This is a genomic window from Kitasatospora sp. NPDC096077, assembly GCF_040303245.1.
Taxonomy (GTDB): domain Bacteria; phylum Actinomycetota; class Actinomycetes; order Streptomycetales; family Streptomycetaceae; genus Kitasatospora.
In genome coordinates this window covers 53,960-94,876 of record NZ_JBEOSV010000023.1, presented here as the reverse complement: position 1 = coordinate 94,876, position 40,917 = coordinate 53,960, and the positions used below count along the sequence as shown (strand labels likewise).

Annotated in this window: 35 protein-coding genes (1 of these 35 running past the window's edge); 13 read left to right on the top strand and 22 right to left on the bottom strand. The window is 73.6% G+C overall.

Going from position 1 to position 40,917, the window contains the following annotated elements:
- Positions 1–164: 164 nt before the first annotated feature.
- Complete coding sequence (locus ABTZ03_RS21195) at positions 165–1,373, bottom strand: trypsin-like serine peptidase (protein ID WP_350514577.1); 1,209 nt, start codon at positions 1,371–1,373, stop codon at positions 165–167.
- Between the two features lie 463 nt (positions 1,374–1,836).
- Here ABTZ03_RS21195 and ABTZ03_RS21190 point away from each other — a divergent pair, with 463 nt between their 5' ends.
- Complete coding sequence (locus ABTZ03_RS21190) at positions 1,837–3,444, top strand: ABC-F family ATP-binding cassette domain-containing protein (protein WP_350514576.1); 1,608 nt, start codon at positions 1,837–1,839, stop codon at positions 3,442–3,444.
- Positions 3,445–3,532: 88 nt separating this feature from the next.
- Here the strand turns inward: ABTZ03_RS21190 and ABTZ03_RS21185 are convergent, their stop codons facing one another.
- Positions 3,533–5,020, bottom strand: a complete 1,488-nt coding sequence (locus tag ABTZ03_RS21185; RefSeq protein WP_350514575.1) for a S41 family peptidase — start codon at positions 5,018–5,020, stop codon at positions 3,533–3,535.
- A gap of 241 nt (positions 5,021–5,261) precedes the next feature.
- On the opposite strand from ABTZ03_RS21185, the gene ABTZ03_RS21180 reads away from it, so the two are divergent.
- Both ABTZ03_RS21180 and ABTZ03_RS21175 read left to right on the top strand, forming a co-directional pair.
- On the top strand, positions 5,262–5,474 hold the full coding sequence (locus ABTZ03_RS21180; protein ID WP_350514574.1) for a type II TA system antitoxin, ParD family: 213 nt from the start codon (positions 5,262–5,264) through the stop codon (positions 5,472–5,474).
- A gap of 46 nt (positions 5,475–5,520) precedes the next feature.
- Positions 5,521–5,910 carry a toxin Doc gene (locus tag ABTZ03_RS21175; RefSeq protein WP_350514573.1) on the top strand — a complete coding sequence of 130 codons (390 nt, stop codon included), beginning with the start codon at positions 5,521–5,523 and terminating at the stop codon, positions 5,908–5,910.
- A gap of 22 nt (positions 5,911–5,932) precedes the next feature.
- Here ABTZ03_RS21175 and ABTZ03_RS21170 read toward each other — a convergent pair whose 3' ends face one another.
- The 7 genes from ABTZ03_RS21170 to ABTZ03_RS21140 all read right to left on the bottom strand — a co-directional run bounded on the left by ABTZ03_RS21170 (position 5,933) and on the right by ABTZ03_RS21140 (position 13,222).
- Positions 5,933–6,598, bottom strand: a complete 666-nt coding sequence (locus ABTZ03_RS21170; protein WP_350514572.1) for a Pr6Pr family membrane protein — start codon at positions 6,596–6,598, stop codon at positions 5,933–5,935.
- Between the two features lie 199 nt (positions 6,599–6,797).
- Positions 6,798–7,547 (bottom strand): response regulator transcription factor, encoded by a 750-nt coding sequence (locus ABTZ03_RS21165; RefSeq protein WP_350514571.1) that lies wholly within the window; start codon positions 7,545–7,547, stop codon positions 6,798–6,800.
- Positions 7,544–8,812 (bottom strand): sensor histidine kinase, encoded by a 1,269-nt coding sequence (locus ABTZ03_RS21160; protein ID WP_350514570.1) that lies wholly within the window; start codon positions 8,810–8,812, stop codon positions 7,544–7,546. Before ABTZ03_RS21160 ends, ABTZ03_RS21165 begins: the two co-directional genes overlap by 4 nt.
- 85 nt (positions 8,813–8,897) lie before the next feature.
- Entirely contained in the window at positions 8,898–9,431 is a 534-nt protein-coding gene (locus ABTZ03_RS21155; RefSeq protein ID WP_350514569.1) for a GNAT family N-acetyltransferase, read from the bottom strand.
- Between the two features lie 76 nt (positions 9,432–9,507).
- Positions 9,508–10,599 (bottom strand): hypothetical protein, encoded by a 1,092-nt coding sequence (locus ABTZ03_RS21150; protein WP_350514568.1) that lies wholly within the window; start codon positions 10,597–10,599, stop codon positions 9,508–9,510.
- A gap of 3 nt (positions 10,600–10,602) precedes the next feature.
- A complete protein-coding gene (locus tag ABTZ03_RS21145; RefSeq protein WP_350514567.1) occupies positions 10,603–12,732 on the bottom strand; it encodes a hypothetical protein in 2,130 nt (709 codons plus the stop codon).
- A 22-nt stretch (positions 12,733–12,754) separates the two neighbouring features.
- The gene (locus ABTZ03_RS21140) at positions 12,755–13,222 is read right to left on the bottom strand and encodes a hypothetical protein (RefSeq protein WP_350514566.1); all 468 of its coding nucleotides are present in this window, start codon (positions 13,220–13,222) and stop codon (positions 12,755–12,757) included.
- Positions 13,223–13,577: 355 nt separating this feature from the next.
- Between ABTZ03_RS21140 and ABTZ03_RS21135 the strand changes: the two genes are divergently transcribed.
- The 4 genes from ABTZ03_RS21135 to ABTZ03_RS21120 all read left to right on the top strand — a co-directional run bounded on the left by ABTZ03_RS21135 (position 13,578) and on the right by ABTZ03_RS21120 (position 19,570).
- Positions 13,578–14,801 carry a CaiB/BaiF CoA transferase family protein gene (locus ABTZ03_RS21135; RefSeq protein WP_502894534.1) on the top strand — a complete coding sequence of 408 codons (1,224 nt, stop codon included), beginning with the start codon at positions 13,578–13,580 and terminating at the stop codon, positions 14,799–14,801.
- Between the two features lie 2 nt (positions 14,802–14,803).
- Entirely contained in the window at positions 14,804–15,946 is a 1,143-nt protein-coding gene (locus ABTZ03_RS21130; RefSeq protein ID WP_350514564.1) for an acyl-CoA dehydrogenase family protein, read from the top strand.
- Positions 15,947–16,087: 141 nt separating this feature from the next.
- Positions 16,088–17,302, top strand: a complete 1,215-nt coding sequence (locus ABTZ03_RS21125; RefSeq protein ID WP_350514563.1) for an acetyl-CoA C-acetyltransferase — start codon at positions 16,088–16,090, stop codon at positions 17,300–17,302.
- A gap of 39 nt (positions 17,303–17,341) precedes the next feature.
- Positions 17,342–19,570 (top strand): 3-hydroxyacyl-CoA dehydrogenase NAD-binding domain-containing protein, encoded by a 2,229-nt coding sequence (locus ABTZ03_RS21120; protein WP_350514562.1) that lies wholly within the window; start codon positions 17,342–17,344, stop codon positions 19,568–19,570.
- 91 nt (positions 19,571–19,661) lie between these two features.
- Here ABTZ03_RS21120 and ABTZ03_RS21115 read toward each other — a convergent pair whose 3' ends face one another.
- From ABTZ03_RS21115 to ABTZ03_RS21100, 4 genes are all read right to left on the bottom strand, one after another.
- Entirely contained in the window at positions 19,662–20,501 is an 840-nt protein-coding gene (locus tag ABTZ03_RS21115; protein ID WP_350514627.1) for a MerR family transcriptional regulator, read from the bottom strand.
- A 223-nt stretch (positions 20,502–20,724) separates the two neighbouring features.
- Positions 20,725–21,819, bottom strand: coding sequence for an isopenicillin N synthase family dioxygenase (locus ABTZ03_RS21110; protein WP_502894532.1), 1,095 nt, complete (start codon positions 21,817–21,819; stop codon positions 20,725–20,727).
- A gap of 342 nt (positions 21,820–22,161) precedes the next feature.
- A complete protein-coding gene (locus ABTZ03_RS21105; RefSeq protein ID WP_350514560.1) occupies positions 22,162–22,809 on the bottom strand; it encodes a response regulator in 648 nt (215 codons plus the stop codon).
- Complete coding sequence (locus ABTZ03_RS21100) at positions 22,761–24,212, bottom strand: sensor histidine kinase (protein WP_350514559.1); 1,452 nt, start codon at positions 24,210–24,212, stop codon at positions 22,761–22,763. Before ABTZ03_RS21100 ends, ABTZ03_RS21105 begins: the two co-directional genes overlap by 49 nt.
- A gap of 272 nt (positions 24,213–24,484) precedes the next feature.
- Here ABTZ03_RS21100 and ABTZ03_RS21095 point away from each other — a divergent pair, with 272 nt between their 5' ends.
- Both ABTZ03_RS21095 and ABTZ03_RS21090 read left to right on the top strand, forming a co-directional pair.
- Positions 24,485–25,210 carry an ABC transporter ATP-binding protein gene (locus tag ABTZ03_RS21095; RefSeq protein WP_350514558.1) on the top strand — a complete coding sequence of 242 codons (726 nt, stop codon included), beginning with the start codon at positions 24,485–24,487 and terminating at the stop codon, positions 25,208–25,210.
- Entirely contained in the window at positions 25,207–27,591 is a 2,385-nt protein-coding gene (locus tag ABTZ03_RS21090) for an FtsX-like permease family protein (RefSeq protein ID WP_350514557.1), read from the top strand. Before ABTZ03_RS21095 ends, ABTZ03_RS21090 begins: the two co-directional genes overlap by 4 nt.
- Before the next feature lie 168 nt (positions 27,592–27,759).
- Here the strand turns inward: ABTZ03_RS21090 and ABTZ03_RS21085 are convergent, their stop codons facing one another.
- Positions 27,760–28,521 (bottom strand): MerR family transcriptional regulator, encoded by a 762-nt coding sequence (locus ABTZ03_RS21085; protein ID WP_350514556.1) that lies wholly within the window; start codon positions 28,519–28,521, stop codon positions 27,760–27,762.
- 203 nt (positions 28,522–28,724) lie between these two features.
- Positions 28,725–29,696: a LysR family transcriptional regulator gene (locus ABTZ03_RS21080; protein WP_350514626.1), complete on the bottom strand. Its 972-nt coding sequence runs from the start codon at positions 29,694–29,696 to the stop codon at positions 28,725–28,727.
- Between the two features lie 189 nt (positions 29,697–29,885).
- Here ABTZ03_RS21080 and ABTZ03_RS21075 point away from each other — a divergent pair, with 189 nt between their 5' ends.
- The gene (locus ABTZ03_RS21075) at positions 29,886–31,277 is read left to right on the top strand and encodes an MFS transporter (protein WP_350514555.1); all 1,392 of its coding nucleotides are present in this window, start codon (positions 29,886–29,888) and stop codon (positions 31,275–31,277) included.
- On the opposite strand, the gene ABTZ03_RS21070 is transcribed toward ABTZ03_RS21075, so the two are convergent.
- The 7 genes from ABTZ03_RS21070 to ABTZ03_RS21040 all read right to left on the bottom strand — a co-directional run bounded on the left by ABTZ03_RS21070 (position 31,192) and on the right by ABTZ03_RS21040 (position 36,774).
- Positions 31,192–31,572: a hypothetical protein gene (locus tag ABTZ03_RS21070; RefSeq protein WP_350514554.1), complete on the bottom strand. Its 381-nt coding sequence runs from the start codon at positions 31,570–31,572 to the stop codon at positions 31,192–31,194. The two genes, ABTZ03_RS21075 and ABTZ03_RS21070, sit on opposite strands and share 86 nt — an antisense overlap.
- A 130-nt stretch (positions 31,573–31,702) precedes the next feature.
- The gene (locus ABTZ03_RS21065) at positions 31,703–32,839 is read right to left on the bottom strand and encodes an SUKH-4 family immunity protein (RefSeq protein WP_350514553.1); all 1,137 of its coding nucleotides are present in this window, start codon (positions 32,837–32,839) and stop codon (positions 31,703–31,705) included.
- Between the two features lie 104 nt (positions 32,840–32,943).
- Positions 32,944–33,837 (bottom strand): hypothetical protein, encoded by an 894-nt coding sequence (locus ABTZ03_RS21060; RefSeq protein WP_350514552.1) that lies wholly within the window; start codon positions 33,835–33,837, stop codon positions 32,944–32,946.
- A 109-nt stretch (positions 33,838–33,946) separates the two neighbouring features.
- Positions 33,947–34,573, bottom strand: a complete 627-nt coding sequence (locus ABTZ03_RS21055; RefSeq protein ID WP_350514551.1) for a DinB family protein — start codon at positions 34,571–34,573, stop codon at positions 33,947–33,949.
- A 126-nt stretch (positions 34,574–34,699) separates the two neighbouring features.
- Entirely contained in the window at positions 34,700–35,272 is a 573-nt protein-coding gene (locus tag ABTZ03_RS21050; RefSeq protein WP_350514550.1) for a dihydrofolate reductase family protein, read from the bottom strand.
- Positions 35,273–35,359: 87 nt separating this feature from the next.
- A complete protein-coding gene (locus ABTZ03_RS21045) occupies positions 35,360–36,097 on the bottom strand; it encodes an SRPBCC family protein (protein WP_350514549.1) in 738 nt (245 codons plus the stop codon).
- Positions 36,094–36,774 carry an ArsR/SmtB family transcription factor gene (locus tag ABTZ03_RS21040; protein WP_350514625.1) on the bottom strand — a complete coding sequence of 227 codons (681 nt, stop codon included), beginning with the start codon at positions 36,772–36,774 and terminating at the stop codon, positions 36,094–36,096. Before ABTZ03_RS21040 ends, ABTZ03_RS21045 begins: the two co-directional genes overlap by 4 nt.
- 248 nt (positions 36,775–37,022) lie before the next feature.
- On the opposite strand from ABTZ03_RS21040, the gene imuA' reads away from it, so the two are divergent.
- The 3 genes from imuA' to ABTZ03_RS21025 all read left to right on the top strand — a co-directional run.
- A complete protein-coding gene (gene imuA', locus ABTZ03_RS21035) occupies positions 37,023–37,877 on the top strand; it encodes a DnaE2-dependent mutagenesis accessory factor ImuA' (protein WP_350514548.1) in 855 nt (284 codons plus the stop codon).
- A gap of 1 nt (position 37,878) precedes the next feature.
- On the top strand, positions 37,879–39,630 hold the full coding sequence (locus ABTZ03_RS21030; protein WP_350514547.1) for a DNA polymerase Y family protein: 1,752 nt from the start codon (positions 37,879–37,881) through the stop codon (positions 39,628–39,630).
- Positions 39,631–39,729: 99 nt separating this feature from the next.
- Positions 39,730–40,917: the 5' end (the start) of an error-prone DNA polymerase gene (locus tag ABTZ03_RS21025; protein ID WP_350514546.1), read on the top strand. Its footprint extends 2,064 nt past the window's final position; the window shows 1,188 of its 3,252 coding nt (coding positions 1–1,188); it begins with the start codon at positions 39,730–39,732; its stop codon lies beyond the right edge, outside the window.

Sequence of the window (40,917 nt, the reverse complement as noted above, 5' to 3'; positions counted from 1 at the left end):
CAGCTCTGTTTCTGTTGGGGTTGCTATTATCCGCCCGCTTTTGTGTTGTGGCGGGGGGCGCCCCCCCCAAACCCCCCCGCCCCCCCCCCGGGGGGGGGGGGCCCCCCCCCCACGGGGACTACCCGTCGGTCACTTCACCGTCCCGGGTCGGTCGCCCGCTCGGGTCACTTGGCCTTCTTGGAGAAGTAGTCGAACATGTGCGCCGCGACGTCCTCCAGGTAGGGGCCCGCCTCGTAGGTGTTGGCGTTGTTGCCGACCGAGGTGTCGCTGACCAGGGCCGGCTTGCCGTCCTTGGTGGTGTACCAGCCGCCGCCGCTGCTGCCGCCGGTCATGTTGCAGCCGATCATCAGCATCGCCGGGCGGCTCGGGTCACCGGGCTTGGCGGCCGGCTTGCCGCCGTCGCAGTGCTCCAGCTCGACGCCGTCGAAGGGCTTGGCCTCCGGGAAGCCGTAGTTGGAGACGGCGGCGAGCTGCTCGCGCGGGGCGTTGAACCACAGCGGCACCGAGCCGCCGACGGTCTCCTCCAGCGACTTGCCGTTCGGGTCGGGGTTGGCGACCTTGATGATGCCGAAGTCGTACTGGCTCCACGGGCCGCCGCGCTCCGGGTCGGCCTCGGCCGTCCACTGCGGGGAGACCATGCCGGAGGTCGCGCCCCACTCGCCGTACGGCTCGGCGTCCTCCAGCTTGGACTTCTGCTTGTTGCCGCCGCTCAGCACGCCGTTGCTGTTGAACGCCGGGGCGAAGGTGATGTCGGTGTAGTACGAGTTGCCCTTGCCGCCGTGCAGGCAGTGGCTCGCGGTCCACACCAGGTTGCTCTTGCCCGGGTTGGCCGGGTCGGAGACGACGGTGCCGGAGCACACGTAGTCCTCGTTGCCGTCCTTGAAGAAGATCTTGCCGTTGACGTGCATGTTCTTCGGGAACGGGTGCGCCACGGGCTTCGCCGAGACCGCCGCGGGCGGCTGGTCCGGCCCGGCCGGCGGCTGGGCGCCGGTGGGCTGGGCCGGGGCGGCGCCGGTCGGCTGGGCGGTGGGGGCCTGGCTCGGGGCCGGGGCCGGGGGCTGCGGCAGCGGCTTCGGCTTGGCGTTCAGCAGCTTCTGCAGGGTCCAGTAGCCCTTGACGGCCGGGGTGACCACATTGGCCTTGGCCCACTTGTCCCAGTCGTCGAGCTTCCAGCTCTTCAGCTCCTCGACCGTCGGCAGCTTGATCGGAGCCGCGCCCGGCTTGCCGGAGGTGCTGGCCGCGACCGACGGCGCGGTGGTCTGGGCGCCGGCCGGGTCACTGTTGTCCGGTCCGCAACCGGTGGCGACCACCATGGTCAGCGCGGCGACGGACGCGCCCAGGACGGCACGGCTCGGCCGGGATATCGGTGACATGAGTTCAATTCCCCCTGTTGACTACCGCCATACGGCCCGTTCCTCGGGTACGGCCCCGGGGGCCGCAGGCATGGCAGGTGAGGAGTCTGCCATGCGGATAAGGAACTCCTTACACGTGGCCCGGGCCGGGACGGGGCTGTCACCGGATCGGCACGGGGCCTCCGTCCGGGCCGTTGTGGGGCCCGAAAATCGGTTGCGGGCGTCCGGCGCGGTCCGTAGCGTGGTTGGGGTCATCAGCCAGACAAGGAGAAGGCCGTTGCTCTACTGAGGTCCCGGGACACCGCCCCCGCCACGTAGGCCCTGCTGTTCCAGCAGACGCGTGGTGTGCGAGTGTGCGACCTCAGTCACGGCCCCCGGCGCCTGCGCGCGCCGCCGTCCTGTCGTTCGGCCGTACCTGTTCCGCACCCGCGGTGTCTCCCCGTGTTGCTCATCACCCCATCGGCAACCACCCGGGAGGCCTTGCATGGCACAACCCACCACCTCCGTCCTCTGCACCGAGCTCACGTTCGAGTGGCCGGACGGCAAGCCCGTCCTGGACGGCTTCCACCTCGCCGTCGGCCCCGGCCGCACCGGACTGATCGGCCTCAACGGGGCCGGCAAGTCCACCCTGCTGCGGCTGATCGCCGGCGAACTCACCCCCACCGGCGGCACCGTCCGGGTCGCGGGCGAACTCGGCTACCTGCCCCAGGGCCTCACCCTCGACACCGCCCTGCGGGTCGACGAGGCGCTCGGCATCCGGGCCGCCCGCGAGGCCCTGCACGCCATCGAGTCGGGCGACACCGACCAGCGGCACTTCGACGCCGTCGGCGACGACTGGGACGTCGAGGAGCGCGCCCGCGCGACCCTCGACCGGCTCGGTCTGCGCCGCCTCGGCCTCGACCGCACCACCGGCGAACTCTCCGGCGGCGAGGTGGTGTTGCTGCGGCTGGCCGCGCTGCTGCTGCGCCGCCCCGACGTGCTGCTGCTCGACGAGCCCACCAACAACCTCGACCGGGCCGCCCGCGAGCGGCTCTACGAGACGGTGGCCGGCTGGCAGGGCACCATGGTGATCGTCAGCCACGACCGCGAACTGCTTCAGCACGTCGACCAGATCGCCGACCTGCGGGACGGCGCCGTCACCTGGTACGGCGGCAACTTCGCCGCCTACGAGCGCACTCTCGCCGCCCAGCAGGAGACGGCCGAGCGACTGCTGCGCAACGCCGAGGCCGATGTCCAGCGCCAGAAACGGGACTTGGTCGACGCCCGGACCAGGCTGGACCGCAGCGCCAGCTACGGCAAGAAGCGATCGGTCACCCGCAACGACCCGCACATCTTCGCCGGGATGCTCAAACGCAAGGGGCAGGAGACGGCGGGCCGGCTCACCGGGATGCACACCGAGCGCCTGGAGGGGGCCAAGGCACGGCTCACCGCCGCCGAGGAGGCGGTGCGCGACGACGCCGAGATCCGGGTCGACCTGCCGCGCACCGCGGTGCCGGCCGGGCGCACGGTGCTCTCCCTGCAGAAGGTCCGGCTGCCCTTCGGCCCCACCGTCGACCTCGACCTGCGCGGTCCCGAGCGGATCGCCCTGGTCGGGCGCAACGGCTCCGGCAAGTCCACGCTGCTGCGCACCATCGCGGGCGAACTCTCCCCGCTGGAGGGGCAGATCACCACCCCGGAGGCGGTGCGCCACCTGCCGCAGCGGCTCGACCTGCTGGACGACGGGCTGACGGTGGTGGAGAACGTCAAGCGGTTCGCCCCGGGCACCGGGGACAACGCGGTCCGGGCCCGGCTCGCCCGCTTCCTGTTCCGCGGTGCCCGGGCCGAGCAGCCGGTCGGCACGCTGTCCGGCGGCGAGCGGTTCCGGGCCACACTGGCCGCCCTGCTGCTGGCCGACCCGCCGCCGCAGCTGCTGCTGCTCGACGAGCCGACCAACAACCTGGACCTCGCCAGCGTCCGCCAGCTCACCCAGGCGCTGGCCGGCTATCAGGGCGCGCTGATCGTGGTCAGCCACGACCTGCCGTTCCTGCGCGGACTGGGCCTGACCAGGTGGCTGGAGCTGGACGGCGCACTGAGGGCGGTGGACCCGATGTAGCGGCTCCGCTCGGCTCGGTCCGGCTCGGTCCGGCTCGGTCCGGCTCGGTCCGGCTCGGCTTGGTCCGGCGGGATCGGCCGGACCGGGCCTACCGCCGGTCCGCTCCTCCGCCGTCCTCGGCGAGCACCCGGCGGGCCGTGCTCAGGGCGGAGTCCTTGAGCGCGGCCAGCTCGTCGGGGCTGTACACCGGGGTCCGGAGGTCCGGCGCGATGCCCGGGCCGTCGAAGGTGCTGCCGTCCCGGTTCAGGTACTCCTCGTTCGGCAGGACCAGCGCGAAGTCCGGTGAGATGAGCTTGACCAGGACGTCGGAGAAGACGCCCTGGGTGTTCTCGCCGATCCGGGTCACGTGCGGCGAGCGGCCCATCAGCGCCTGGGCGAAGGTCTCGGCGGCGCTGGCCGAGATCGAGGAGGTGAGCAGGGTGACCGGTCCGGTGAAGTGCTCGCCGTCCGAGGGCCGGACGTGCACCGGTGAGGGCCGGGTGAACTTCGTCGGGTCGGCCGGGTCGTCCCGGGCCACCTTCCGGTAGGCGAGGTACGGGCGGTCGGTGAGCCGGGCGGCGATGTGCACCCCGAGCGCGTCCGAGCCGCCGCCGTTCAGGCGGACGTCGATCACCAGGCCGCTGAGCCGGTCCGGGTCGGCGAGCAGGGTGTCCAGGGCCTTGTCCAACTCGGCGACCTGGCTGCGGTAGTCGCCGTCGGTGTAGCCGTCGAAGCTGCCCACCCGGAGGTAGCCGACGTCGTCGGGGAGCCGGCCCACGCCGAGCTTCCCGCCCGCGAACAGCTGCTCCGGGCCGGTGAGCTGGGCGGCGACGGCCTGCCCGGCCCGGGTGGTCAGCTCCTTGGTGCGTACCGTCGTGCCGGGCCGCCGCCCACCGAACACCGGCACCGGCTGCCCGTCGACCACCCGGGCCAGCCCGGTGTGGGCGTCGCCGAGCGGCCGGAGCAGGTCGACGAAGACCTGCTGCAACTGCTCGGTGGTCGTAGTCGGGGTGATCCGCCGCCGCTGCTCGTCCCGGACGGCGTGCCAGTCGATGCCCTTGGCCGCGAAGAAGGGGTAGTTCTCCTCGAAGGTCTCCCAGAACCGGTCGAAGACCGCGAGCGGGTCGTTCGGCGCCGGGGTGGTGCACAGCGCGGGCAGCGCGGGGAGCCGGTACAGGTCCTTGGTGCCGACCCCGCCCTCCTCGCGGTCGACGAGCCGGTCCCGGCCCTTCGGGGTGAGGGTCACCCCGTTGTGGCCCGTGACGTAGCGGACGGTGCCGTCCGCCCCGGGCGCGCCGTCCTGGGTCGCGGTGATCCAGCCGGGCACACAGCTGTGCGTGGTCACGTCGTAGGTGGTCAGCCGGCCCCCGGCGACGGTGACCACCGTGCCGTAGCCGTCCATCCGCCACACCCCGTCCAGCGCGCCGCCGTGCCGCGCCTCCGCCGAGGCGGCGCCGCCCTCCACCGGGGCCGCCCCCGCGGCCGAGGCAGTCCCCGCCGCGGCGGCCGTTCCCGGCGCCGCTACCGCGACCGTCGTCGCCAGCGCCGCCGTCACCACCGTCGCGGCCGCCGCCCTGCCGATACCCCTGTGCGTCATCTCCGGCCTCCGCCGAGTTCCCGGTCTCCCCCGCGGAACCGCTCCGCCACCGCCGTCGACGCTACGGCCGGGCGCGCCCGCCGGTCGTCATCCACCGCGCCGCGCCCGTGCCCTCCTCCGGGCGCATCCGCCCGGCCGGGCGAACCGCCCCCGGGGGTATCGACAGCAAAGCGTTTTGCGGGCTGCTGGAAAACCGTCGGCCCTCCTCCCAACTCCCGTGCGCTGCAGTACCATCGGCGACATGCCTGCGCTCAACATCGAGTACACGGAGCACGAACTCGCCGCGATCCGCGCGGCCGCCGCCGCGGACGGCAAGAGCGTCAAGGCGTACGTCCACGACCTCAGCGTGCGGGAGCAGCAGCGGCGGGTGTTCGTGGACCACGCGGTGGCGTTCTGGAAGGACCACCAGGCGGAGTTCGACGCCGCGTTCCCGGAGGACGCACCCGCCGCGTGAGGCGCGGCGGCCGCGGGGGAGTGGTCCGGCGGTGGACGGTGCGGCGATGGACGGTGCGGACGTGACGCTGCTGCACGTCGACCTGCGCTGGCTGCTCGACGTGCAGGAACTGGCCTCCCCGGAGGACCTCAGCGTGCGCGACTACTCGGCGCTGCAGGCCGCCGTGGCCCGGCACCGGGTGAACACCGCCCAACTCGGCCACGACGCCGACCCGGCCTGGTGCGCGGCCACCCTGATGCACACCATCGTGCTGCTGCGCCCGCTCCCGGTGCGCAACAACCTGTACGCCTGCATGACGACGGCCGCGTACATGCACGCGGCCGGAGAGGGCATCGACCCGCCGTACGGGGCGCTGGTCGAGCTGGCCCGGGACATCGCCGGGGCCCGGGCGGACGTCTACGCGGCGGCCGACCGGATCCGCTCCTGGCGGATCTGAGGCCGGCCGCCGGTCCTGTGGCTCAGGAGCGGCCGGGCCTCTCCGCGACCTTCGCCGAGACCTTCGCCGCGACCTTCGTGCCCAGCCGGTCCAGTCCGACGACGAGCAGGCCGAGCAGCACGAACTCGACCGTCAGCTGGGCTATCTGGCCCCAGACGTAGCCGTAGCCCCGTTCGGTCGGGTCGAAGAAGAAGTACGGGTAGGGCGTCGGGAAGTCGGCGAACAGCGCATTGCGGGCGAGCACGATCGCCGCGTAGCCGAGCGGGAAGGTCAGCCAGAGCGGGATGTCCTTCCAGGCCGCCGCGTTGCGCGGCTTCAGCACCAGCCAGTCGATCAGCACCATCACCGGCGTGACGTAGTGCAGGAAGAACGACGACCAGTTCGCCAGCCGGTCCGGTCCGCTGACCAGCCCGGGCAGTGGGCTGGCGCCGTGCTGCAGCAGGATGTGCGAGACCAGCCCGGTGATCAGGATGTACAGCGTGGCGGCGCCGCGCAGCCGGGGCGCGGGCGCGTCCACGGTGCCGCGCTTGAGCATCCAGTAGACCGCGCCGATGAAGTAGCCGAGCACGATGACGTTGCTCTGCACGGTGAAGTACACCAGCGAGGCGGTCCCGAGGGACAGGCCGAGGCCCGCCGAGAGCACGATGCCCATGCGCCACCAGAGCGCGGGACGGGTCCGGACGGTCATGCGGCCACCAGTTCGGTTCGGGCGATACGGGAGGTATCGGACGGTTCAGGGGGAAGATCGCACTCTACTTCCTGACGCCGGTTGAGTGGAACCTGTGTGCGAGTCATCCCCGTCGTCTTCACCTGTCGCTGTCGCTGTCGCTGTCGCTGTCGCTGTCGCTGTCGCTGTCGCTGTCGCTGTCGCCGTTGCCGTCACTGCCTCAGCCTGGCAGTACGAACCCCGACTCGTACGCCACGATCACGGCCTGGGTGCGGTCCCGGGCGCCCAGCTTGGCCAGCACGCTGCCGACGTGCGTCTTCACCGTCTCCTGGCTCACCACCAACTGCCGGGCGATCTCGCCGTTGTTCAGCCCGGTGGCCATCAGCCGCAGCACCTGCCCCTCCCGCTCGGTCAGCCGCCCCACCGGGCTGCGGCCCACGGCGGCCGCGCGCCGCGCGTCCGCGCCGTGCCGCAGCGCGAGTTCGCGCACGGCCGCCGGGAACAGCAGCGAGTCCCCGCGCGCGACCAGCCGCACCGCCTGGACCATCTCCTCCGCCCGGGCCCGCTTCAGCAGGAACCCGGCCGCGCCCGCGCGCAGCGCGTCGTACACGTGGTCGTCGTGCTCGAAGGTGGTGACCACCAGGATCCGCGGCGGCTCGGCCATCCCGCCGACCAGCTGCTCGGTGGCCCGGATCCCGTCGATGCCGGGCATCCGGACGTCCATCAGCACCACGTCCGGCCGCAGTTGGCGCACCAGCGGGACGACCTCGGCGCCGTCGGCCGCCTCGCCGACCACGGTGAGGTCCGGTTCGGCGTCGATCACCACCCGCAGGCCCATCCGGACCAGCCGCTCGTCGTCCGCGATCACCACCCGGATGCCCGGGCCGCTCCCGGTGCCCTCGGTGCCCTCGGTGCCCTCGGTGCCCTCGGTGCCCTCGGCGCCCTCGGCGCCCTCGGTCGTCGTGCTCATCCCGCGCTCCCTCCCACCGGCAGCCAGACCGCCAGCCGCCACGTCGTCCCGTCCTCACTCGGCCCCACGGCGCTCCCGCCGCGCAGCGCCGCCGCCCGTTCGCCGATCCCGCGCAGCCCGCGCCCGCCGCTGGGCCGGCTCAGACGGGCCGGGCCCAGCGGATTGGTCAGCTCGATCTCCAGCCGGCCCGCGGCCAGCCCGACCCGCAGTCCGGCCGGGGCGGGCCCGGCGTGCCGCAGCACATTGGTCAGGCCCTCCTGCACGATCCGGTACGCCTCGCGGGAGACCGCGGCGGGCAGCGCACCCAGGCCTGGCGCCAGTTCGACGTCCACCGTCACGCCGGTGCGGGCGAGTTGGCGCAGCAGGTCGTCCAGCCCGGCCAGCGTGGGCCCGGCCGGTCCGCCGCCGCGGTCCTCCTCCTCGCGCAACAGCCCGAGCACGGTGTCCAGTTCGGCGACGGCCCCGCGCGCGGTCTCCTCGATCGCGAGCAGCGCCTCGGCGGCGAAGTCCGGGTCGGTGCGCAGCACCCGGGCGGCGGCTGAGGCCTGGATGCCGACCGCGCTGAGCGCGTGCCCGACCGAGTCGTGCAGTTCACGGGCCAGCCGGTTGCGCTGGGCGAGCACGGTGGCCCGCCGTTCGGCGGCGGCTAGCCGCTCCTCCGGGGTCGGGCCGAGCAGGACGGGTGCCCAACGGGCCAGCAGCGCGCCGCAGCCGGCGTTGGTCCCGACGATCAGCAGCAGCAGTGCCAGGCCCAGGGCCGGGCCGGTGAGCATCCAGCCGGGGAAACGGTTCTCCCAGTACCCGGCGAGGTCCGGGACCTCGGCGAAATCGACCAGCAGCACCACCGCGAACGGCACCCCGGCCAGCGTCATCCCGGCGACCACCCCGCCGGACAGCAGGTGCAGCACGAACCAGAGCGCGGTGCGCCACCGGGCCGCCCAGGACCGGGCCGGCCCGGCGGCCAACTCCTCGGGCCGCTCCACCGCGCACAGCGCCCGGGCGGCCGCGCCCTCCAGCCCCCGGACGGTGGGCACCAGCGCGGTGATCGCGGCCATCGGCAGCGAGGTGAACAACGCCAGGATCTGCAGCACCAGTTGACGCAGGTGCCCCTGGTTCGGATCGAGCGCCCCGAGCCCCACCGTCGACAACAGGTAGTACGGCATCAGCAGTGCACCGCCCAGCACCAGGTGCACCCAGCGCTGCCGGGCCCGTCGCCCGACCAACGCCGCGCCGACCCGCCGAACCCGCCCGCCCCCCGCCGTCACGCGGGTGACTCTACGTCAGCACCCCCGGCCCGCGGCCTCCACCCGGGGAGCGATCCGGCTCCCCCTGCCGGGGGATCCGGGGGCGTCAGGCCATCCGGTGGATCAGCCGGTCCTCGTGGTCCACCCGCCCGTCCGGGTCCGCCACCAGCCCGAGCCGCTCGGCCAGCCGGCGCGAGGGCAGGTTGTCCGCCCTGATCAGCGCCGTCACCGGGATCCCGGGGAACCGCGGCAGCGCCTCCGCCATCGCGGCCCGGCACGCCTCGGCCGCGTACCCCTTGCCCCAGGCCACCGGCCGGAACCGGTAGTACAGGTTGAACACCGGCTCCCCGTCCAACGAGTGCAGGAACAGCCCGGCCACCCCGATGCTCACCCCCGGCTCCTCCCGGGTCGCCACCATGCAGTACCCCACCCCGTCCCGCGGCCAGTCCGCCACGAACCCGGCCAACTGCTCCCGCGCCTCCGCGATGTCCCGCTGCGGCCCGTTCGGGTTGTACCGGTTGGTCTCCGGATCCCCGTGGATCGCGAACACCGCCTCGGCATCCCCCTCCTGCGGCCGGCTCAGCACCAGCCGCTCGGAGACGGCGACGATCGTGCGGTCGGTGGTGGTGGCGGTGGTCATGCTGGTCCCCCGGCTGTCGTGCGTAATGGCCAGCACGCACGATAGGCCATTACGCCGACATCCGTCCGCCGCTTTTTCAGAGGATCGGCTCGCAGCCGATCGCCTTGCCCCCGGCGGTGAGGAACTGCCGTACCAGGTCGTCCTGGTCGGGGAAGAGGAAGGGCTTCCGAAGGGTGTCGGTGTAGCCGCCGTTGACGGTGAAGAAGACGTCCTTGCCGTGGCAGTCGGCGACGAGTGTCCCGCCGGCGACCCAGCGGGCCCGCCCGAACGCCGACGGTTCCTTGCCGTCCTGTCGGGTCAGCGCGGTGGTCCGAGGGTCGGTCGTGATCGCGAAGACCTGGGTCCGGCTGTCGGACTTCGGGTCCCCTCCGATCGTGCAGGACCAGATCGGGCCGGACGCGGTGGTGACCTGCTGCGACATGCTCCACCCGGCCTCGGGGTTCTTCGCAGGCGCGAACCCGGGCAGGCCGCAGAGGTTGGCCCAGTCCGGGGCCGTCCGGGCTCCCCGTGCCGAGAGCTCCTTCAGCGTCTGCGGATTTCCGTCGGAGCAGTGCTTCGCCCTGGCGGCCGCGTCGGCGAACCCCACGGCCAGCCGGGCCCTCGCCTCGTCATGGCCCGGCTCGGTGCTGTGCACCTCGGCCCGCAGGCCCTTCTCGCAGCCCTCGGGGAGCAGGGCCCATGCCTTGTCAGGGGTGACCGAACCGGCCGAGGAGCCGGCGAACAGCCGGGCATCCGACGCGGCCAGCCCACCCGGTCCGTCCTTGGCGTTGCGTTCGAGGGAGAACCACACGGTCTTCTCGGTCGTCGTGAGCAGACCGGTGCGGACCGAGACGGAACAGCCCTGGCCGACGGCGTCCGCCGAACGGTCGCCGCCCTGGTGCTCGTTGATCCGTCCGGATCCCAGCAGGTCGTGCACCTGCTCCGCGGTGGCTGCGCCGTCACACACACTGTCCGGTCCGCCGAGGTCCGTCAGTCTGTACAGCGCGAACCCCGCTGCCCCGACCGGGATGAGGGAGAAGGCCAGCGCCAGTGCCGCGGCCCGCATCCGCAGCCTCCGGGTGGTGAAGCCGCGTGCGGTCAGCGCGGCGGTCAGGCGCCCCTCCGGGCCCGCCGTGCCATCGGGCTCCTCCTCGGCCGCCCGGTCCGTCCTCCGTTCCGTGTCGCCCATGTCTCAGCGTCCGCCCAGTGCGTTGCGGTAGGTCTGGTTGACCCCTGTCCCGTAGCTCTCGGACACGCCGCGCAGGAGCGCCTGCGGCACACCGCCGGTCGCGTCGATCTCCGCCTCGCTCAGACCGGCCTGACCGGCCCTCTCGGTGATCATCTTCTTGAGCTGGTTCTCGCCGGAACCGAACATCTTGGAAAGGTCGGCCTGGGTGTCCTGGTCCGCCTTGCTGTTGAGCCCGTTCGCCCACTCCGACGTGCCGACGTCGACCACTCGCTGGACCAGGTCGCCCACGACCGGGATGGGGGTCAGCGGGGTGCCGATGAGGTGGTAGTTCATCTTCGCCTGCCAGTTGTTCTGGAACACCACGTCGTCATGGTGGTGGGTCATGACATCCGACTGGGTACCGCTCAGCGCACCCAGGACCTGGCCGGCTTCATGGACGAAGCCCTCGATCCTGGGGTTGGGGCGACCGGTGCTGTCCGGTTTGAAGGCGTCGGCCGGATAGCCGTCGAGCCGGCGGGCCACTTCCTGACTCTCGGCGTAGTGGATGGCCCTGAACGCATCCGGGTCCTCGGCCACGCCCCGGATGGTTCGGATGAGTTTGTCCCGGTCGACGGTCAACCCGCTGGTCTCGGAGTGACCGCCGAGTTCCTTGCCGATGATCTCGTAGGTGTCGGCCGAGTAGTCGGCGATCATGTCGCCGAACGGGTGGCGCAACGCGGCCGGAAGGTCGGTTGCGTGGCCGGCCGAGTCACCGCCGAAGTGGTTGATCGTGTCGGACATGATGCGTGCCATCGCCGCGTCGTGCGGGCGGACGGGAGGCTGGTCGCCGTGCGGATCGCGACCGGTGGTGGCGGCCTCCAGCGCGTCACCGAAAGCGCCGCGGGCGGTGTCGCGGGCGAGCGCGTCCGACTGGTTCTGCTCATAGCCCTGATTGGGCCACCGGCGGTCCTTGAGCAGGTAGTCGAGGTTCTGGTTGGCGGCCGGGTCGAAGAACTCCTTCGAAGCCCCGGGGTTGCGGCTCATGACCTGCATGAGGTCCCGCAACGGATCGCCCTGGTGCCCGACGACGTTGTTCCAGTCCGGCCCCCACAGCTGCTCGCCCTTCAGCTTGCTGCCGCGTTCGTAGTCGACCAGGTCCGTGCCGACCCTGGTCAGGAAGGCCTTGTCGAAGCTGCCCTTCGCGTTCATCAGCGCCGTCAGCGCAGGGTAGTTGTCGTTCCACCCCGCCGCCGAGCCGCCCGGGCGGCGGGCGGCCGCGAGGAGGCCGTCCTCCCAGGCCCGGCCCATGCCGCCGTCGCGGGTGGCGGTGGCGAGGGCCACCGACAGGTTGCCGTAGACGTCCTGGTAGCCCTTGGCGTTGTGGTTGCCGTGGGCGAGGTCGCCGTAGGCCTTGCCGTAGCCCAGGAGGGCCTCCGGGCCGGTCTTGCCGCCGTAGTTGAGGCCGTTGAGCAGGGTGGTGGCGAAGTCCTTGTTCTCCGCGTTGGCGGCCAGCAGGGTCTGGAGCTGCTTGAGCTGTTCGTCGGAGAGGCTGCCGCCCTTGGACATCAGGTCGGTGGCCCGCTTGGCGTCGGCGACCGGGCCGCCGCCGCCCGGGGTGGGGTTGAAGGCGGTGGTGCTGGTGCCGATGTCGCTCTGGAGGTCGAGGGTGGCGCGCTGGTCGGCACTGGTGGCCTTCTCGACGGCCTTGGTCAGGCGGGCCGAGATGGCCTTGGCCTTGGCGTCCAGCTCCTTGGCCAGGAGATCGTGGTCGGGATCGTTCCTGGCCTCCTTGGGCAGGGTCCAGCTCACCGTGCCGTCCGCCGACACGGTCAACTCCTGGACCTGGGCGTCGTGGAGCGCCGTGTCCAGGTCGCGGCGGGCGGCGGTGAAGTCCTCGGCGGCGGTCTTCATGATCGCGGCGAGGGCGGTGGCGACGGCGGAGGCCTGCTTGAAGTCGCCGTCGATGCCCTGCATCACCTTCGTCGCCTGGTCGGCGGCGTCGCCCTTCCAACCGGCCCGTTGGGCGGTGGTGGTGAGGTCCTTGGTGACCCGGCCGTCCAGGGCGGTGAGGGCCTTGGCGACCCCCGCCCATGCCTCGGCCGCGTCGGAGACCCCGGAGAAGTCGGCCTCGTGCAGTTCCTTGAAGGACACCATGTGTCTGTTCCCCCTGTGCTGACTAGCGGGTGGCGCGGAGATCCGCGGCGGTGGTGATCTCGTTGCCGTGGTAGTACTCGCGGGTCCGGTCGAGGCTGGTGGCCGCGTTGTCGACCTTGCCGTGCAGGGCCTTGCACTGCTGCAGCCAGCGTTCGGTGCTGCCGGTGAGGGCGCCGCCGAAGGTGAAGCCGCGGATTCCGGTCGACGCGGTGCTCGCGTACTCGGTGAGGCTGTGCGCGCCGGGCCCCGCCTTGGTGTTGGCGCCGTCCAGGTCGGTGGCGATCTGCCGGGCCAGTCCGGCGGAGGCGGCGAGTTCGTACGGGGTGTCCAGCTGGGTGGTGGGTCGCCCCGGGGGCAGCAGCGGGAAGGGTGACACCGGACTGCCGTCGCCGCCCGGCGCCGGAACGGCGTAGGGCGACTTCTTCGGCGTGCTCGGCATCGGGTCCGTCGCAGGGGGGACCGGTCCGGTGGTGAAGTACGGGCTACCCATGTGTCAACAGTCCTCCCCGACTCGGCAAAGGGTTCGTATGCCCTTCGCGGCATGACGACCGTACAGGCCCCCACTGTCAGTGCGCGGACGCACCCTGGGTTCTGGGGTCCGTACTGGGCGTGACCGGTTCGACGGGGGCTTCGTCAAGGCTTCGCGAGGGCCCCAGCGGGGCGTCGCCGGGGCGGAATCGGCGACACGGGGCCGGTGTCAAGGTCTTGTTGCCGACGGGTGGCTTCCCTATCATCGCGACTGTTACAGCTTTACTGTCAAACCCAGAAGGGTTCTGCGGCCAGTGCGTGACAGGCCAGTGCGTGACACGAGCGGTACGGCGGGGGGCTCCGGGCCGTTGGCGGGTGTGCGGGTGGTCGAGCTCGCCGGGATCGGGCCGGGGCCGTTCGCCGCGATGCTGCTGGGTGATCTCGGGGCGGACGTGGTGCGGGTGGACCGCCCGGACCCGTCTCCGCTGGGGACGGACCCGGCGTACGACCTCACCAACCGGAACAAGCGGTCGGTGCTGATCGACCTCAAGTCGCCCGAGGGGCCCGGCCTGGTGCTGGACCTGGTCGAGCGGGCCGACCTGCTGATCGAGGGCTACCGGCCTGGCGTCGCGGAGCGGCTCGGGGTCGGCCCGGAGGCGTGCCTGGCGCGCAATCCGGCGCTGGTGTACGGGCGGATGACCGGCTGGGGGCAGCAGGGGCCGCGGGCCGCGACCGCCGGGCACGACCTCGGGTACGCGGCGGTGGCCGGGGTGCTCGGCCTGGTCGCCTCGCCGGGCGGGCCCGACGCCCCGCCCGGGATCCCGGCGAACCTGCTCGGCGACTACGCGGGCGGCTCGCTCTACCTGGTCGTCGGCCTGCTCGCCGGGCTGCACCACGCCCGGACCACCGGCACCGGCCAGGTGGTCGACGCCGCGATCGTGGACGGCGCGGCGCACCTCGGCAGCATGCTGTGGGGCCTGCTCGCGGCCGGCCACTGGCAGGACCGCCGGGGCGTCAACCTGCTGGACGGCGGTGCGCCCTTCTACGCGATCTACCGGGCCGCCGACGGCGGACATCTCGCGGTGGGCGCCCTGGAGCCCCGGTTCTACGCCGAGTTCGCCCGCCTGCTGGAGCTCGGCCCGGACGCCCCCGGCCAGTACGACCTCGCTCGCTGGCCCGAACTGCGCGCCCTGATCGCGGCCCGCTTCGCGACCCGGACGAGAGACGAGTGGGAGGCGGTCTTCGCCGGTTCGGACGCCTGCGTGGAACCGGTGCTGACGATGCGTCAGGCGTCCGTCGACGCCCACCTGTCGGCGCGCGGCACGTACGTCGAGGCGGACGGGGTGACCCAGCCCGCCCCCGCCCCCCGGTTCTCCGCCACTCCCGGTGCGCTGCGCCGCCCACCGGCCCGGCCCGGCGCGGACACCGCCGAGGTGGCCCGGGACTGGGGGGTCGCGTCCCTCGGCGCCCCGACGCCCCTCGGCGCCGGCTCCAGCGCTGGTTCCGCCTTCGGCTCCGGCGCCGGCTCCGGTTCCGGTTCCGGTGCCGACTCCGAATCAAGCGTCGATCCCATCAACTCCGCAGCCGAACCAGGGGAGTAGCGTTGCAGCGCGAGATCTTCACCGAGCAGCACGAGGACTTCCGGGCCACCGTGAAGGCCTTCCTCGCCAAGGAGGTGCTGCCGCACTACGACCGCTGGGAGAAGGCCGGCATCGTCGACCGCTCCGTGTGGCTGGCGGCCGGTCGGCAGGGCCTCCTCGGCCCCGCCGTGCCCGAGGAGTACGGCGGCGGCGGTGCCCCGGACTTCCGCTACGCCGCCGTACTGGCCGAGGAGTTCGCCCGGGCGGGCGCCTCCGGGCTGGCGATCGGGCTGCACAACGACATCATCGGCCCGTACCTCACCTCGCTCGCCACCGAGGAGCAGAAGCGACGCTGGCTGCCCGGCTTCTGCAGCGGTGAGCTGATCACCGCGATCGCGATGACCGAGCCCGGCACCGGCTCCGACCTGCAGGGCATCCGCACCCAGGCGGTCGACCGGGGCGACCACTTCCTGCTCAACGGTGCCAAGACCTTCATCTCCAACGGCATCCTGGCGGACCTGGTCATCGTGGTCGCCCGGACCACTCCGGAGGGCGGCGCGCACGGGCTGAGCCTACTCGCGGTCGAGCGCGGCACGCCCGGCTTCGAGCGCGGCCGCAACCTGGACAAGATCGGCCAGAAGGCCCAGGACACCGCCGAGTTGTTCTTCGAGGACGTGCGGGTCCCGAAGGAGAACCTGCTCGGCGAGCTCAACGGCGGCTTCGTCCACCTGATGCAGAACCTCGCCCAGGAGCGGCTGACCATCGCCGCCGCGGCGATCGCCGGTGCCGAGTACCTGGTCGAGATCACCACCGACTACGTCAAGCAGCGCGAGGCCTTCGGCCGCCCGCTGGCCAAGCTCCAGCACGTCCGCTTCGAGATCGCCGAGCTGGCCACCGAGTGCGCGATCACCCGGACCTTCGTGGACCGTTGCATCACCGAGCACAACCGCTACGCGCTCACCCCGGCCGACGCCTCGATGGCCAAGTGGTGGGCCACCGAACTGCAGAAGCGCACCGCCGACCGGTGCCTCCAACTCCACGGCGGTTACGGCTACATGAGCGAGTTCCCGGTCGCCCGGGCGTTCACCGACGGCCGCATTCAGACGATCTACGGCGGCACCACCGAGATCATGAAGGAGATCGTCGGCCGCTCCATCCTGGGCTGAGCCCCGGCGCCGAGCTGCCGAGCCGCTGAGCCGCCGAGCCCCGGCGCTGAGCCTCGGCGCCGAGCCGCCCCACTGCGCGTCGCCCCACTGCGAAGGTGCCCCGCCCGCCCGCCCGCCCTCTCCTCGAAAGGCACTCCCATCGTGACCACCGAAGCGTACGTCTACGACGCGATCCGCACCCCGCGCGGCCGCGGCAAGGCCACCGGCTCGCTGCACGGCACCAAGCCGATCGACCTGGTCGTCGGCCTGATCCACGAAGTGCGACGCCGCTACCCCGAGTTGGACCCGGCCGCGATCGACGACATCGTGCTCGGCGTGGTCAGCCCGATCGGCGACCAGGGCTCCGACATCGCCCGGATCGCCGCCATCGCGGCCGGTCTGCCCGACACCGTGGCCGGCGTCCAGGAGAACCGCTTCTGCGCCTCCGGCCTGGAGGCCGTCAACCTGGCCGCCGCCAAGGTCCGTTCGGGCTGGGAGGACCTGATCCTGGCCGGCGGCGTGGAGTCGATGTCCCGGGTCAAGATGGCCTCCGACGGCGGCGCCTGGTTCGCCGACCCGATGACCTCCTACGCGACCGACTTCGCCCCGCAGGGCATCGGCGCCGACCTGATCGCCACCCTCGGCGGCTTCTCCCGCACCGACGTGGACGCCTTCGCCGCCGAGTCCCAGGCCCGTGCCGCCAAGGCCCAGGCGGACGGCCTGTTCGACCGCTCGGTGGTCCCGGTGCGCGACCGCAACGGCCTGGTCGTGCTGGAGCGCGACGAGTTCATCCGCCCCGGCACCACCGTGGAGACCCTGGCCGGCCTCAAGCCCTCCTTCGCCGCGATCGGCGAGGCCGGCGGCTTCGACGCCGTCGCCCTGCAGAAGTACCACTGGGTGGAGGCCATCGACCACGTCCACCACGCGGGCAACTCCTCCGGCATCGTGGACGGCGCCGCGCTGGTCGCGATCGGCAACCGCGAGGTCGGCGAGCGGTACGGGCTGCGCCCGCGCGCCCGGATCGTCTCCGCCGCCGTCTCCGGCTCCGAGCCGACCATCATGCTCACCGGCCCCGCCCCGGCCACCCGCAAGGCGTTGGCCAAGGCCGGCCTCACCGCGGCCGACATCGACCTGGTCGAGATCAACGAGGCCTTCGCGGCGGTCGCCCTGCGCTTCATCGGCGAACTCGGCTTCCGGCACGACCAGGTGAACGTCAACGGCGGCGCGATCGCCCTCGGCCACCCGCTCGGCGCGACCGGCGCGATGCTGCTCGGGACGATCGTCGACGAGCTGGAGCGGCGCGACCTGCGGTACGGCCTGATCACCCTGTGCGTGGGCGGCGGCATGGGCGTCGCCACCATCGTCGAGCGCGTCTGACTCCCCTCCCGCCCCGGTAGACCTGGAGACCTTGAACTCATGAGCGACACCACCACCATCCGCTGGGAGCAGGACCAGGACGGCGTGGTCACCCTCGTCCTCGACAATCCCGCCCAGTCCGTCAACACCATGAACGAGGCCTTCACGGCCGATCTGGAGGCCGTGGTCGAGCGGCTGGCGGGCGTGGCCGCCGCCGGGGCGCTGCGCGGCGTGGTGATCACCTCCGCGAAGAAGACCTTCCTCGCCGGCGGCGACCTGCGGATGCTCCTCGCCGCACGCCCCGAGCACGCCGAGGTCGTGTTCGAGAAGTCGATGCGGATCAAGCGCGCGCTGCGCACGCTGGAGACCCTCGGCAAGCCGGTCGTCGCCGCCGTCAACGGCAGCGCGCTCGGCGGCGGCCTGGAGATCGCCCTCGCCTGCCACCACCGGATCGCGCTGTCCACCCCCGACAGCAGGATCGGCCTTCCCGAGGTCACCCTCGGCATGCTGCCGGGCGGTGGCGGCGTGGTCCGCACCGTGCGGCTGTTCGGCATCACCGACGCCCTGCTGAAGTTCCTGCTGGAGGGCCGCCGGTACAGCCCCGCGCGGGCGCTGGAACACGGGCTGGTGCACGAACTCGTCGACACCCAGGAGGAGTTGATCGCCCGGGCGAAGGCCTGGATCGAGGCCAACCCGACCGCCGTCCAGCCCTGGGACGTCGCCGGCTACAAGATTCCCGGCGGCACCCCCGCCACCCCGGCCTTCGCCGCCAACCTGCCCGCCTTCCCGGCCAACCTGCGCAAGCAGCTGAACGGCGCCCCCTACCCGGCCCCGCGCAACGTGCTGGCCGCGGCCGTGGAGAGCAGCCAGGTCGACGTCGACACCGCGATGGTGATCGAGGCCCGCTACTTCACCGAGCTGGCCTGCGGGCAGACCGGCAAGAATATGATCCAGGGCCTGTTCTTCGACATGCAGGCCGTCAACTCCGGTGCCGGGCGCCCCAAGGACGTCGAGCAGCGGACGGTCCGCAAGGTCGCCGTGCTCGGCGCCGGGATGATGGGCGCCGGCATCGCCTACGCCTGCGCCCGGGCCGGCATCGAGGTGGTGCTCAAGGACGTCAGCGCCGAGGCCGCCGAGCGCGGAAAGGCCTACTCCGAGGGGCTGTTGGACAAGGCCGTCGCCCGCGGCCGCTCCACCGAGGCCGAGCGGGACGCCCTGCTCGCCCGGATCACCCCCACCGGCGAGGCCGCCGACCTGGCCGGCTGCGACGCGGTGATCGAGGCCGTCTTCGAGAACACCGAGCTCAAGCACAAGGTGTTCCAGGAGATCGAGGGCGTGGTCGCCCCCGACGCCCTGCTCTGCTCCAACACCTCCACCCTGCCGATCGGGGTGCTCGCCGAAGGCGTGCAGCGCACCGGCGACTTCATCGGGCTGCACTTCTTCTCGCCGGTCGACAAGATGCGCCTGGTCGAGATCATCCGCGGCCCGCAGACCGGCGACGAGGCGCTCGCCCGCGCCTTCGACCTGGTCCGGCAGATCGACAGGACGCCGATCGTGGTCAACGACTCGCGCGGCTTCTTCACCTCGCGGGTGATCGGCCAGTTCCTCAACGAGGGCGTCGCCATGGTCGGCGAGGGCATCCACCCGGCCTCGATCGAGCAGGCCGCCGCCCAGGCCGGCTACCCCGCCAAGGTGCTCTCCCTGATGGACGAGCTCACCCTCACCCTGCCGCGCAAGATCCGCGACGAGTACCGGCGCGCGGTCGAGGCCACCGGCGGGACCTGGACCCCGCACCCGGCGGACGCGGTGGTGGACCGGATGGTCGACGAGTTCGGCCGCCCCGGCCGCAGCGGCGGCGCGGGCTTCTACGAGTACGGCGAGGACGGGCGGCGCGGGCGGCTCTGGCCGGGACTGCTGGAGCACTTCTCCGGCGCGGCCGACTCCGGCGATCCCGCCGTCGACCCCGCCGTCGACCCCTCGAAGGTCCCGTTCGAGGTCCCGTTCGAGGACCTCAAGGAGCGGATGCTGTTCAGTGAGGCGCTCGACTCGGTGCGCTGCCTGGAGGAGGGCGTGCTGACCTCGGTCGCCGACGCCAACGTGGGCTCGATCCTGGGCATCGGCTTCCCGGCCTGGACGGGCGGGGTGTTCCAGTACATCAACGGGTACGAGGGCGGCCCGGCCGGCTTCGTGGCCCGCGCCCGGGAACTCGCCGCCGCGTACGGCGAGCGCTTCGCCCCGCCGGCGCTGCTGGAGCGGATCGCGGCGGAGGGGCGGCCCTTCACCGACTGACGATCACCGGCGGGCGACCGCTGGCGGGCGATCGTTGTCGGCCAGGGTGAGTGGGGTGGGGCCGGGTCGCCACGGCCCTACCCCACCCCACTCACCCGTCCCGCTTCCCCGGCTCGTCCGGTCCCTCGCTGGACTCCGCTCCGAACTCCTCGCCCAACTCCTCCCGGAGCGACCGCTGGAAGGCGGTGACCAGGGCCTGGGCCACCATCGGCTGGATGTGGTCGGTCAGTTGCTTCATCCGGGCCAGCTCCGCCGGGTCCGGTGCGCTCTCCCGGTACGGCTTCCACACTGTCTCCCGGAACAGCCGCTGCAACTCCCGTGCCGTCGCCCGGCTGTGCTCCAGCACCACCGCGCGGGCGGCCAGCAGCGTCTCCAACGGGATCGGTACGTCCAGGATCCGCACGCCCAGCGGCAGCAGGCCCGGGTCCGCCCGGAACACCTCCGGGTCGGCCGTCCGCTCCAAGGCCCCCATCGCGACCAGGTGTTCCACCTGCTCCTCCGACAGCCCCCGGCCGGCCCGCCGCTCCACCTGCGCCCGGCCCATCTCCTCGGCCGCCTCCGGCGTCCAGGACGCCACCAGCGCCCGGTGGATCGCCAGACCCAGCGGCGTACTGTCCTCCGGCAGCCGGGCCAGGTACCGCTCGATCGCGGCCAGCGTCAGCCCCTGCCGCTGCAACTCCTCGATCAGTCCCAGCCGGTCCAGGTGTTCCGCCCCGTACAGGCCCACCCGCCGCGGCCCCAGCTCCGGCGGCGGCAGCAGCCCTTTGGTCCCGTAGAACCGCACGGTCCGCACCGTCACCCCGGCCCGCGCTGCCAACTCGTCCACCGTCAGCCGCACTTCGCCCACCCCGGAGCCGTGCTTCCCCACTTGCCGCCTCCCGCGCCGGGACACTACTGCTGTGACAGCAGTAGTGTGACAGCGCTCCGCGATCAGGTCCATCGATCGGTGCGACGGCCAAGGGTTCTCCACCACTCCACCACTCCACCACGCGGCCCGCCAGGGCCCGGTTCCGGGACCGCAGGCCCGTCGCGGCGTCCTGGCCGCCCGACCCGGCATACGCCCCTGGCGCGCCGGAACGGCCGAACCGGCACGCACCCACGTATCGGGGTGCGTGCCGGTTCGGCCGTCGCGGGTTTCCGGGCGGGCCCTGGGCTCAGGCGGCCGCAGGCCCGGCGAGGGCGGCGTGGTGACGGCGGGTGACCTCGGGGTGGGCCCGGGTGTAGCCCTTCCACTCGTTGAAGCCGAAGTCGGCGAAGAGCGGGTTGGCCGGATCCTCGGTGGCGCCGGGGGCGTGGTGGGCGAGCGGGAAGTCGAGCGGCTCGACGTGGGCGTCCAGGCGGGGGTTGTAGAAGAACGGGACGGAGAAGCGCTCGCGGGCTCCGGCCGGGCTGACCACGCGGTGGTTGGTGGCCTTGAGGTAGCCGTCGGTGGCCACCTCCAGCAGTTCGCCGAGGTTGACCACGAAGGCGCCGTCGAGCGGCGGGACGTCCAGGAAGGTGCCGTCCGGGCGCTCGACCTGGAGGCCGCCGACGGTGTCCTGGAGGAGCAGGGTGATGAAGCCGTAGTCCTTGTGGGCGCCGACGCCCTGGCCGGCGCCGTCCGGGGCGGTGCCGGGGTAGCGGACCAGCTTCAGCCGCAGGTGGGGGTGGCCCGCGAAGGCGTCGTCGTAGAAGTCGGGGCGGGCGCCGATCGCGGCGAGGAGCTCGTGCAGCAGGCGGCGGGCGACCGAACCGAGGTGGTCGATCCAGCCGAGGGCGGCGGTGCGCAGCTCGGGGAGCGCGGTCGGCCACTGGTTGGGGCCCTCCAGCCACCAGTACGGGGGCTCGCCGCTGCCGGGGGTGTGCGGGGGCAGCTCGGCGCCGATGTCCAGCTGGTCGCGCCAGTCCTGGTTGCCGCCGGTGAGCTCGTCGCCGGTGCGGGTGTAGCCACGGTAGTGCGGGGAGTTGAGGTTGCTCACGGAGAGCCGGTCGGCCTCGGGGAGGGCGAAGAAGGCGCGCATGGCTCCGGTGAGGGCAGCCGTTTCCTCGGGGGTGATGCCGTGGCCGACGAGCTGGAAGAAGCCGACACCGGTGGCCGCGGCGCGGAGTTCGTCGTGCAGCCGGCGGCGGTCCTCCGGGCTGCTGTCGGCGAGCGAGAGGTCGATCACCGGAAGGGACTCGGGAAGGGCCTGGGGGAGGTCCCCCGGGAGCGCTTCCGGGGTGGAGCCGGTTCCGGATACGGGTGCGTACTGGTGCGTCATGTGTGACATCCGCTGGTCTCGTCCCGGCTGGTTCCGGTGGTCGACCGGGGACGGACGGAGGCGCCGCCTGGTGCGGCGGGGTGCTCTCCGGTAGCCGGGAGGTGGCGGCGGCCGCTCGGGACCGCCGTGAGGGTGGGTGGCGCGAGGTTCAGCCGGAGCGTCGACAGGACATGGTCGTCACGCGGAGCAGGTCCACGTGGCGGCGGCGAACAAGGATGAGCACCTCATCAGCCTAAATGACCCGTTCGGCGGCAGGCGAGCCCCTCACGGCGGAGTGATATCCCTCACTTGTTCGAGGCCTGTCACATCGGATGGTTGCCCAGGTGGGCCTTCGGCAGTCGTCGACCCCTTTCAGGCGTTGTTGAGGTAGGCCAGGACGGCCAGGACGCGGCGGTTGTCGTCGTCGGAGGGCTGGAGGTCGAGTCGGACGAAGATCGAGGCGGTGTGCTTGGCGACCGCTCGTTCGGTGATCACCAGCTGCTGGGCGATCGCCGCGTTCGAACGGCCCTCGGCCATCAGTCCCAGCACCTGGCGCTCGCGCGGGGAGAGGGTGGAGACCGGACCGGCCGAGGAGTTGTGGGTGAGCAGCCGGGTGATCACCTCCGGGTCCATCGCGGTACCGCCCTGGGCGACCCGCCGGACGGCGTCGAGGAACTGCGTGCCGTCCAGCACGCGGTCCTTGAGCAGGTAGCCGATCCCGCCGGAGCTGCCGGCCAGCAGCTCGCGGGCGTAGAGCTGCTCCACGAACTGCGAGAGCACCAGCACCGGCAGGCCCGGGTGGGCCTGCCGGGCCGCCAGCGCCGCGCGCAGCCCCTCGTCCGTGAAGCTCGGTGGCAGCCGCACGTCGACCACCGCGATGTCGGGACGGTCGGCGGCCACCGCGGCGAGCAGCTGCTCGCCGTTCTCGACCGCTGCGGTGACCTTCATGCCGTTGGCCTCCAGCAGCCGGGTCAGCCCGTCCCGGAGGAGGAAGAGGTCTTCGGCGATGACAACGCGCACGGGATCTCCAGGTTCACGATGGTCGGACCACCGGACGGGCTGCTGATCGCGAGCACTCCGTCGAAGGCGGCCAGTCTGCGTTCGGTTCCGCTGAGGCCGGTGCCCCGGGACGGGTCCGCGCCTCCGCGCCCGTCGTCGGTCACCGATATCCGCAGCAGCCCGTCACTGTGCCCTATCTCGATCCAGATGTGCGAGGCCTCGGCGTGCTTCACCGCGTTGGCCAGGAGCTCGCTCACCGCGAAGTAGGCGGCCGACTCCACCGGAGCCGGCGCCCGGCCGGGCAGGCCGCCGGTGAAGGTGACCGGCAGCGGCAGGTCCAGCGCCGTCGCGTGGACCGCGTCGGCCAGGCCGCGGTCGGCCAGCACCGGCGGGTGGATGCCCCGGACCAGGTCCCGCAGTTCGCTCAACGCCTTCACCGAGGAGGTCCTGGCCTCGGCGAGCAGCGGCCCGAGGGCCTCCGGGTCGTGCTTCATCTGCTCGGCGACGGTCAGCAGCATCCCCAGGGCCACCAGTCGGGCCTGCGCCCCGTCGTGGAGGTCCCGCTCGATCCGGCGCAGTTCGGCCGCCCCGGCATCGATGGTGTCCGCCCGGGTGCGTGCCAGATGGCTGATCCGGTGGGCGAGTTCGGCCTGTCGGGAGGGGCCGAGCAGGGACCGGGCGGCCTTCTCGTGCAGCCGCAGGACGGGCGGGGCGGCCCACAGGATCGCGAACGGCGCCGCCCAGACGCCCATGCCGTAGACGAGCACCAGCGGGAAGAGCAGCCCGTTCCGGCCGAAGACCTCCAGGGCGAGCGGGGTCAGCACCACGATCGCGGCCGTGAACAGCACGGCGAGGCCGGTGAGGAGCGTCCAGGCGAGGTCCCGCCAGGTGGCCGGGTCGGTCAGCCAGCCGCCGGACCGCAACCGGTGCCAGGACCCGGCCGGGTCCGCCGGGTGGCGGTACGGCACCGGGACCGGCTGTCCGCTCCACCGGCCGACGAGCCGTCGGCTCTCAGTGGCGATCCAGCGCGTCCCGAACAGCCCGAGCACCAGCAGCGAGGGGGCCAGCCAGAGCGAGACGGACCGGTTGCCGGGCGCGGCGCCGCCGTACAGGTGGGTGGCCGTCACCGCGAGCGCGCCCGGGGCGAACAGCACGGCCCCGACCGCCCGGCCACCGCCGCCGGTGGCCCAGCACAGCGCCCAGAGGGCGACCGGGCCCAGCGGCACCAGCAGGATCAACGGCCCGCCCAACCCGAACTGTTGCGACTCGTCGGGGCCGAAGAGCGCGGCGCCCACCAGGACCGGCCCGGCCAGCAGCGAGATCAGCCCCGTCACGGCCAACGTCACCGCGTACCAGGCGCGTACGCCGTCCGCACAGGCCCGGCCCACCCGCCGGACCGCCTGGTCGATCACTCCTGCCCTCATGTCGCACCCCCTCCGTTCCGAGCCCCGGTTCAGGGCCCTGAGCCTGACCGCCGGAGCCCCGCGGGCCCCGGTTCCGATCTTTCGCTGGGTCAGTCTGCCCCGCCTGGAAGCCCGATGCTCTAGGCCTGAACACCCAGTTCGGGGTGTATCTGGATACACCCCCAGGACGCCGCTTAGACGGCTGTCCGCCCCCGGTCGCGGATTCGTAGCGTGATGTTCCGTCAGCCGGACCGGGCCCCTCCCGGTGCCGGACCCAGAACCCTGGAGGGCCCGTGAGCGCGCCGATCATCAGGATCCGTGGCGTCAGCAAGACGTACGACCGATCCGACGCAGCCCGTCCCGCCCTGGCCGGGCTCGACCTGGAGGTGCGGGCCGGCGAGGCGTTGGCCGTGCTCGGCCGCTCGGGCAGTGGCAAGTCCACCCTGCTGAACCTGATCGCCGGCCTCGACCGCCCGAGCGAGGGCGGCGTCGAGGTGGACGGCGTGGCCGTGCACGAGCTGGGCGAGGCCGCGCTGGCCGAGTACCGGCGGAAGCGGATCGGCATGGTGTTCCAGTTCTTCAACCTGCTGGACGACCTGAACGTGGAGGACAACGTGCTGCTCCCGGCCCAACTGGCCGGGATGCGCCGGGACCAGGCCCGGGCCCGGGCCTCGGAACTGCTGGAGCGGCTCGGGGTGGCCCGGCACGCGGGGTCCTTCCCCGGTCGGCTCTCCGGCGGCGAGCGCCAACGCGTCGCGGTGGCCCGCGCCTTGATGAACCGTCCGCCGCTGCTGCTGGCCGACGAGCCGACCGGAGCGCTGGACACCGCCTCCGCGGCCGACGTCCGCGACCTGCTCCGCCGGCTCAACGCGGAGGGTCAGACGATTCTGCTGGTCACCCACGACACCGCGCTCGCCGAGGCCTGCGCCGACCGGACGATCGAACTGCTCGACGGCCGGCTGGTGCGGGACACGGCGGCGGTGCCGGCGGCCGGTGGCCGGAGCGGGGTGGGCGCATGAGTGCGATGGGAAAGGTGGTCCGGGCCGGGGTCGGCCGCAAGCGGGTGCAGACCCTGGTCATGGTGCTCACCACGATGATGTCCGTGACGGCCTGCATCCTCGCCCTGGGGCTGGTGGTCGCCGCCCAGGCCCCGTACGAGCGCTCGTTCACCGAGCAGCACGGCGCGCACCTCAACGTGCTGTACGACCCGACCAGGGCGAGCCCCGCCCAACTCGCCGCGGCCGCGCACGCACCGGGGGTGACGGCCTCGGTCGGGCCCTACCCGGCGGTCACCCTCCAGCCGCGGTCCGGCCCGGACACCAAGATCCCGCCGCCCGGCAGCCCGCTGCCGCCGATGACGCTGGTCGGCCGCGCCCAGGACGGCCCGATGGACGACCTGCGGATCACCATGGGCCGCTGGATCGAGGGCCCCGGCGAGGTGGTCTTCCTGGACGGGCACTCCCCGCTGGCGGTCGGGGACAGCGCACAGTTCCCGGACCTGCCCGGGCACCCGACGCTCAAGGTCGTCGGCCTGGCCGCCTCCGTCTCCTGGAGCGCGGACGGCTGGGTCGCCCCGGAGCAGGTGGCCGGGCTGACCGCGCCGGGCACGGTGCCCGCCGCCCAATACCTCTACCGCTTCGCCCACGCCGCGAGCGATGCCGACGTGGACGCCGACAGCGCGGCGATCGCCGCCGCCGTGCCGAGCGGTGCGGTCGTCAAGGCGACCACCAACCGGCCCGCCCGGGAGGAGGCCAACCGGACGGCCTCGACCTTCGTCCCGTTCGTCACGGCCTTCGGGGTGCTCGGTCTGGCCATGTCGGTGCTGATCATCGGTGTGGTGGTGAGCGGCGCGGTGAGCGCCGCCACCCGGCGGATCGGCATCCTCAAGTCGCTGGGCTTCACCCCGGCCCAGGTGGCCCGGGCCTACGTCGGCCAGGCGCTGATCCCGGCCGGGGTCGGCACCGCACTCGGGGTGTTGGGGGGCAACCTGTTCGCCGTGCCGGTGCTCGGCATGGCGCACAAGGCCCTGCGCGGAGGGCTGCTCGGCATCCCGCTCTGGGTGGACGCGGTGGTCGCGGTGGCGGCCCTGGGCGCGGTGGCCGGCACCGCGCTGGTCCCGGCCCTGCGGGCCGGGCGGCTGCGCACGGTGGAGGCGCTCGCGGTCGGCCGGACGGCGCCGGGCGCCAAGCGGGCGGCCGCCGGGGCCGGCCGGGCCGGAGCGGCGGGCCTGCCGTCCCGGCTGCAGAACCTGATCGGCCGACTCCCACTGCCGCGCGCGTTCAGCCTCGGGCTGGCGTCCCCGCTGAACCGGCCCGGCCGCTCGGCGACCACGGCCGCCGCGGTGGTGCTCGGCACGGTCGGGGTCACCCTCTGCGTCGGGCTGACGCTCTCACTGGGCCTGTTCCAGCAGGGCCTGTCGGCCGATCGCGGGGGCAAGGTCGTGGTCCAGGCGCCGATCGACGGCGACAAGGCCGTCGACCACGTGGACGAGGCGGCGGTGCGGAAGGCGATCGAGTCCCGCCCCGGTACCCGGGCCTGGTACAGCAGCGTGCCGACCCCGGTCGCCGTCGCGGGGAACACCGGGCGCTCCCAGGTGGTCGCCTACAGCGGCGACGCCTCCTGGAGCGGCTTCCAACTGGTCAAGGGCCGCTGGTTCCACGGCCCCGGCGAGGTGGCGGTCAGCGCGGCCTTCCTACGGGCCAACCAGGCGAAGGTCGGTGACACCGTCACCCTGACCGACCACGGGCACAGCACCCCGGCGAAGATCAGCGGTGAGGTCCTGACCGTGGAGGACGTGGTGTTCCTGGACCGGGCCTCGCTGGAGCCGCTCGGCGGCCCGATCCACGTTGAGGCGCTCTCCTTCCACATCGACCTCACCCCGGGCACCGACGCGAAGGCCTACGCCGACGGGCTGGACGCGGCGGTGGAGCCGATGGGGCTGAGCGCGGACCCGGGCGAGGACCATCTCAACATCGTGGTGCTGGCGATGAACACCCTGGCCGTCACGCTCACACTGCTGCTCGCCGTGGTGGCGGGGCTGGGCGTGCTCAACACGGTGCTGCTGGACACCCGGGAGCGGGTGCACGACCTCGGGGTGTTCAAGGCACTGGGGATGTCGCCCCGCCAGACCATCGGCATGGTGCTCACCTCGGTCTGCGGCAGCGGACTGGTGGCCGGGTTGGTCGGAGTCCCGATCGGGATCGCGGTGCACCACCTGGTGATGCCGGCGATGGCCGAAGCCGCCGGACTCGGAGTGCCGGATCAGGACCTCACCGTGTTCTCCCCGACGGTGGTGGGGCCGCTGATACTCGGCGGCCTGGTGCTGGCCCTGCTCGGGGCACTCCTGCCCGCCACCTGGGCCGCCCGCACCCGTACGGTGACGGCGCTGCGAACGGAGTGAGGGCAGGGAGCCGGAGGGGAGCCGCCGGGACGTCGGCGGGGAGCGGAGGGGTGCGGCCGGATGTGGCCGGGAGTGCCGGGGGAGGAGGCCGGAGGCTCCCCCGCGGCCCCCGGTCCCGCCCCAGCTGCTCCCTGCCCGGCCCCGCCCCCCGCCCCCGCCGACTCCGGCTCAGGAGAGCCGGGCCGCCGCGTACGCCTCCATGGCGGCGCGCTGGTAGGCGGCCAGCCCCGGGGCGATGGCCTCGTACGCGGCGCTCCACTGCTCGTTCTCCGTGCACGAGCGCGCGATGGCGAGGTACTCCTCCACCGGGACGGTGCGGAGGCCGCTGAGCAGCTGGTACTCCTCGTCGATCATGTGCTGCGTCGGCTCGGCGTCGGCCGACTGGCCGGACGCCATCAGCTCTGCCAGGCGGACCATCCGTGCGGTCCGCTCACGCTGGCCGGCCTCGATCTCGGTCGGGGTCATCGCGGCGGTCGCCCGCCGGGCGGCCTCGGCCTGCTCGGGGAAGTCACGCAGGCTGAAGTCGATTTCGGTGGGCTGGATGCCCTCGAAGAGGTTCTCGGGTCGGTTGATGCTGGTCATGGGAGTGCCGTCCTTCCGGGAGCGTTCCAGGTCGGCGATCGTGCGCGAGACGGTGGCGGCCAGGGCGTCGATCCGGTCGCGTTCGGCGACCAGTCGGCGGTGGTGGCTCCGCAGGGACTCCAGTTCGTCCACCTGGTCCCCGAGGATCCGGGAGATCTCGGCCAGCCCCACGCCCAGTGCCCGCAGGACGAGGATCTGCTGCAGCTGCAGCAACTGCCGCTCCTCGTAGTAGCGGTGGCCGTTGGAGCCGATCCGGGCCGGGGGCAGGAGGCCGATCTCGTCGTAGTGCCGCAGGGTCCGGGCGGTCACGCCCGACATCCGGGCGACTTCTGCGATCGGCCAGGCCATTGCGCTCTCCTTCTCCCGGGCCGTCCATCGACGTGCGGTGTCGCTCGACCGGGCCGGTTCCTCCGGCCCTGGTCACGACGGTAGAAGCTGCCGCTGCGGCAACTTCAAGTCCGCAGCGGCGGTGCAGGTGTTCCGCGGACCGCCGCCCATGGTCCGCACTCCTTCTCTCCCGCGCCTTGCCTTTGCCGTCCCCTGTACGGGCGCTAACCCGCCGCCCGCGAGGGTGGGCGCACCGGAGAACGCATCCCGGAGGAATCCACAACTCCCCGTCCCAGGAGGACCGATGAAGTCTCCACCGCCTCCGCCGCCCCCACCGCCGACCGCAGCGCGGCCACCAGGGCCGCGAGCACCGGCTGCCCCCACGCCCCCTCCCGCACCGCCGCGTGCAGCGTCCGCACCGGCTCCGGTCCGCGCACCCGGCGCACCGTGACCCCGGGGTGCCGCTGGGCCAGGCCCAGCTCCGGCAGCAGCGACACGCCCAGCCCCGCCGCGACGAAGCCCTGTGCGGTCAGGTAGTCCGCGCCGTCCACCGCGATCGCCGGACGGAACCCGGCCGCGTCGCAGGCCTCGTGCACGAGGCTCCGGCAGGGGCCGGGCGGTTCGGCGCCCACCCAGGGCTCGTCCGCGAGCTCGGTCAGCTCCAGGACGCGCCGTGCGGCCAGCCGGTGTCCCCGGGGCAGCACGGCGCGGTACGGATCGTCGTGCAGGTGCACCAGCCGCAGGCCGGTCGGGGCCGTCTTCTCGGACCGGAACACCACCGCGAGGTCCGCCCGGCCGTCCTGCACCTCGCCGAGCGGGTCCGCCGGGTCGGTCAGCCCGAGGTCGAGCCGTACACCGGGGTACTCCCGGCGGAAGAGTGCGACGGCCGGGGCGACCAGGGCGGCGCCGGCGGTGGCGAAGTAGCGGACGGTCAGGCTGCCGCTGCGCCCGGCCCGCAGGTCGGCCAGGGCCGCGCCCGCCTCGGCGACCTGCCGGTCGATGGCGGCCGCGTGGCGGGCCAGCAGCAGTCCGGCGGCGGTCGGCCGCACCCCGCGCCCGATCCGCTCCAGCAGGGCCGTCCCGGTCTCCCGCTCCAGCGTCGCGACCTGCTGGCTGACGGCGGACGGGGTGTAGCCGAGCGCTCCGGCGGCGGCGCTCACCGAACCGTGGTCGACCACGGCGCGCAGGACCTGCATCCGGCGGACGTCGAGCGAGGCATTCATGCAGCGCAGCTTAAAGGTCGTGAAGAACTTTTCGCTTGTGCTACCTGATCATGTCGCGCGACCGTCATCAGGCACCTCCCCGGCACCCACCGGCGACCACCACCGTCCACCAGTGCCCGTCACCCACCAGCGCCCGTCACCCACCAGCGACCGAAACGGACCATGCGCCCCGACTCCCTCTGGCGGATCCCCGACTTCCGCACCCTCTTCGCCGCCACCGCCCTCACCCAGCTCGGCACCAACGTCGGCTACGTCGCCGTCCCCCTGGTCGCCGTCGCCGCCCTCCACGCGGGCCCGGGGCAGGCCGGCCTGCTCGCCACCCTGAGCACCCTCGCCTTCCTGCTCATCGGCCTGCCCGCCGGCGCCTGGGTCGACCGGATGCGCCACCGCCGCGTCCTGATCGTCGCCGACCTGGTGAAAGCCCTGCTCTACGCCTCCGTCCCGCTCGCCTGGTGGCTGGGCGGCCTCACCCTCGGGCAGCTGTACGCGGTCGCGCTGCTCACCGGCGCCGCCACGGTGTTCTTCGACGTCGGCTCGCAGAGCGTGCTGCCCGGACTGGTCGGCCGCCGGCACCTGGTGGACGCGAACGCCGCCGTGGTCGGCCTGATGGCGGTCGGCAACGTCGCCGGCCGCGGCGCGGGCGGGATGCTGGTCCAGCTGCTCGGCGCACCGTCGGCGATCGTGGTGACCGCGCTCAGCCACCTCGGCTCGGCCCTGCGCCTGACCACGCTGCATCCGGCCCCTCCCGCCACCGCCGCTCCCGCCACCGCCGGAACCGCCACCGCCGGAACCGCTCCCACCGTCGGCCTCGGCCCCCAGATCGCCGAGGGCCTGCGGCACGTCCTCGGCAACCCGCGGCTGCGTGCACTGGCCGCCACCGCGGCCCTCAACAACCTCGGCTCGCAGCTGGTCAACACCCTGCTCCCGGTGCTGTTCGTGCGGGAACTGCACCTCCCCGCCGCGGCGTTGGGCCTGTTCTGGGCGGCCGGCGGGGTCGGCATCCTGCTCGGTTCGCGCTGCGCCCGCCCGATCTCCGCCCGGCTCGGCGACGGTCGCACCCTCGCCCTGGCGGGCCTGTGCGCGGCGCCCGCCGGGCTGCTGGTGCCGTTGATCGACGGTGGGCCGTGGCTGCTGCCGGCCGGGGCGGGGTGGCTGCTGGTCTCGCTCAAGACCGGCATGGACAACGTGCTCGGGGTGAGCCTGCGCCAGCGGATGACCCCTGATCCGCTGCTCGGCCGGATGAACGCGACCTTCCGCTTCCTGCTGACCGGCGCGCTCGCGATCGGTTCGGCGCTCTCCGGGCTGCTCGGCGAACTCCTCGGCGTGCGGACCACGCTCTGGTTCGGCGGGGCGGTCCTCGCCACGGCCTTCCTGCCGGTCTACCTCTCCCCGCTGCGGGCGCGCACCGGCCGTCGCCCACCGGTACCACCGGCACCACCGGCACCGACGGCGGCGGTCGGCCGCCCGGCTACCGCCCCGGACCGAGGCCGTGCCCCGGCTGCCAGTCCAGCCCGGGGTTCGGGCGCGGACGGAGGGTGCGCACCAGTGAGCTGACCGACCAGACCACCACCGTCAGCAGCCCGTAGAACAGCAGCAGCGCCCAGAACGGGGTGGTGGACAGGCTCTGGTCCTCGAACCGGCACCAGGCGTCCGGCGGCAGCCAGGACGCCCCGGTCTCCAGCAGCCGCCCGCCGCCCGACACCAGTCCGCGCTCGCAGCGCTGCCCGTAGTCCAGCGACCGTACGTACAGCAGGCCGTACACCGTGCCGGCCGAGGCGAGGGAGAGGACGGCGCTGATGCCGAGGAGCATCGCCCGTCTTCGCCCGGCCGCCGTACGGATGTTCGTCACCGGGGCAGCGTACCGGCGCGACGGCCCCGACCGGGCGTGGATCAAGACCCGCCCAGATGTGGATCAAGCCCTCCACCCGCCCCCGGATCACCCAGCCCGGGGCACCCGCCCCGGGACCACCCGCCCCGCGTCACCCGAGCAGCCCGCCCATGTGCCCGTCCTCCGCGAGCAGCCGCCAGGAGCGGCCGGGCGAGGCGAAGGCCTCGGGGTCGACGCCCTCGACCAGCCGGTCCACCACGGTGCTCAGCAGCGACTGCGGGTCGAACACCGCCCAGGTGTCCTGGCCCCGGCCGTAGTCCCAGCGGTCCCATTCGGCGCGCAGCCGCTCGTACGTCCACAGCGCGTAGAGCAGGGCGGACAGGTCGCGGTTCAGATAGGCCTCGGGCTGGCCGTCGTCGTACCAGTCGGGCAGTTCGAGTCGGCCGGTGGTGCCGTCCAGGGCGATGGTGAGGTCGGTGGGCCAGTCCCCGAGGGCGAGGAAGTCCCGCTGGTACGGGCGCTCCTCCTCGCCGTCGAAGTACTCCGGGTACGCCTCCGCCATGGTGACCAGCGGCTCCTCGCACACCCCGAACATCGCCCCGCCGAGCGGCAGCCCGACCTCGGTGAGCAGCTGCCGGGTCGGCTCGTGCACCAGGGCGGCGGGCAGCGCCTCCGGCCGGAACCGGTGCACCAGGCCCTCGCCGCCGTCCTCGTCGGTCAGTGCCGCGAGCTCGGCCACCAGCTCCCCGCCGACCTGGTACGCGGGCCCGTCCGGGCCGCCGGGCAGCGCGCCCCAGCCCAGGGTCCGCACCAGCAGCGCCGTCCCCCAGTGCGCGGGCGCGGCACCGGGCCGGAACAGCCCGGGGTCGATCTCCCGCAGCCGCCGTTCGGCCTCCGCCATCACCTCGGCCACCACCGCGGGCCCGCGCCGTCCGCCCCGCGCTTCCGGGTGCCGGGCCGCCTCGCCGACCGCCTCGACCTCCCGTACCAGCGAGGCCAGCGCGGCGAGGTCGGTGGCCAGCGGGTCCCGCAGGGGGCCGCCGTTGCCCAGGGACACCTCACCGGTGCTGCCGTCCAGCAGTACCAGGTTGCCGACGGCGGCGAACGGGGTGCAGTAGTCGGTCTCCCCGAGGACGTAGAGCCGCTCGGGACCGTCAGTCGGGAAGGCCCGCAGCGTCCCGCCGCCGAGTGCCCCGAAGTCCAGGAACGCCCCGGCCGCCGGCAGGCCCTCCCGCACCAGGAACTCCCGGCTCCCCTCGTGCACCACCCCGCCCGGCAGCCCGGCCACCCGCACACACCCCACGTGCCCCGCCCTTCACGGTTCCGCCCCTCGATCCACCAGACCCTAGCGGGCCGACCCGACAGCGCCACGGGGGTTTCACCGGCGGACGCCTACGGCAGCGGTACGTCGTCCACGTTCCACCGCTCCGGCAGGTCCGCGTCGCAGAACACGCAGACGTGGTGCCCCTCCCGGACGATGCCGCAGCGCCCGCACCCGGGGCAGCGGCGGAACACCACCGGGTCGGTGAAGCTGCCGGGGTGCGGCAGCGCGAGCCGGTCGAGGGCGGCGGCGACGGCGGGCCAGGAGGCGACGTCCGGGCAGTAGCCGGTGGACAGGTTGCCGACCGTTCCGACCTCCCAGCCCCCGCCCGCCCTCCCACCTCCGCCGCCGTCCCTGTCGCCGCCCCCGCCGCCGTCCGACCGTCGGAACCCGATCTCCCCGGCGCTCAGCACCAATTCCCCACCCGCGCAGGCCACGTGCTCACTGCGGCGCGGGGCGAGCCGGAGCGCCCCGCCCAGGTCGACGGTGAAGGTGAACGGTTCCGCTAGCTCCGCCGCCGTCCGCGCCGCCGCCCAGTCGGCGAACTCTCCCTCGGTCCTGACCGGTTGGCCGCCGGGGCTTCCGAGGTCCACCGCCCACTCCCACAACTCCGGCGGGCCCACGTACCGGTACGCCCGCCCGAAGCCCGCTTCGACCTCGGCCGCGACGCCCCGCTCGGCGAGTCGCGCCCGCCGCCACGCCATCTCGACGGCCGTCCCGGTCAAGCCGAACTCCCTCAGCTCGTCCAATAGTTGACGCGCCAGCCCGAGTGTCACGCCGGGCTCCGCCCGCAGTACGCGCAGCGCCGCCACCGGATCGCCGAGCGGTCCCGGGAGCCGCAGCCGGGCCGGGCCGTGGGCGGTCAGCAGGGCCGTGCGCCCTTCCGCCGGCATCGCCTCCGGGCCCGAGTAGTCGCATGCGGTCAGCTGGCAGGACGGGCAGTCGTGCTCGTCGTACCAGCGCAACTCCGTGCCGTGTTGCAGGAATTGCCCGATGCTCCGGACGGCGGCGCCCCCGCAGCACTCGCAGCGGACGGTCGTCCGGACCCCCTGCTCCGCGCCCGGCGTCCCCACCTCAGGCGAGCCCGCCGGCCCGTCGGGCGGCCTGCTCCACCCGGTCGTGGTGCGTCTGCCACCAACTCGGCTCTCCGGGAGCCATGTTGGCGCCGTCGGACCGCTGGCCGACGGCGCCGTCGATGAGTTCGCGGACCAGGTCGGCGTGGCCGGCGTGCCGGTGGGTCTCGGCGATCAGGTGGACCAGCACCCGGTGCAGGGTCTGCTTCGGGCGGTCGCCGAAGGGGAGTTCGCCGATCGCGTCCAGCGGCAGCGCCTCGACGGTGGCGTCCGAGTGGGCCCAGACCCGGCGGTAGCGCCCGAGGATCTCCTCGGTGCTCTCGTCCGCGCGGGCCCACAGGTCGCCGTTCGGTTCGTCGGTGCCGATGAACCACAGCGGGGTCGGTTCGGGGAAGGGCCGTCCGAAGGTCTCGCCGAGGTACAGTGCCTCGGCCCCGGTGACGTGCTTGACCAGCCCCAGCAGGTTGGTGCCGGTGGGTGTGAGCGGTCGCCGGAGGTCGTACTCGGAGAGGCCGTCCAGCTTCCACACCAAGGCGTCGCGGGCGTCCTGGACGTAGATCCGCAGGTCGTTCTTGTCGTCGTCCGCCGTCACGTTCCTCGTCACGTCCGCCGTCACGTTCGTCGTCATGGGACCAGTGTGTTGAGCTGCGCGGACCTGTCCACCGGTTTTGATCGCCGACGGACGGTCAGGCACCCGACCACAGCTGCCCGGCACCGGTCGGCGGACCGGCACCGGGAGGCGAAGCGACGCCGGTCAGCGGACGACGTCGAAGACCTGCTTCTGCAGGCCGTTGGGGTAGACCTCGTACTCGACCAGGGCCAGCTTCTGGGTGTCCTTGTCCGTGCTGCTGAACAGCCGCTTGCCGGCGCCGAGCAGCAGGGGGTAGACGAGCAGGTGGTAGCGGTCGATCAGGCCGGCGTCCGAGAGGCTGTGGTTCAGGTCGGCGCTGCCGTGGAGGATGATCGGGCCGCCCTCGCCCTCCTTCAGGGCGGCGACCTGGTCGAGCGAGCGCAGGATGGTCGTCTCGCCCCAGTTGGGGACCAGGTCGTCCTCGGCGAGGGTGGTGGAGACGACGTACTTCGGCAGCGTCTTGTAGCGGGCGAACTCGGCCATGTCCGGCCACACCGGGCTGAAGGACTGGTAGCTGACCCGCCCCATCAGCATGGCGGCGGCCTCCTCCTGCTCCCTCCCCTTGATCTCGTAGGCCGCGGGGACGAATTCGACGTCCTTGAAGGTCCAGCCGGAGTTCCGGTAGCCGGGTTCGCCGCCGGGGGCCTCCATGACGCCGTCGAGCGAGATGAAGGCGGTGCTGATCAGGGTGCGCATGGGTGGTTCCTCTTTCGTGCGTCCGTGCGGTCGGGGGAAGGCGGAGGGAGGCGGAGGGAGACGGAGGGAGACGGAGGGGGCGGGGTGTCAGGCGAGGAGCGCGGTCAGCCAACGCTGCCAGGACGCTTCGGCGTCCTCCGGTGCCGCGCCGAAGAGGTGATGGAACATCAGCGCCATGCCCCTGCCGTGGTGGAAGGTGAGGAGGGCGTCGGCGGTGCGGATCCCGAAGCACTCGTCGTCCGCGCGGACCACCTCGCCGTCCAGCGGCGGCAGCCCGGCCGGCTCGGCGTGGGCCCGGGCGCCCACGGTGACCGGGAGCGGCAGCGACAGGGCCCGGGCGAGGGCGGCCCGGACCTCCGGACCCGGCCGCTCGGGGGCCGGGGCGGCGGCGAAGACCGGCGTGCCGGTGCGTCCCGGGAAGTGGGTGAGGTACTCGCGGAGGGTGTGCAGGTGGAACGGCCAGCCGCGGCGCAGCGCGTCGTACTCGTCCTGCCAGTCGTCGCCGAGCAGGCCGCTGTGGACGACGCGGAGCACGGTGCTGCCGCCGTCCCGTCCCTCGATCAGGTACTCGAAGGCCATGAACCGGCCGTCCTCGGCGGTGGTGGTACGGGTGGCCAGGCGCTTGCCCGGCTCGTAGGCGGTGACGAGGGCCTGTGTGCGGTGGCCCCCGGTCTCCATGACGAGGGTCCCGCCCTCGCGCGGGTCGAGTTCGTTGCGTCCCATGAACCAGGAGTCGATGCCCGGTCCGGTGGCGATCGCCTCCCAGACCTGTTCCGGGCTCGCGGGGAGGATCGTCTCCAGCTCGATCTCGAACGGGTGGGTCATGTCCGGTCCTCCTGAACGGGCTCGGGGGTGACGGTGGGTGTGGGTGTGGGTGTGGGTGTGGGTGTGGGGGCGGTGGCGGCCTCGGTGCCGGGCTGTGCCGCCGAGGGGATCTGGTGCAGCCCGACCACCACCCGGTGGCTGCGCCCCCCGGGCGCCGACTCGTCGTGGTAGCGGCTGACCAGGGTGGCCACGCTCCGGGCCAGTTCCTCGGCGAAGGCCGTCCGGTCGGCTGCGGAGGCGAACCGCACCTGGGCGTCGATGCCGAAGGTGGCGACCCGCCGTTGGGCGCGGGCGGCGCCGGTCAGCAGGGCGCCGACCTCTTGGACCAGCCGGGCGCCGAGGGCCAGCAGCCAGCGGGCGGAGAGCTGGTCGGGCGAGCGGGAGGGGTCCGGGCTCACGGCGGCCAGGGCGCTGGGGGAGATCACGTAGGAGGCGGCGGTGGCGCGGTACACCCGTTCGGTCACATTGCCCTTGCGCCGTTCCTCGGCGAGTTCGACGAGTCCGTGCCGTTCCAGCTCCTTCAGGTGGTAGTTGACCTTCTGCCGGGGGAGCCCCAGGCGGGTGGCCAGCATGGCGGCCGAGCCGGGCTCGGCGAGGGAGGCGAGGATCCGGGACCGTATCGGGTCCAGGGAGGCCTCGGCTGCGGCGGGTTCTTCGATCACGGCGACGTCCAGCACCGTTCCAGCATTCAACCGACAAGAAAAATTGTCAAGGAAAAAAGTCTTGTCGGTAGCCCGATGGCGGCCCGGCGGGATGGTGCGCGGGCGGCCCCGACGGAGGCTCGATGGCGGCTCCGAGGGCGGTGCCGGGGCGGTCCGATCGACTGAACGGCATCGCACGTTCGGCGCATCCGACACGGAGCGTGACGAATGGGGGCGACGGCGCGGACTTGAATCTTTACGAACGGATGTTCGATCCTGGGGCTGTGTCCGTTTTCGAATCTGTTTTCGAATCCACCGCCGACCAGCTCGAACGCCCCGCGCTGCGCCCGGTGGCGCTCCCGGCTGCCGCGCCCGAGAACGGGCTGAGCGAGTCGAGCGGGCAGGGCGGACCGGGCACGCACCCGGCGGCCGGGCACGGACTGCTTCCGGTGGTGCCCGCCCTGCGCGAGGTGCTGCCGGACGGCGGGCTGCGACGCGGCACGGCGGTCTCGGTGGCGGGCGGGGACGCCGGACTGCTGCTGGCCCTGGCCGCCGGGGTCCGGGAGACCGAGGGCGGCTGGGCCGCGGCGGTCGGGCTGCCGGACCTGGGACTGGCCGCCGCCGAGGGGTACGGGCTGGACCTGCGCCGCCTGCTGGTCGCGGACGACCCGGGGCAGCACTGGCCCGAGGTCGTGTCGGTGCTGGCCGGCGCGGTCGAACTGATCATGCTGCGCCCGGACGGGCCGGTACCGCCGAAGCTGGCCACCCGACTGGCCGCCGTGCTGCGGCGCAGCGGTTGCGTGCTGCTGGTGGCCGGGCCGTGGCCGGGGGCGGTGCTGCGCCTGGGGGTGCGCTCCGGGCGCTGGTTCGGGCTGGGGGACGGCTACGGCCAGCTCGCCGGGCGGCAGGTGGAGGTGGTGGCCGAGGGGCGCGGCGCGGCGGTGCGCGGCCGGTCGGCCCGGCTCTGGCTGCCGGACGAGCACGGCGCGGTGCGCCCGGTCCGGGAGCAGCCGCAGGCCGCGCCGGGGCCGGAGGCGGTGCCGGCGGCGGAACTGGTACCGGCGGCGGAGCTCGTACCGGCGGCAGAACTGGTACCGGTGACGGAGCCGGCGCCGCCACGCGTGGCGGCGGTGGTCTGAGATGCCCGGCGACGACAGGACCCCCCGGGTGCTGGTGGTCTGGTGCCCGGACTGGCCGGTGGTGGCCGTCACCGGCGACGACCCGGTGGCGGTCACCGAGGGCGGGCGGATCCTCGCCTGCTCGGCGGGTGCCCGGGCGGCCGGGGTGCGGCAGGGGCAGCGGCTCAAGCTGGCCCAGCGGCTCTGCCCGGAGCTGGAGCTGCGCGACCGCGACCCGGAGGCGGAGACCCGCCGCTTCGAGCCGGTGGTCGCGGCGGTGGAGGCCTTCACACCCCGGGTGGAGGTGATCCGCCCGGGCCTGTGCGCCATCCCGGTGAAGGGCCCGGGCCGCTACTTCGGCGGCGAGGAGGCGCTGGCGACCCTGGTCGGCACGGCGGTCGCGGACGCCCTCGGCCGGCCGCCGGTCCCGGACGCCGTCCCCGGCGCGGTGACGGTCCCCGGTGAACCACAACCCGCTGGACCCGCTGGACCCGCGGGACCCGCGGGACCCGATGTACCCGCGGGACCCGATGTACCCGCTGGACCCGCTGGACCCGCTGGACCCGCTGTACCCGCGGGCCCCACGGAACCTACGGAACCACCCGCACCGACGCGACCGCGAACCACCCCCCACGCCCTGATCGGCGTCGCCGACGGCCTGTTCGCCGCCGTGCTCGCCGCCCGTGCCGGGGTGCTGGTGCCCGCCGGGCGCACGGCGGAGTTCCTCGCCCCGTACCCGGTCGGCGCGCTGGGCGACGAGGCCTTGGCCGAGCTGCTCGACCGGCTCGGCCTGCCCACCGTCGGGGCCTTCGCCGCACTGCCGCCCGAGGCGGTCGCGGACCGCTTCGGCCCGGCCGGGGCGGTCGCCCACCGGCTGGCCCGCGGCCTGCAGCCGCGTCCGCTGGTGCCGCGCGACGAGGAGCCCGACCTCGCCGTGGAGCAGCGCTTCGACCCGCCGGAGCCGTCGGCCGAGCCGCTGGTGTTCGTCGCCCGCACGCTGGCCGAGCAGCTGCACCAGCGGCTGGCCGGGGCCGGGCTGACCTGTCGCCGGGTGGCCGTCGAGGTCGCCTGCGCGGACGATCGGACGGCCTCGCGGCTGTGGCGGCACGAGGGCCGGCTGTCCGCGACGGCGCTGGCCGAACGGGTCCGCTGGCAGCTGCAGGCCTGGCAGGGCGCGGGCACCTTCGCGGACAGCCGCGAGGGCTTCACCCTGCTCCGCCTCGCCCCCGACGGCCTCTCCCCGGACCAGGGCCGCCAACTCGCCCTGTGGGGTCAGGCGGTCGCGGACGACCGGGTGGAGCGTGCGGTGGCCCGGGTGCAGTCGGTGCTCGGGCACGCCGGGCTGCGCCGGATCGAGCCGGCCGGCGGGCGTGGCCCGGGGGAGCAGCAGGTCCGGGTGCCATGGGGCGAGCCGTACGAGGCGGCGGCCCCGGCGGACGCGCCCTGGCCGGGGCGGCTGGCGGGGCGGTCGGCGGACCTCTGGCCGGCCGTGGTGCTGCGCGAGCCGGCGCCGGTGCGGGTGCTGGACGAGGCGGGGCGGCCGGTCACGGTGGACGGTCGGGCGGGGGTGTCGGCCCGGCCGGCCCTGGTCGTGTTCCGGGGCCGGGAGGAGCGGGTGGCGGGCTGGACCGGGCCCTGGCCGGCGGTCGAGTACTGGTGGGACCAGTCGCAGGCCCGCCGCCGGGCGCGGTTCCAGATGGTGGTGGACGGCGGCCGGGCGCTGCTGCTCACCGTGGAGGGGGGTGGGTGGTACCTGGAGGCCGGCTACGACTGACCGGCGATCCGGGCACCAGGGGGGAGCAGGACCAGCTGGAGGGAGCAGGACCAGCAGGGGGGAGCAGGACCGGTACGAGAACGACGAAGGCAACCCCCGATGGGCTTCACCAGCCACCCCACCCTCCCCTGGAGCGAGCTGCACCGCCGGCTGACCGGCGCCGCGCCGGACCGCACGGTCGTCCCGCTGCGCCGCCCTGCCGGAGAAGGCCCTGCCGGAGAAGGCCCTGAAGTCCCTGCCGGGGACCCCGCCACCAGGACCGGAACCGCCGAACCCTGGGCCGAACTGCACGTCCACTCCGCCTTCAGCTTCCTGGACGGCGCCAGCGACCCGGAGGACCTGGTCGCCGAGGCGGCCCGGCTGGGCGTGGAGACCCTGGCGGTCACCGACCACGACGGCCTCTACGCCGCCGTCCGGCTCGCCGAAGCGGCCCGCGGGACGGGCGTGGCCACCGTCTTCGGCGCCGAACTGACCCTCCGCGACGGCGCGACCGCGACCGAGGAGCACCTGCTGGTCCTCGCCCGCGACCCGGCCGGCTACCGCCGCCTCTCCGCCACGATCGCCGCCGCCCAACTGGCCGGCGGCGCCAAGGGCCGCCCGGTGTACGACCTCGGGACGCTGGCCGACGCCCACGACGGCCACTGGGCGGTGCTCACCGGCTGCCGCCTGGGCCGGGTCCCGGCCGCCCTCGCGTCCGGCGAAGCGAAGCGCCAACTCCGCACCCTCACCGAGGCGTTCGGCCGGGAGAACGTGCACGTCGAGCTGATCGACCAGTGGCTGCCCGGGGACGACCGGCGCAACGGCGCCCTCGCCGCGCTCGCCACCGCGGTCGAGCTGCCGACCGTCGCCTCCACCAACGCCCACCACGCCGGCCCCGCCCAGGGGCGGCTCGCCCAGAGCCTGGCCGCCCTGCACGAGCGCCGCACCCTCCAGGAGGCGGCCGGCTGGACCCGGGCGTCCGGCACCGCGCACCTGCGCTCGGGCCGCGAGATGGCCGCCCGACTGGCCCGCTTCCCCGGCGTGCAGCGGGCCACCGCCGAACTCGGCCGGGCCTGCGCCTTCGACTTCGCCCGGCTGGACCCGGAACTGCCCGGCTACCCCGTGCCCGAGGGCGAGACCGAGATCAGCCACCTGCGCGCCCTGGTCGCGGCCGGCGGCCCGGCCCGCTTCGGCCCCGGCAACGCCGCCGCCCGCCGTCAGCTCGCCAGGGAACTGGACGTGATCGAGGACCTCGCGCTGGCCGGCTACTTCCTGATCGTGCACGACATCGTGGACTTCTGCCGCAGC

Excerpts from the sequence above, each read along its gene's own strand:
- ABTZ03_RS21195 (WP_350514577.1), bottom strand. The coding sequence starts at position 1,373 with ATGTCACCGATATCCCGGCCGAGCCGTGCCGTCCTGGGCGCGTCCGTC.
- ABTZ03_RS21190 (WP_350514576.1), top strand. The coding sequence starts at position 1,837 with ATGGCACAACCCACCACCTCCGTCCTCTGCACCGAGCTCACGTTCGAG.
- ABTZ03_RS21185 (WP_350514575.1), bottom strand. The coding sequence starts at position 5,020 with ATGACGCACAGGGGTATCGGCAGGGCGGCGGCCGCGACGGTGGTGACG.
- ABTZ03_RS21180 (WP_350514574.1), top strand. The coding sequence starts at position 5,262 with ATGCCTGCGCTCAACATCGAGTACACGGAGCACGAACTCGCCGCGATC.
- ABTZ03_RS21175 (WP_350514573.1), top strand. The coding sequence starts at position 5,521 with ATGGACGGTGCGGACGTGACGCTGCTGCACGTCGACCTGCGCTGGCTG.
- ABTZ03_RS21170 (WP_350514572.1), bottom strand. The coding sequence starts at position 6,598 with ATGACCGTCCGGACCCGTCCCGCGCTCTGGTGGCGCATGGGCATCGTG.
- ABTZ03_RS21165 (WP_350514571.1), bottom strand. The coding sequence starts at position 7,547 with ATGAGCACGACGACCGAGGGCGCCGAGGGCGCCGAGGGCACCGAGGGC.
- ABTZ03_RS21155 (WP_350514569.1), bottom strand. The coding sequence starts at position 9,431 with ATGACCACCGCCACCACCACCGACCGCACGATCGTCGCCGTCTCCGAG.
- ABTZ03_RS21150 (WP_350514568.1), bottom strand. The coding sequence starts at position 10,599 with ATGGGCGACACGGAACGGAGGACGGACCGGGCGGCCGAGGAGGAGCCC.
- ABTZ03_RS21145 (WP_350514567.1), bottom strand. The coding sequence starts at position 12,732 with ATGGTGTCCTTCAAGGAACTGCACGAGGCCGACTTCTCCGGGGTCTCC.
- ABTZ03_RS21140 (WP_350514566.1), bottom strand. The coding sequence starts at position 13,222 with ATGGGTAGCCCGTACTTCACCACCGGACCGGTCCCCCCTGCGACGGAC.
- ABTZ03_RS21120 (WP_350514562.1), top strand. The coding sequence starts at position 17,342 with ATGAGCGACACCACCACCATCCGCTGGGAGCAGGACCAGGACGGCGTG.
- ABTZ03_RS21110 (WP_502894532.1), bottom strand. The coding sequence starts at position 21,819 with ATGTCACACATGACGCACCAGTACGCACCCGTATCCGGAACCGGCTCC.
- ABTZ03_RS21100 (WP_350514559.1), bottom strand. The coding sequence starts at position 24,212 with ATGAGGGCAGGAGTGATCGACCAGGCGGTCCGGCGGGTGGGCCGGGCC.
- ABTZ03_RS21090 (WP_350514557.1), top strand. The coding sequence starts at position 25,207 with ATGAGTGCGATGGGAAAGGTGGTCCGGGCCGGGGTCGGCCGCAAGCGG.
- ABTZ03_RS21085 (WP_350514556.1), bottom strand. The coding sequence starts at position 28,521 with ATGGCCTGGCCGATCGCAGAAGTCGCCCGGATGTCGGGCGTGACCGCC.
- ABTZ03_RS21080 (WP_350514626.1), bottom strand. The coding sequence starts at position 29,696 with ATGCAGGTCCTGCGCGCCGTGGTCGACCACGGTTCGGTGAGCGCCGCC.
- ABTZ03_RS21075 (WP_350514555.1), top strand. The coding sequence starts at position 29,886 with ATGCGCCCCGACTCCCTCTGGCGGATCCCCGACTTCCGCACCCTCTTC.
- ABTZ03_RS21055 (WP_350514551.1), bottom strand. The coding sequence starts at position 34,573 with ATGACGACGAACGTGACGGCGGACGTGACGAGGAACGTGACGGCGGAC.
- ABTZ03_RS21050 (WP_350514550.1), bottom strand. The coding sequence starts at position 35,272 with ATGCGCACCCTGATCAGCACCGCCTTCATCTCGCTCGACGGCGTCATG.
- ABTZ03_RS21045 (WP_350514549.1), bottom strand. The coding sequence starts at position 36,097 with ATGACCCACCCGTTCGAGATCGAGCTGGAGACGATCCTCCCCGCGAGC.
- ABTZ03_RS21030 (WP_350514547.1), top strand. The coding sequence starts at position 37,879 with ATGCCCGGCGACGACAGGACCCCCCGGGTGCTGGTGGTCTGGTGCCCG.